50 protein-coding genes and 2 pseudogenes (1 of these 52 running past the window's edge) are annotated in these 55,499 nt (G+C 68.1%); 29 read left to right on the forward strand and 23 right to left on the reverse strand.

What is annotated here, in order from left to right:
- Positions 1-388: 388 nt before the first annotated feature.
- The gene (locus ACFOMP_RS05420) at positions 389-619 is read right to left on the reverse strand and encodes a hypothetical protein (protein ID WP_072464391.1); all 231 of its coding nucleotides are present in this window, start codon (positions 617-619) and stop codon (positions 389-391) included.
- 210 nt (positions 620-829) lie between these two features.
- On the opposite strand from ACFOMP_RS05420, the gene ACFOMP_RS05425 reads away from it, so the two are divergent.
- The 5 genes and pseudogenes from ACFOMP_RS05425 to recG all read left to right on the forward strand — a co-directional run bounded on the left by ACFOMP_RS05425 (position 830) and on the right by recG (position 6,599).
- The gene (locus ACFOMP_RS05425; protein WP_379028411.1) at positions 830-1,030 is read left to right on the forward strand and encodes a hypothetical protein; all 201 of its coding nucleotides are present in this window, start codon (positions 830-832) and stop codon (positions 1,028-1,030) included.
- 164 nt (positions 1,031-1,194) lie between these two features.
- On the forward strand, positions 1,195-1,686 hold the full coding sequence (locus ACFOMP_RS05430) for a YciE/YciF ferroxidase family protein (RefSeq protein WP_379028413.1): 492 nt from the start codon (positions 1,195-1,197) through the stop codon (positions 1,684-1,686).
- A 246-nt stretch (positions 1,687-1,932) separates the two neighbouring features.
- Positions 1,933-2,130, forward strand: a pseudogene (locus ACFOMP_RS05435) (winged helix-turn-helix domain-containing protein); the annotation flags it as partial.
- 99 nt (positions 2,131-2,229) lie between these two features.
- Entirely contained in the window at positions 2,230-4,512 is a 2,283-nt protein-coding gene (gene ligA / locus ACFOMP_RS05440) for an NAD-dependent DNA ligase LigA (protein ID WP_379028415.1), read from the forward strand.
- Entirely contained in the window at positions 4,488-6,599 is a 2,112-nt protein-coding gene (recG, locus tag ACFOMP_RS05445) for an ATP-dependent DNA helicase RecG (protein ID WP_379028417.1), read from the forward strand. Before ligA ends, recG begins: the two co-directional genes overlap by 25 nt.
- Positions 6,600-6,922: 323 nt before the next feature.
- On the opposite strand, the gene ACFOMP_RS05450 is transcribed toward recG, so the two are convergent.
- Positions 6,923-7,360, reverse strand: a complete 438-nt coding sequence (locus ACFOMP_RS05450; protein ID WP_289895212.1) for an iron-sulfur cluster assembly scaffold protein — start codon at positions 7,358-7,360, stop codon at positions 6,923-6,925.
- Between the two features lie 59 nt (positions 7,361-7,419).
- Here ACFOMP_RS05450 and hisI point away from each other — a divergent pair, with 59 nt between their 5' ends.
- The gene (gene hisI, locus ACFOMP_RS05455) at positions 7,420-7,779 is read left to right on the forward strand and encodes a phosphoribosyl-AMP cyclohydrolase (RefSeq protein WP_289895213.1); all 360 of its coding nucleotides are present in this window, start codon (positions 7,420-7,422) and stop codon (positions 7,777-7,779) included.
- Here hisI and gluQRS read toward each other — a convergent pair.
- The 3 genes from gluQRS to ACFOMP_RS05470 all read right to left on the reverse strand — a co-directional run bounded on the left by gluQRS (position 7,768) and on the right by ACFOMP_RS05470 (position 10,692).
- Positions 7,768-8,631, reverse strand: a complete 864-nt coding sequence (gene gluQRS / locus ACFOMP_RS05460; protein WP_379028419.1) for a tRNA glutamyl-Q(34) synthetase GluQRS — start codon at positions 8,629-8,631, stop codon at positions 7,768-7,770. The two genes, hisI and gluQRS, sit on opposite strands and share 12 nt — an antisense overlap.
- Entirely contained in the window at positions 8,610-9,950 is a 1,341-nt protein-coding gene (gene trmFO / locus ACFOMP_RS05465; protein WP_289895215.1) for a methylenetetrahydrofolate--tRNA-(uracil(54)-C(5))-methyltransferase (FADH(2)-oxidizing) TrmFO, read from the reverse strand. The genes gluQRS and trmFO overlap by 22 nt, the downstream gene beginning before the upstream one ends.
- Positions 9,951-10,065: 115 nt before the next feature.
- A complete protein-coding gene (locus tag ACFOMP_RS05470) occupies positions 10,066-10,692 on the reverse strand; it encodes a 50S ribosomal protein L25/general stress protein Ctc (RefSeq protein WP_289895216.1) in 627 nt (208 codons plus the stop codon).
- Between the two features lie 180 nt (positions 10,693-10,872).
- On the opposite strand from ACFOMP_RS05470, the gene ACFOMP_RS05475 reads away from it, so the two are divergent.
- Positions 10,873-11,865, forward strand: a complete 993-nt coding sequence (locus ACFOMP_RS05475; RefSeq protein WP_379028422.1) for an acyltransferase family protein — start codon at positions 10,873-10,875, stop codon at positions 11,863-11,865.
- Positions 11,866-11,884: 19 nt separating this feature from the next.
- Here ACFOMP_RS05475 and ACFOMP_RS05480 read toward each other — a convergent pair whose 3' ends face one another.
- On the reverse strand, positions 11,885-13,048 hold the full coding sequence (locus ACFOMP_RS05480; RefSeq protein ID WP_379028424.1) for an alpha-hydroxy acid oxidase: 1,164 nt from the start codon (positions 13,046-13,048) through the stop codon (positions 11,885-11,887).
- A 10-nt stretch (positions 13,049-13,058) separates the two neighbouring features.
- A complete protein-coding gene (locus ACFOMP_RS05485) occupies positions 13,059-13,409 on the reverse strand; it encodes a hypothetical protein (protein WP_379028426.1) in 351 nt (116 codons plus the stop codon).
- A gap of 100 nt (positions 13,410-13,509) precedes the next feature.
- Here ACFOMP_RS05485 and ACFOMP_RS05490 point away from each other — a divergent pair, with 100 nt between their 5' ends.
- The 3 genes from ACFOMP_RS05490 to rpoD all read left to right on the forward strand — a co-directional run bounded on the left by ACFOMP_RS05490 (position 13,510) and on the right by rpoD (position 18,197).
- Positions 13,510-14,118 carry a TetR/AcrR family transcriptional regulator gene (locus tag ACFOMP_RS05490; protein WP_289895223.1) on the forward strand — a complete coding sequence of 203 codons (609 nt, stop codon included), beginning with the start codon at positions 13,510-13,512 and terminating at the stop codon, positions 14,116-14,118.
- Positions 14,119-14,134: 16 nt separating this feature from the next.
- Entirely contained in the window at positions 14,135-16,063 is a 1,929-nt protein-coding gene (dnaG, locus tag ACFOMP_RS05495; RefSeq protein WP_289895224.1) for a DNA primase, read from the forward strand.
- 139 nt (positions 16,064-16,202) lie between these two features.
- On the forward strand, positions 16,203-18,197 hold the full coding sequence (gene rpoD / locus ACFOMP_RS05500; protein ID WP_289895225.1) for an RNA polymerase sigma factor RpoD: 1,995 nt from the start codon (positions 16,203-16,205) through the stop codon (positions 18,195-18,197).
- A 61-nt stretch (positions 18,198-18,258) separates the two neighbouring features.
- Here the strand turns inward: rpoD and ACFOMP_RS05505 are convergent, their stop codons facing one another.
- Complete coding sequence (locus ACFOMP_RS05505) at positions 18,259-18,807, reverse strand: NADPH-dependent FMN reductase (RefSeq protein ID WP_379028429.1); 549 nt, start codon at positions 18,805-18,807, stop codon at positions 18,259-18,261.
- A gap of 141 nt (positions 18,808-18,948) precedes the next feature.
- Here ACFOMP_RS05505 and rmuC point away from each other — a divergent pair, with 141 nt between their 5' ends.
- The 6 genes from rmuC (at position 18,949) to ACFOMP_RS05535 (ending at position 24,362) form a co-directional block, all read left to right on the forward strand.
- Positions 18,949-20,412 carry a DNA recombination protein RmuC gene (rmuC, locus tag ACFOMP_RS05510; protein ID WP_379028431.1) on the forward strand — a complete coding sequence of 488 codons (1,464 nt, stop codon included), beginning with the start codon at positions 18,949-18,951 and terminating at the stop codon, positions 20,410-20,412.
- Positions 20,409-20,834: a secondary thiamine-phosphate synthase enzyme YjbQ gene (locus ACFOMP_RS05515; protein ID WP_379028432.1), complete on the forward strand. Its 426-nt coding sequence runs from the start codon at positions 20,409-20,411 to the stop codon at positions 20,832-20,834. Before rmuC ends, ACFOMP_RS05515 begins: the two co-directional genes overlap by 4 nt.
- 109 nt (positions 20,835-20,943) lie before the next feature.
- Positions 20,944-21,813 carry an ABC transporter permease gene (locus tag ACFOMP_RS05520; RefSeq protein ID WP_019351361.1) on the forward strand — a complete coding sequence of 290 codons (870 nt, stop codon included), beginning with the start codon at positions 20,944-20,946 and terminating at the stop codon, positions 21,811-21,813.
- Positions 21,810-22,616 carry an ABC transporter permease gene (locus ACFOMP_RS05525; RefSeq protein WP_289895231.1) on the forward strand — a complete coding sequence of 269 codons (807 nt, stop codon included), beginning with the start codon at positions 21,810-21,812 and terminating at the stop codon, positions 22,614-22,616. Before ACFOMP_RS05520 ends, ACFOMP_RS05525 begins: the two co-directional genes overlap by 4 nt.
- A gap of 65 nt (positions 22,617-22,681) precedes the next feature.
- Positions 22,682-23,779, forward strand: a complete 1,098-nt coding sequence (locus ACFOMP_RS05530; RefSeq protein ID WP_379028582.1) for an ABC transporter ATP-binding protein — start codon at positions 22,682-22,684, stop codon at positions 23,777-23,779.
- Between the two features lie 97 nt (positions 23,780-23,876).
- Positions 23,877-24,362: a pore-forming ESAT-6 family protein gene (locus ACFOMP_RS05535; protein WP_289895232.1), complete on the forward strand. Its 486-nt coding sequence runs from the start codon at positions 23,877-23,879 to the stop codon at positions 24,360-24,362.
- An 81-nt stretch (positions 24,363-24,443) separates the two neighbouring features.
- Here ACFOMP_RS05535 and ACFOMP_RS05540 read toward each other — a convergent pair whose 3' ends face one another.
- The gene (locus tag ACFOMP_RS05540; RefSeq protein WP_289895233.1) at positions 24,444-24,785 is read right to left on the reverse strand and encodes an MmcQ/YjbR family DNA-binding protein; all 342 of its coding nucleotides are present in this window, start codon (positions 24,783-24,785) and stop codon (positions 24,444-24,446) included.
- 155 nt (positions 24,786-24,940) lie between these two features.
- Between ACFOMP_RS05540 and cysS the strand changes: the two genes are divergently transcribed.
- The 3 genes from cysS to ACFOMP_RS05555 are packed head-to-tail and all read left to right on the forward strand — an operon-like array spanning position 24,941 to position 28,796.
- Positions 24,941-26,329, forward strand: coding sequence for a cysteine--tRNA ligase (cysS, locus tag ACFOMP_RS05545; RefSeq protein WP_379028435.1), 1,389 nt, complete (start codon positions 24,941-24,943; stop codon positions 26,327-26,329).
- Positions 26,330-26,361: 32 nt separating this feature from the next.
- The gene (gene cimA, locus ACFOMP_RS05550) at positions 26,362-27,984 is read left to right on the forward strand and encodes a citramalate synthase (RefSeq protein ID WP_379028437.1); all 1,623 of its coding nucleotides are present in this window, start codon (positions 26,362-26,364) and stop codon (positions 27,982-27,984) included.
- Positions 27,981-28,796: a squalene/phytoene synthase family protein gene (locus tag ACFOMP_RS05555; RefSeq protein WP_289895236.1), complete on the forward strand. Its 816-nt coding sequence runs from the start codon at positions 27,981-27,983 to the stop codon at positions 28,794-28,796. The genes cimA and ACFOMP_RS05555 overlap by 4 nt, the downstream gene beginning before the upstream one ends.
- Before the next feature lie 48 nt (positions 28,797-28,844).
- On the opposite strand, the gene eno is transcribed toward ACFOMP_RS05555, so the two are convergent.
- The 4 genes from eno to ACFOMP_RS05575 all read right to left on the reverse strand — a co-directional run bounded on the left by eno (position 28,845) and on the right by ACFOMP_RS05575 (position 32,806).
- Positions 28,845-30,122, reverse strand: a complete 1,278-nt coding sequence (gene eno / locus ACFOMP_RS05560) for a phosphopyruvate hydratase (protein ID WP_379028439.1) — start codon at positions 30,120-30,122, stop codon at positions 28,845-28,847.
- A 66-nt stretch (positions 30,123-30,188) separates the two neighbouring features.
- Positions 30,189-30,971 carry an endonuclease/exonuclease/phosphatase family protein gene (locus ACFOMP_RS05565; protein ID WP_289895238.1) on the reverse strand — a complete coding sequence of 261 codons (783 nt, stop codon included), beginning with the start codon at positions 30,969-30,971 and terminating at the stop codon, positions 30,189-30,191.
- An 18-nt stretch (positions 30,972-30,989) separates the two neighbouring features.
- Complete coding sequence (locus ACFOMP_RS05570) at positions 30,990-32,405, reverse strand: protein adenylyltransferase SelO (protein WP_379028441.1); 1,416 nt, start codon at positions 32,403-32,405, stop codon at positions 30,990-30,992.
- A gap of 62 nt (positions 32,406-32,467) precedes the next feature.
- A complete protein-coding gene (locus ACFOMP_RS05575; protein ID WP_019352067.1) occupies positions 32,468-32,806 on the reverse strand; it encodes a DMT family transporter in 339 nt (112 codons plus the stop codon).
- Between the two features lie 142 nt (positions 32,807-32,948).
- Between ACFOMP_RS05575 and obgE the strand changes: the two genes are divergently transcribed.
- Together obgE and proB are read left to right on the forward strand one after the other, a co-directional pair.
- Positions 32,949-33,980, forward strand: coding sequence for a GTPase ObgE (gene obgE, locus ACFOMP_RS05580; RefSeq protein ID WP_379028443.1), 1,032 nt, complete (start codon positions 32,949-32,951; stop codon positions 33,978-33,980).
- Positions 33,968-35,080, forward strand: coding sequence for a glutamate 5-kinase (proB, locus tag ACFOMP_RS05585; RefSeq protein ID WP_289895241.1), 1,113 nt, complete (start codon positions 33,968-33,970; stop codon positions 35,078-35,080). The genes obgE and proB overlap by 13 nt, the downstream gene beginning before the upstream one ends.
- A gap of 131 nt (positions 35,081-35,211) precedes the next feature.
- Here the strand turns inward: proB and ACFOMP_RS05590 are convergent, their stop codons facing one another.
- Positions 35,212-36,117: a 1-acyl-sn-glycerol-3-phosphate acyltransferase gene (locus ACFOMP_RS05590; protein WP_289895948.1), complete on the reverse strand. Its 906-nt coding sequence runs from the start codon at positions 36,115-36,117 to the stop codon at positions 35,212-35,214.
- A gap of 53 nt (positions 36,118-36,170) precedes the next feature.
- Entirely contained in the window at positions 36,171-38,714 is a 2,544-nt protein-coding gene (gene pepN / locus ACFOMP_RS05595) for an aminopeptidase N (protein WP_379028445.1), read from the reverse strand.
- A 153-nt stretch (positions 38,715-38,867) separates the two neighbouring features.
- Between pepN and ACFOMP_RS05600 the strand changes: the two genes are divergently transcribed.
- From ACFOMP_RS05600 to ACFOMP_RS05625, 6 genes are all read left to right on the forward strand, one after another.
- Positions 38,868-39,503, forward strand: a complete 636-nt coding sequence (locus ACFOMP_RS05600; protein WP_379028447.1) for a hypothetical protein — start codon at positions 38,868-38,870, stop codon at positions 39,501-39,503.
- A gap of 169 nt (positions 39,504-39,672) precedes the next feature.
- Positions 39,673-41,823 carry a malate synthase G gene (locus tag ACFOMP_RS05605; RefSeq protein WP_379028449.1) on the forward strand — a complete coding sequence of 717 codons (2,151 nt, stop codon included), beginning with the start codon at positions 39,673-39,675 and terminating at the stop codon, positions 41,821-41,823.
- Positions 41,820-42,263, forward strand: coding sequence for a methyltransferase family protein (locus tag ACFOMP_RS05610; RefSeq protein WP_379028451.1), 444 nt, complete (start codon positions 41,820-41,822; stop codon positions 42,261-42,263). The genes ACFOMP_RS05605 and ACFOMP_RS05610 overlap by 4 nt, the downstream gene beginning before the upstream one ends.
- A 13-nt stretch (positions 42,264-42,276) precedes the next feature.
- Entirely contained in the window at positions 42,277-42,957 is a 681-nt protein-coding gene (locus ACFOMP_RS05615) for a D-lyxose/D-mannose family sugar isomerase (RefSeq protein ID WP_379028453.1), read from the forward strand.
- A 95-nt stretch (positions 42,958-43,052) separates the two neighbouring features.
- Positions 43,053-44,627, forward strand: a complete 1,575-nt coding sequence (locus tag ACFOMP_RS05620; RefSeq protein ID WP_289894028.1) for a Re/Si-specific NAD(P)(+) transhydrogenase subunit alpha — start codon at positions 43,053-43,055, stop codon at positions 44,625-44,627.
- A 13-nt stretch (positions 44,628-44,640) separates the two neighbouring features.
- Positions 44,641-46,080, forward strand: coding sequence for an NAD(P)(+) transhydrogenase (Re/Si-specific) subunit beta (locus tag ACFOMP_RS05625; RefSeq protein ID WP_379028455.1), 1,440 nt, complete (start codon positions 44,641-44,643; stop codon positions 46,078-46,080).
- A gap of 69 nt (positions 46,081-46,149) precedes the next feature.
- Here the strand turns inward: ACFOMP_RS05625 and ACFOMP_RS05630 are convergent, their stop codons facing one another.
- Positions 46,150-46,419 (reverse strand): hypothetical protein, encoded by a 270-nt coding sequence (locus ACFOMP_RS05630; protein ID WP_289895248.1) that lies wholly within the window; start codon positions 46,417-46,419, stop codon positions 46,150-46,152.
- A 148-nt stretch (positions 46,420-46,567) separates the two neighbouring features.
- The gene (locus ACFOMP_RS05635) at positions 46,568-47,077 is read right to left on the reverse strand and encodes a L,D-transpeptidase family protein (RefSeq protein ID WP_019351923.1); all 510 of its coding nucleotides are present in this window, start codon (positions 47,075-47,077) and stop codon (positions 46,568-46,570) included.
- Positions 47,078-47,265: 188 nt separating this feature from the next.
- Here ACFOMP_RS05635 and ACFOMP_RS05640 point away from each other — a divergent pair, with 188 nt between their 5' ends.
- Together ACFOMP_RS05640 and ACFOMP_RS05645 are read left to right on the forward strand one after the other, a co-directional pair.
- Complete coding sequence (locus ACFOMP_RS05640; protein ID WP_379028457.1) at positions 47,266-48,561, forward strand: DUF3422 family protein; 1,296 nt, start codon at positions 47,266-47,268, stop codon at positions 48,559-48,561.
- Between the two features lie 120 nt (positions 48,562-48,681).
- A complete protein-coding gene (locus ACFOMP_RS05645; RefSeq protein WP_379028459.1) occupies positions 48,682-49,008 on the forward strand; it encodes an arsenate reductase family protein in 327 nt (108 codons plus the stop codon).
- A 7-nt stretch (positions 49,009-49,015) separates the two neighbouring features.
- Here ACFOMP_RS05645 and ACFOMP_RS05650 read toward each other — a convergent pair whose 3' ends face one another.
- The 6 genes and pseudogenes from ACFOMP_RS05650 to mrdA form a co-directional block, all read right to left on the reverse strand.
- Positions 49,016-49,624: a YitT family protein gene (locus tag ACFOMP_RS05650; RefSeq protein ID WP_379028461.1), complete on the reverse strand. Its 609-nt coding sequence runs from the start codon at positions 49,622-49,624 to the stop codon at positions 49,016-49,018.
- Between the two features lie 40 nt (positions 49,625-49,664).
- The gene (locus tag ACFOMP_RS05655; RefSeq protein ID WP_379028463.1) at positions 49,665-50,660 is read right to left on the reverse strand and encodes an ABC transporter substrate-binding protein; all 996 of its coding nucleotides are present in this window, start codon (positions 50,658-50,660) and stop codon (positions 49,665-49,667) included.
- 78 nt (positions 50,661-50,738) lie between these two features.
- Positions 50,739-52,160, reverse strand: coding sequence for a mannose-1-phosphate guanylyltransferase/mannose-6-phosphate isomerase (locus ACFOMP_RS05660; RefSeq protein ID WP_289895253.1), 1,422 nt, complete (start codon positions 52,158-52,160; stop codon positions 50,739-50,741).
- A gap of 144 nt (positions 52,161-52,304) precedes the next feature.
- A pseudogene (locus tag ACFOMP_RS05665) lies at positions 52,305-53,221 on the reverse strand (2-hydroxyacid dehydrogenase).
- Between the two features lie 4 nt (positions 53,222-53,225).
- Positions 53,226-54,368: a rod shape-determining protein RodA gene (gene rodA / locus ACFOMP_RS05670; protein ID WP_379028465.1), complete on the reverse strand. Its 1,143-nt coding sequence runs from the start codon at positions 54,366-54,368 to the stop codon at positions 53,226-53,228.
- Positions 54,369-54,371: 3 nt separating this feature from the next.
- Positions 54,372-55,499: the 3' portion of a penicillin-binding protein 2 gene (mrdA, locus tag ACFOMP_RS05675; RefSeq protein ID WP_379028467.1), read on the reverse strand. Its footprint extends 816 nt past the window's final position; 1,128 of the gene's 1,944 nt are visible here — the last part of the coding sequence; its start codon lies beyond the right edge, outside the window — the gene reads right to left on this strand; the stop codon is at positions 54,372-54,374.

A 55,499-nucleotide genomic window follows, 5' to 3' on the forward strand; every position in this document is an offset into this window, starting at 1 on the left:
CGGAAGCTGTGGGATAAGTCCGTCCGGGGAAAGGGGAACCTCGGCCTTAAGCCGATTTGTGCAACAGAGCCCGCTCGACCGCAAGTGCGCATTAGAGAAGAACAGCAGGACCGGCATCGGACTGTCCGGCAGCGGGTCAGTATCCGATTCTGGAGCAGGGCGATATTCCCGCCGGTCCAACAGGCTACGGTAAAATCGGTGCCGATCAACCTGTCGCCGCTGCTCACTGTGCTGGCCCGGCCTGCTGAATGGCTGGGGCGTCACCTATGACGCGGCGCTTGCCGCGTCTCTGGTTGCCGGCCTCGCGGTCGGCGCCGCCGTTGCGCGGCCGCGCCGATCCCGGCTCAGGCGATGGGGCGGTCAGTTTTCCATGCCGGCGCCGGAGCCGTTACGGATGGCCTAGTTTTCCGCTTGAGGTGAACCGAACCCCCAGGCTCGCGAGCTCGTTGATGATGGCTTTGTAGGTTTCGATCACATTCACGATGCTGCCATCTGACAGCCTGACTTCGGTGCCGGCGTCATCCGCAACCTCCCGCACCGAGCTAATATGCGCGACGGCGAGGGCAACCTTGCTTGCTTGCCGACCCGGTTCATTCAGGTGAAGAATGATGAAGGTCATGGCGATTCTCCGCTCCCTGAAGTCCCCACGTTAGAAGGCCAAACGGCCGCCGTCCAGCTTACTGCGTCGGGTGCCGGACCTGAGGGCCGCTCACCGACGAGCCGTTGTGATCCTCTCTTCTTCCACAAGAGTGGGTGTATATCCGCAAGATGATCCCCATATATAGGATATCCGCGCGGAGACACCGCGCGGTGCCATGGAGGACTTCATATGGTCCACGACCCGAAAATGCTGACCGAGCAAGAGATGCTCCAAACTGCGGTTGATGGTTTGGACAGCGATACCCCACACCGGATTGACGCAAAGTTCAAGCAAGCCATTGACGAAATGAATGAAGAAGAGGCGCAGGCTGCGAACGACAAGGCCAATTTAGCTTGGAATAAGAGCTATGACGAATTGGGTGACGGTTGACGCGGATGAACCGGGGCCGAAGCAGTATCGGGTAGAGCATAGAGCCTGAACTGAAAGAGGTGTGGGCCGGCTTGACCTTGCGTCGGCCCGGGAACCAGCCGTGCATCCGGACGTTTGCCCGCTGTGCCGCGTGGAAGCGGTGAAATCAGTGGAGGAACTGTTTCATGAAGACGTTGCAGGACGCGTTCGAGCACACCTTGCAGGACATCTACTGGGCTGAGAATGCCCTGTCAAAGTCCCTGCCCAAGGTCTCGAAATCCGTAAACAACGCCGAACTGAAGACGGCGGTCGATGCTCATCTGAAAGAAACCAAAGGGCATATCAAGACCCTTGAGGCGGTATTCAAGTCGATCGGGCAGGAGGCCAAGGGAGAAAAATGCGATGCCATGGATGGTCTATTGAAAGAGACCGATGGCTTGATTGAAGAGGCTTCGGGTCATGCTTTGGATGTGGCGCTAATCGGAGCCGCACAGGCGGTCGAGCATTACGAGATCGCGCGTTATGGGACGTTGCGCGAATGGGCCAAGGTTCTGGGCCATGACGAGGCGCACACCCTGCTTACCTCGATTCTGGACGAGGAAAAAGCCGCGAACGCGAAGCTGACAGCTCTTGCTGTCACGGCCGTGAATGACACCAAGCAATCTTCCAAAAAATAATTGGTGTTCTCGGGCTTTGCAGCTCGAAAGGTGCTGGAATCTGGAGATTTAACAGATACCGACACAACTGATCAGCACTCGCCCAGCTCGCTTGGGCGGGTGTGTTTTTGCGTTTCAGGGTTTGCGAAAGCGTCCTGGCTCATCGCACGTCCTCCAGGGGTGGGGTTTCAAGATTCCTGTTTTGGTCCCGGTTTGTCCCATCCATAATTTCCATCCCAAGACGCGGAAACTCATGATTTCCATAGATTCCTGAACCACCTCTATGGCGGCATGGATGAGCCCGAGCTGAAGATCATCGACGTCTTCGTCTGCAAGCTGCGCAAGAAGCTGGCTGCGGCGATGCAGGGCGAAAGCCATATCGAGACGGTCTGGGGCAGGGGATATGTCCTGCGCGACCCGGTGGCCGAGACCCAGAACGCCGAGCGCATGGCCTTGCGCGCCTGACCGCCAGACGGCCGGGTGCTGGACAATCCGGCCCCGGCCCCGGTATCACCTTTCCCCGGATCATGGCCCGCAGGGGCCGGCAGACAGGCGGAGGGCAGGATGGCCGGAGAAGACGAGGATCGGGCCGTTCCGGCAGCGGAAGCCGCCTTGCCGCCGGTCTCCAGCCTGGATGCCGGGACGGCGGCTGAGGAACATGCGCGGCTGAGCGCATTGGTGACGCGCGCCAACCTGGCCTATTACCGGGAAGACGCGCCTTTCATCAGCGATGCGGAATACGATGCCGGCAAGCGGCGGCTGGAAGCGATCGAGGCGCGCTTCCCCGGGCTCGCGCATCCGGCCAGCCCGACGGCGCAGGTCGGCGCCGCGCCCGACACGCGCTTCGCCAAGATCCCGCATCGCCTGCCGATGCTGTCGCTGGAAAACGGCTTTACCCCGGGCGATGTCGAGGCCTTCGTGCAGCGGGTGCGCTCTTTCCTGAACCTTGCTGCCGACGCAACGCTGGAACTGACGGCCGAGCCGAAGATCGACGGCCTGTCGCTATCCCTGCGCTACGAGGGCGGGCGGCTGGTCCAGGCCGCCACCCGCGGCGACGGCGCGGTGGGCGAGAACGTGACCGCCAATGCCCGCACCATCGCCGATATTCCCGAGCGTCTCGCCGGCGAGGACTGGCCCGGGGTTCTGGAGATCCGCGGCGAGGTCTACATGTCGCACGCGGATTTCGCGACGCTGAACCAGTCCGACGGCGGCCGGGTCTTCGCCAACCCGCGCAATGCGGCGGCGGGCTCGCTGCGCCAGCTCGACCCGGCAGTGACGGCATCGCGGCCGTTGCGCTTCTTCGCTTATGCCTGGGGCGAGGTCAGCGCACCTGTCGCCGGCACGCAGATGGAAGCGGTGCGGCGGATGCAGGATTTCGGCTTCCAGACCAATCCGCTGACCCGGATCTGCGCCTCGGTCCAGCAGATGCTGGCCGCCTGGGCCGAGATCGAGCAGATGCGCGCGACCTTGGGCTATGACATCGACGGCGTGGTCTACAAGGTCAACGATCTGGCCTATCAGGCGCGACTCGGCATGCGCTCGACGACGCCGCGATGGGCCCTGGCGCACAAGTTCCCGGCCGAGCGGGCCTGGACGCGGCTGGAGGCCATCGACATCCAGGTCGGCCGCACCGGCGCGCTCAGCCCGGTGGCGCGGCTGCATCCGGTGACGGTGGGCGGGGTCGTGGTCTCGAACGCCACCCTGCATAACGAGGATTACATTGCCGGCCGCGGCGCCGATGGCAGCGAGATCCGCGGCGGCAAGGACATCCGCATCGGCGACTGGGTCGAGGTCTATCGCGCCGGGGACGTGATCCCCAAGGTCGCCGATGTCGATCTGGCCAAGCGGCCGCCCGCGGCCGTGCCCTATGCCTTCCCCGAGACCTGCCCGGAATGCGGCTCGCCCGCCATCCGGGAAGAAGGCGACTCGGTCCGCCGCTGCACCGGCGGTCTGATCTGCCCGGCCCAGGCTGTGGAAAAGCTGCGCCATTTCGTCTCGCGCCCCGCCTTCGACATCGAGGGGCTGGGCGCCAAGCTGGTCGAGGAATTGTTCCGCGACGGCTGGATCGCCGAGCCGGCCGACATCTTCACCCTGCAGGACCGCTACGGTCCCGGCCGGCTGACCCAGCTGAAGAACCGCGAGGGCTGGGGCGAGAAAAGCGCCTCCAGCCTGTTCCAGGCCATCGAGAAGCGCCGCGAGATCCCGCTGGCGCGGCTGCTGTTCGCGCTTGGCATCCGCCATGTCGGCGAGGTGGCGGCCCAGGATCTGGCCCGCCATTACGGCGGCTGGGAAGCGTTGGAGGCGGCGCTGGATACCGCGCGCCCGGCGGCGCTGGCGCAGCGCCTGGTCGAGGAAGCCACGCAGGCCGTGCGCGAGGCGGCGCTGGCCGAAGGCCGCCGCGCGCGCCCGTCCGAGGCGCGTGCCGCCGTGCTGGCGCAGGTCGAGCTGCCGGCCGATGCCGCCGCGGCCTGGGCCGGCCTGATTGCTGCCGACGGCATCGGCCCGGTGCTGGCCATGTCGCTGTCCGACGCCTTCGCCAATGCGCGCGAGCGGGCGGCGATCGACCGACTGGTCGGCTTCCTGACCGTGCTGCCTCCTGGAAAGCGCGCCACCGACAGCGCCATCACCGGCAAGACCCTGGTCTTTACCGGCACGCTGGAAAAGATGACCCGGGCCGAGGCCAAGGCGCGGGCCGAGGCGCTTGGCGCCCATGTCGCGGGCTCGGTCTCGGCCAAGACCGATCTGCTGATCGCGGGCCCCGGTGCCGGGTCGAAGGCGAAGAAGGCCGCCGAACTGGGCATCAAGGTCATCGACGAGGACGAATGGCTGGCGATCGCCCAGGGGTGACGGGCCGCCCGCCGGCGCTGTTTCCGCTGTTCGCGGGCGTCGAGACCCTGCCGGGCGTCGGGCCGCGCGCGGCCGAGGCCTTCGCCCAGATGGGCGTGACGCGGCTGCGCGACCTGATCCTGACCCTGCCGCATTCCGGCATCCGCCGCCGCCGCATCGCCCGGCTGGCCGAGGCCCGTCCGCCCGAGATCGTCACCGTGGCGGTCACCGTGCAGCGTCACAGCCCGCCCACGGCCAAGGGGCGGCCCTGGCGGGTGCATTGCTCGGATGACGGTGCCGATCTGCAGCTGGTGTTCTTCCACCCGCGCCGGGACTGGATCGAAAGCCAGTTGCCCGTGGGCGCGGGGCGGCTGGTCTCGGGCAAGATCGAGCTGTTCGACGGCATGGCGCAGATGGTGCACCCCGACCATATCGACGCCGAGGGCTCGGACCCGCCGCCGGATTTCGAGCCGGTCTATCCGCTGTCGGGCCGGCTGACGCAGGGCGTGGTGCAAAAGGCGGTGCAAGCGGCGATGGGGCGGTTGCCGCAGGCGGGGGAATGGATCGACGCCTCGGTCGTAGCGCGCGAGGGCTGGTCCGCCTGGGCCGAGGCGCTGGCCCGCGCCCATGCGCCCGAGGGGCCGGCCGGCCTGTCGCCGACCGATCCGGCGCGCGCCCGGCTGGCCTATGACGAGCTTTTCGCGCATCAGATGACCCTGGCGCTGCTGCGCCGCGACCGGCGGCGGCAGGCGGGGCTGGCGACGCAGGGCGGCGGGCATCTGCGGGCCAGGGTTCTGGCCGGGCTGCCCTGGCCGCCGACCGGGGCGCAGGCCCGCGCCGTCGAGGAGATCGCCGCCGACATGGCCGCGCCGCAGCGGATGAACCGGCTGCTGCAGGGCGATGTCGGCGCCGGCAAGACGCTGGTCGCGTTCCTGGCGCTGCTGGTCGCGGTCGAGGCGGGCGGGCAGGGCGTGCTGATGGCCCCGACCGAGATCCTGGCCCGCCAGCATTTCCGGGCGCTGGAGCCGCTGGCCCGGCTTGCCGGCATCCGGCTCGAAGCGCTGACCGGGCGCGACAAGGGCGATGCCCGCGCCAATATCCTGACCGACCTGGCCGAGGGGCGCATCGACATCCTGGTCGGCACCCATGCGGTGATCCAGAAGACCGTCGCCTTTCACGACCTGCGGCTGGCCATCGTCGACGAGCAGCATCGGTTCGGCGTCAACCAGCGCATGGAGCTGGGCACCAAGGGCGGGCATCAGCCGCCCGACATGCTGGTGATGACGGCGACGCCGATCCCGCGCTCGCTGGCGCTGGCGCAATTCGGCGACATGGATCTGTCGGTGCTGGACGAAAAGCCCGCCGGGCGGCAGCCGATCCGCACCACGGTGGTCTCGGACGGGCGCATGGGCGAGGTGGTCGAGCATCTGGCCCGCGCGCTCGACGCCGGTGCCCGGGCCTATTGGGTCTGCCCGCTGGTCGAGGAAAGCGAGGCGATCGACCTGACCGCCGCCGAGGCGCGCTTCCAGGCGTTGCGGGCGCGGTTCGGAGAGCGGGTGCGGCTGGTCCACGGCCAGATGCCGCCCGAGGAGCGCGACGCCGCCATGGCCGATTTCGCGGCCGGCCGGGCGCGCATCCTGGTCGCGACCACGGTGATCGAGGTCGGCGTGGACGTGCCCGAGGCGACGATCATGGTGATCGAACACGCCGAAAGCTTCGGCCTGGCGCAGTTGCATCAGCTGCGCGGCCGGGTCGGGCGCGGCTCGGGCGCCTCGAGCTGTCTGCTGATGTATCACGAGCCCTTGTCGGAGACCGGCCGGCGGCGGCTGGCGATCCTGCGCGAAACCGAGGACGGCTTCCGCATCGCCGAGGAAGACCTGGCGATGCGTGGCGCCGGCGATGTAATCGGTACCGCGCAATCCGGCCTGCCGCGATTCCGCATCGCCGACCTGGAGCGCCAGTCGGGGCTGATGGCGCTGGCGCGCAAGGACGCGCAGAGCTTCCTGGAGCGCGACCCGGCCATGGAGAGCGAGCGCGGCCATGCCGTGCGGCTGCTGCTGTGGCTGATGGAGCAGGACCGGGCCATCCGGCTGATCAGCGCCGGATAGGGATGTTCGCAGAATGTTCCTAAAAAGTTCTTTACTTCGTTCGCAGTTCATGAGAACAAACCATAAACGAACTGTGGAGAGACCCATGACCCGCGAATCCCTCTCTGACCTGCTCGGCACCATCGCGATTTCGGTGACCGCGATCATCCTGTTTTCGCTGCCCTCGATCCTGGCGGCCTGATCTTACTGCCCCGCGCAATCGACGGCCCTTCGCCTGGGGCCGGATCATTCCCCCGGACGATCATGCGCGCAACTGCCGGTCCCTTGTGGGCCGGCTTTTCTTTTTCCGCCTCCGGCGGGGGTATTGGGGCAACAGAGAACGGTCAGGCCGGCGAGGCGTCGATGGCGCCCAGCAGCGCCTCCCATGCCAGCAGGATCGAGGCGTGGCGGTTCGGGAATTCGCGGGCGGGCAGCAGCGCCTCGAGTTCCTCGAAGGGTGGCGCCGGGGCGGGGCCGTCGGATTTCAGCATGGCCTGCAATGCGTCGCGGGCGCTTGCGATCTCGTCGCGGGTGCGGCCGAGCGCCGTGCGGCCCAATACCCCGGCCGAGGCCTGGCCCAGGGCACAGGCCCGCACCTCCTGCGCGAATTCGGCGACCCGGCCGTCATGCATCACCACATGCGCCGTCACCGAGGAGCCGCATTGCGGCGAGCGGCGGTGCGCGCTGCCCGTGGCGTGATCGAGCTTGCCCAGATGCGGAATGTCCGAGGCCAGCGCCAGGATGCGCCGCGAGTAGAGCTGCATCAGGTCGCTGTCGGCCATGGCTTTTCCCTTGCTGCTGTCGGGATTAGATAGGTGCGGCAAACCCGAAAGGAAAGCCGATGTTCGACCCTGCCAGCCTGAAATATGACGCGAACGGGCTGATTCCCGCCATCGCGCAGGATCATCGCAGCGGCGAGGTGCTGATGATGGCCTGGATGAACGCGGAATCGCTGCGCCGGACGCTGGATTCGGGACAGGTGACCTATTGGTCGCGCTCGCGCCAGGGCTTCTGGGCCAAGGGCGAAAGTTCGGGCCATGTGCAGAGGCTGGTCGAACTGCGGCTGGATTGCGACCGCGACTGTCTGCTGCTGCTGGTCGACCAGCATGGGCCGGCCTGCCACACCAACCGGCGCAGTTGCTTCTATACCGCGATCCGCGACGGGCGCGAGGTGGAGATCATGGCGCCGTCAGAAGCCTAGCTGGCGGCGGATCTGCGTGGCGCTGATGCCCTCGTCGCGGAACAGCTTCAGCGCCCGGGCATCGTCGCGTTTGGCCAGTCGCTTGCCGTCTGCGTCCCGGATCAGCCGGTGATGGTGGTAGCGTGGCGTCGAAAGTTCCAGCAATTTCTGAAGAATGATATGGATCCACGTTGAATCCAGAAGATCTTTTCCACGCGTCACCAGCGTGATGCCTTGCGCGGCGTCGTCCATCACGACCGCAAGGTGATAACTGGTACCCATGCCGCGCCGGGCCAGCACCACATCGCCGACCCCGGCGATGAAGTCCTGCGCGCTTAGCCGGTGCGGCAGGCCGGGGGCGATGTTCTCGTCCAGAAAGGCGATCTCGTCGAGGCCCAGATGCTCCAGCGCGCGGGCGGCGTGCAGGCGGACGGCATCCTCCGGCCCGGCCTCGGCCATGCGGCGGTGGCGGCAGGTGCCGGGATAGACCGGGCCGTCCGGGCCGACCACCTGCGCCGCGTCCTCTTGCGGTGCCGCGAGCGCGGCGCGGATGTCGGCGCGGCGGCACCGACAGGGATAGGTCAGCCCCATTGCCGCCAGCCGGTCCAGGGCCGCCTGATAGGCCGGCAGGCGTTCGGACTGGCGCATGACCGGTCGCGGCCAGTCAAGGCCCAGCCAGCGCAGATCCTCGGCGATCAGCACCTCGTATTCCGGGCGGCAGCGGCTTTGGTCGATATCCTCGATGCGCAGCAGGAACTGGCCGGGATCGGCCAGCCGCGCCGCGGTCAGCGCCGCGAAGGCATGGCCCAGATGCAGGGGGCCGGTCGGCGAGGGGGCGAACCGGGTCCGGTTCAAGCCTGCCCCGCAAGCCATTGCTGAAAATCGGCTTTCGCGCGGTCTGTATAGGCCGGGTAGCGGTCCTTGCGGCCCTTGCGGCCGCCCCGCATCGCGTCGAGCGGCGGATAGAGGCCGAAATTCACGTTCATCGGTTGGAAGGTCTTGGCATCCGCGCCGCCGGTGATGTGGTTGACCAGCGCCCCCATCGAGGTGGTGGCGGGCGGCGGCGGCAGGTCGCGCCCCAGCGCCTCGGCCGCGGCCATGCGGCCGGCGAGCAGGCCCATGGCAGCGGATTCGACATAGCCCTCGACCCCAGTCACCTGGCCGGCGAAGCGCAGGTTCGGTCGCGCGCGCAGCCGCAGCCGGTCGTCGATCAGCCGCGGCGAGTTCAGGAAACTGTTGCGGTGAATGCCGCCCAGACGCGCGAAACTGGCGTTCTGCAATCCTGGAATCTTCCTGAAAACATCGGTTTGCGAACCATATTTCATCTTGGTCTGGAAGCCGACGATATTATAGAGCGTCCCCAGCGCATTGTCGCGGCGCAGTTGCACCACAGCATAGGGCTTTTCGGTGGGGTTGTGCGCATTGGTCAGGCCCACGGGTTTCATCGGTCCGTGGCGCAGGGTTTCACGGCCGCGCTCGGCCATGACCTCGATCGGCAGGCAGCCATCGAAATAGCCGGCCGTCTCGCCCTCGTGGAACTCGGTCTTTTCCGCCGCCAGCAGCGCGTCGATGAAGCCCTCGTAATCGGCGCGGGTCATCGGGCAGTTGATATAGGCGGTCCGCTCTTCCTCGGTCTCGCCCTTGTCGTAGCGGCTTTGCCGCCAGCAGATCGACATGTCGATGCTTTCGGCATGGACGATGGGGGCGATGGCGTCGAAGAAGGCCAGCGAGCCTTCCCCGGTCAGGCTGCGGATCGACTGGCCGAGCGCCGCGGAGGTCAGCGGGCCGGTGGCGACGATCCAGCGGCCCTCGGCGGGCAGCGCGGTCACCTCGCCCGGCGCGAAGCTGACCAGCGGCTCGTCGCGCAGCGCCTGGGTCACGGCCTGCGAGAAGGCGTCGCGGTCGACGGCCAGCGCCCCGCCGGCGGGCAGGCGATGGCGCTCGGCCATGGCCATGATCAACCCATCGGCCGCCCGCATCTCCCAATGCAGTTGGCCGACGGCGTTCATGCGGTCGTCGTCCGAGCGGAAGCTGTTCGAGCAGACCATCTCGGCGCAGTCGCCGGTGCGGTGGGCGAAGGTCGCGACCTGGGGCCGCATCTCGTGCAGCACCACCGGCACGCCGGCGCGGGCGATCTGCCAGGCGGCCTCGGATCCGGCAAGGCCGGCGCCGATGATATGGATCGGTTCCATGCGTTTCCCCTTCGCGTCAGGCGCGATGTCCTAGCAACCGCCGGGCCTTCCGGCAAGAGAAAGGGCGGCGCCCGCAAGGGTGCCGCCCGTCGTGATTCGCTGCTTGGACCCGCGATCAGGCCTCGGCGGCTTCGCCTTCGGCAGCAGTCTCCTCGTTATCGGCCGAGCGCAGGCCCGAGGGCGCGGCGATGTTGGCGATGACGAAATTGCGGTCGATGGTCGGCTTCACGCCGGCCGGCAGCACCACGTCCTCGATGTGGATGGTGTCGCCGATCTGCTTGCCGGTCAGGTCCACGGTGATCTGCTCGGGGATGTCCGAGGCGGTCACGACCAGCTCGACCTCGGGGCGCACCACGACCAGCGTGCCGCCGCGCTTGAGGCCGGGGGCGGCGTCGTGGTTTTCGAAGTTCACGTGGATGAACAGGTTCACGCGGGTGTTGCGGTGCAGGCGCATGAAGTCGATATGCGTCGGCAGATCCTTGACCACGTCGCGCTGGACGCCGCGGCAGACGACGCGCACGTCGTCCTGGCCCTCGACCTTCAGGTTCCACAGCGTGGACATGAAGCGGCCGGCGCGCAGCTTGGTCAGCAGCGAGTTGAACTCGATTTGGATCGGCTGCGGCTCTTTGCCGTCGCCATAAACGATGCCGGGCACCTTGCCTTCGCGGCGAGCTTGGCGGGCGGCCCCCTTGCCTGTCCCCGCGCGTGCCTCGGCCACCAGATCCGGGATCTCTTTGGCCATGATGGTATTCCTTTGGTTGTGGTTTGCGGCCATCCTCCAAGGGTGCATGGCCGAAGACGGGCCTATAGCGCGACGTCATTCGGTTGTGAAGTGGAAAAAGCCTAGCATGCGACACGAAAAACCCTTGCCAGAAGCACGGAGAGGTAGCAAAGCAGTTCAAGTCGTGCCGGGGTTCGCGAGTTGCACCGTATACATTCACTGGACTATCTGAAGCTGGGTCTGGCCGTTCTGGTTGCCTTTGGCCATACCTACTGGCTGCAGGTCAACATGACGCCCTATCTCTACATGGTCGGGAACGGGCTGATGCGGGCCATGGTGCCGACCTTCTGCATCGTGGCCGGCTATTTCCTCTATTCGGCGGTGGCCCGCGACAAGGGCGGCAAGTGGCTGTGGCGGGTGACGGCGCTTTACGGTTTCTGGATGGCGGTCTATCTGCCTTTCTGGCTGAACGAGGTGCACGGTCCGGTCTCGCTGGTCAAGACCCTGGCCTGGGGCTATTTCCACCTGTGGTTCATGGCCGGCATCCTGGTCGCCGGGGCGGTGATCCTGTTGCTGCGCGGCTTTGCCCGCAGGATCGCGCCGGCCTATGAATATCGTATCCTGATGGCGGCGGCGGTGGTCTGCGCGCTGATCGGCGTGGTGCTGCAATATGTCAGCCTGTCGGGGATCATGCATATCGGCGTGAAGAAGTTCTCGAACGGCCTGTTCATGTGCTTTCCCTTCGTCGCCATCGGCTATCTCTGCGGGCGGCGGGTGGCGCGGCTGGGAATGCCGGGCCTTCCGGGGCGCTGGCTGGTTCTGGCCCTGACCGCCATCGGGCTGGGGCTGTTGATGGCCGAGGCGTGGCTGGTCCAGGCCTGGCGCAGCGATCAGGTGATGCTGGACATTCCCGCCAGTTCCTATGTCGCGGCGCCGGCGCTGTTCATCGCCACCCTGGGCACGGCCATACCGGCGCCGCCGCTTCGGCTCGACCCGATTTCGGCTTCGATCTATTTCATGCATGTGCTGGCGCTGCATCTGGCGCGCTCGCTGGGCTTTCAGGATCTGGGCGAGCTTATGCTGTTCGCAGTCGGGTTGCCGACCCTGGCGGCGCTGCTGCTGCAGCGACTGCCGATTCCCGGCTTCGGCAAGCCGAAACATCGCTACGACGCGCAGCGCGGCCCCCGCGCCTGAGCGTGGCGGCGGGCGCCGCTCAGGCCCAGGGTTGCAGGAAATCCGGCGGGATCAGCAGGTTCTGCCGCCCCAGCGCCGTCACGTCACGTTCGCCGCACAGCGCCATGGTCACGTCCAGCTCGTTGCGGATGATCTCCAGCGCCCGGGTCACCCCGGCCTCGCCCATGGCGCCGAGCCCGTAGATATAGGCGCGGCCGATATGGGCGGCATGCGCCCCCAGCGCCAGCGCCTTCAGCACGTCCTGGCCCGAGCGGATGCCGCTGTCGAGATGGATCTCGACCTGGTCGCCGACCGCCTGCACGATCTCGGGTAGCATGCGGATCGCGCTGACCGCGCCGTCCAGTTGCCGGCCGCCGTGGTTGCTGACGATGATCGCATCGGCGCCGAAGCCGGCGGCCATGCGGGCGTCCTCGGGGTCGTTGATGCCCTTCAGGATCAGCTTGCCGCCCCAGAGGTCGCGGATGCGGGCGATCTTGTCCCAATCGAGCTGCGGGTCGAACTGCTCGGCCGTCCAGCTCGACAGCGACGAGGTGTCGCCCACGCCCTTGGCATGGCCGACGATATTGCCGAAGAAGCGGCGCTTGGTCCGCAGCATCCCGATGCCCCAGCGCCATTTCGTCGCCAGGTCCAGCAGGACCGGCAGCGTCAGCTTCGGCGGCGCCGACAGGCCGTTCTTCAGATCCTTGTGGCGCTGGCCGAGGATCTGCAGGTCCAGCGTCAGCACCAGTGCCGAGCACCGGGCGCGCCGGGCCCGCTCGATGATCGCCTCAAGGAATTCCTGGTCGCGCATCACATAGAGCTGGAACCAGAACGGCGCCTGCACCGCCTCGGCCACATCCTCGAGCGAGCAGATCGACATGGTGGACAGCGTGTAGGGCACGCCGAAATCCCGCGCCGCCCGCGCCGCCTTGATCTCGCCGTCGGCGCATTGCATGCCGGTCATCCCGACCGGGGCCAGCGCCACCGGCATGGCCATCTCTTGGCCGATCATCGTGCTTTTGGTGGTGCGGCCGGTCATGTCCACCGCGACCCGCTGGCGCAGCTTGATGCGCTGGAAATCCGTGCAGTTCTCGCGGAAGGTGCTTTCGGTATAGCTGCCGCTTTCCGCGTAGTCGTAGAACATGCGCGGCGCGCGCCGACGATAGAGCGTCTTCAGATCGTCGATGCAGGTGATGGCCGGCATTGGGGTCTCCTCAGTTCGGCGCGGCTTCGGGCGCGCAATCGGCATCGTCCGGGGTGCAGTCGTCCAGCGGGCGTTCGGACAGCGCCCTGGCGCGAGCGCGCAGCGCCTCGGCCCGGCGGCGCAGCTCGGCATCGTTGTCGACCTGACCCGATCCGGCGCGGCCCGCCAGACCCTGCGCCCGCGCATCCAGCGCCGCCGTGGCGGCCTCGGGGTCGTTGGCGGCATCCGCGGCATGGCCGGGCAGGCTGGGCGGCGCCAGCAGCCGGTCGGTGGGCATGAGCGCGGGATAGTCGCTGGTGTCGTCGCTGCATGCGGCCAGCGCCGCCAGCGCCAGCGCGCCGCAAATCTTCGCCAGGCTCATCCCGTCCCCCTGAACTTTCACGGCCGGACCATAGGGCGGGGCGAGCCCCGGGGGCAAGATGCGCTCTTTCCTTGCGCGGCGGCGCCTCCTAGAAGGCGGCATGGCAAGAACCCAGGGCTCACGGGCAGAGATCACCGGACCGCTGATCCGCGACACGGCGCGCACGCTGTTCGCGCGCCACGGCTATGCGGCGGTCTCGATGCGGCAGATCGCGGCCGAGGTCGGCGTGCAGGTCGGCGCGCTTTATGCCTATACCGCCGACAAGCAGGCGTTGCTGGTCGACCTGCTGCGGGTGCATATGGAGGAGCTGCTGGCCGCCTGGCACGACGATCCGGCGCGTCCGGCGCTGGAGCGGCTGGAGGCTTTCCTGCGCTTTCACATCCAGACCAGCCTGCAGCGGCCCGAAGCGGTGTTCCTGTCCTATATGGAATTGCGCAACCTGACGCCGGACAACCGCGCCGAGATCGCCGGCCTGCGCCGCCGCTACGAGGACGCGCTGGAGGCGATCCTGATCGCCGGCGAGGCCGAGGGCTCGATGACGGTGCCCGATACGCGGCTGGCCACCATGGCGCTGATCGCCATGCTGACCGGCGTCACCAACTGGTACCGCGAGGGCGGGCGGCTGGACCAGGAGCGCGTGGTCGCGGTCTATTGGGATCTGGTGCGTGGCGCCGTCGGTGCGAATCCCCTTTTCAACCGGCGGTCCTGATCCGATATAGGATGGCATGAGCCTGCCGCCGCAATTCCTTGATGAGATCCGCGCCCGCGTGCCTTTGTCGCGCGTGATCGGCCGCAAGGTGGTCTGGGATCTGCGCCGTTCGAATCAGGCCAAGGGTGACTGGTGGGCGCCCTGTCCCTTCCACGGCGAAAAGACAGCTTCGTTTCATGTCGATGACCAGAAGGGCTTCTATTACTGCTTCGGCTGCCATGCCAAAGGCGACGCGCTGACCTTTCTGCGCGAGGCCGAGGGGCTGGGGTTCATCGAAGCGGTCGAGCTGCTGGCCGCCGAGGCCGGGCTGCCGATGCCCGAACGCGACCCGCGCCAGGTGCAGCGCGCCGACCGGCGCACGGAACTGGTCGAGGTCATGGAACAGGCGGTGCGCTGGTTCCGCATGCAGCTTGGCATGGCCGCGGCCGAGCAGGCGCGCGCCTATCTGGCGCAGCGCGGCCTGGACGAGGCCGCCTGCGAACGCTTCGGCATCGGCTTCGCCCCCGACCAGCGCCAGGGCCTGTTCAACGCCCTGCGCGCCAAGGGCATCGCCGAGGCGCTGATCGTCGAGTCCGGGCTGGCGGCCAAGCCCGACAACGGCGGCGCGGCCTTCGACCGCTTCCGCGGCCGCATCATTTTCCCGATCCGCGACGGGCGCGGGCGCTGCATCGCCTTCGGCGGCCGGGCGATGGACCCGAACGCGCGGGCGAAATACCTGAACTCTCCCGAAACGCCGCTCTTCGACAAGGGCCGCAACCTCTACAATGTCGGCCCGGCGCGGGCGGCGGTGGCCAAGGGCAGGCCGCTGGTGGTGGCCGAGGGCTATATGGACGTGATCGCCCTGGTCCGCGCCGGCTTCGAGGGCGCGGTGGCGCCGCTGGGCACCGCCGTCACCGAGGACCAGTTGCGGCTGATGTGGCGCATCTCGCCCGAGCCGGTGATCGCGCTGGACGGCGACGATGCCGGTCTGCGTGCCGCGATGCGGCTGATCGACCTGGCGCTGCCGATGACCGGGCCGGGGCAGGCGCTGCGCTTCGCCTTCCTGCCGCAGGGCCAGGATCCCGACGACCTGATCCGCGCCCGCGGCGCCGCGGCCATGGCTGCGGTGCTGGAGGAGGCGCGGCCGCTGGTCGACCTGCTATGGCGGCGCGAGACCGACGGCCGGGTCTTCGACAGCCCCGAGCGCCGCGCGGCGCTGGACAAGGCGCTTGGCGAGGCGGTGGCAAAGATCCCCGACAAGGATACCCGCGACCATTACCATTCGGTGCTGCGCAACCTGAAATGGGAGCTGTTCGGCAATCGCCGCCGCGACCCGGCCCAGGCGCGCCCGCCGCGCGAGGGCTGGCAGGGCCAGGGCCGCAATCCGCGCTTCCAGCCCGTCGCGCCGGCGGCGCCGACCCGCGCCTCGCGCCTGTCCGCGCCCGATGCGGACGAGCATGAGGCCGAGTTTTTGATCGAGGCCATGGTGCTGGCGATCTGCGCCACCCATCCCGGCCTGATCGCCCCGGTGGAATCGCGCCTCGAGCGGCTGGAGCCGCATGACGCCGACCGCGCGGCGCTGATCCACGACCTGCTTTCGGGCACGCAGTCGCAGGCGGGCCAGCGCGCCCTTGAAAGCATCCTGGCCGACCCCCATGTGAGGGCGGCTCCGGCCATCCTGCGCCCGCATGACGGCGATGCCGCCGCGGAAATCCTGGCCAATGCCCTGGACCGGATCGAGGCGCGCCGCGCCGCGCGCGAGGAAATCGCCCGCGCCGAGGCCGAGATCGAGGGGCTGGCCGACGAGGGGTTGACCTGGCGCATGGCGCAATCCGCCCGCGCCCGGCAACTGGCCGACCACCCCTCGCTGGCCGACCTGTCGGATCTGGGCGAGGACAGCGACGCCTATCGGGCCATTCTCGACGCGGCGCTGAAGAACGAGATCTGGCGCAAGCCGCGCCGCTGACGGATGCGGGAAGGCCAGCGCCGAATCACCCCGGCCGCGCCGGGTCGCGGATTTGAATCCCCTCCGCGATTCGGATAGAAGCGGCCGATAGCCGATCCCGATTCGCCGATTCGCGAATCACCGCTTCAAGGGAGCCAGCATGGCAGCCAACGACGACGACCAGAAGCCCGACACCAAGGACGACGATCACTCGCTGGACATGTCGCAGGCCGCGGTCAAGCGCATGATCGCCGAAGGGCGCGAGCGCGGCTTCATCACCTACGACCAGCTCAATGCCGTCCTGCCGCCCGAGCAGGTCAGCTCGGACCAGATCGAGGACGTGATGTCGATGCTGTCCGAGATGGACATCCGCGTGGTCGAGACCGACGAGGAGGCCGACGAGGCCGAGCAGGGCGGCGAGTTGGCCACCACCGGCTCGGGTTCGGGTTCGCGCGAGATCGCCGTAGCCACCGCCGAGACCGAGAAGCTGGACCGCACCGACGACCCGGTGCGCATGTATCTGCGCGAGATGGGCTCGGTCGAGCTGCTGTCGCGCGAGGGCGAGATCGCCATCGCCAAGCGCATCGAGGCCGGCCGCAACACCATGATCGCGGGCCTCTGCGAAAGCCCGCTGACCTTCAAGGCCATCACCCTCTGGCGGCAGGAGCTGCTGGACGAGGAGATCCTGCTGCGTGACGTCATCGACCTTGAGACCACCTTCGGCCGTTCGATGGACGAGGAGGGCGAGGAAGAGGAAGAGGTGGTCGACGCCGACAGCCCGCGTCCCGCCGCCGGCAATGCCGCGCGCGAGGAGGAGGAGCTGGACGCCGACGGCAATCCGATGGGCCGGGGCGAGGATGACGAGGACGAGGATGACGGCCAGAACCTGTCGCTGGCCGCGATGGAAGCCTCGCTGAAGCCCAAGGTGCTGGAGACGCTGGAAGCGATCGCCCGCGGCTACGAAGAGCTGGCGCATATGCAGGACAACCGCATGTCCGCCACGCTGAACGAGGACGGCACCTTCTCGGCCGCGCAGGAATCGGCCTATCAGGTGCTGCGCTCGCGCATCGTCGGGCTGGTCAATGAACTGCATCTGCACAATGCCCGGATCGAGGCGCTGGTCGACCAGATCTATGGCATCAACCGCCGGATCGTCACCATCGACTCGGGCATGGTCAAGCTGGCCGATGCCGCCCGCATCAACCGTCGCGAATTCATCGACGCCTATCGCGGCAGCGAACTGGACCCGACCTGGGTCGAGCGGATGATGGAAAACAAGGGCCGCGGCTGGCAGGCGCTGTTCGACCGCTCGCGCACTCAGGTCGAGCAGCTGCGCGGCGACATGGCCATGGTCGGCCAGCATGTCGGCGTCGATATCGAGGAATTCCGCCGCATCGTCAGCCAGGTCCAGCGCGGCGAAAAGGAATCGCGCCAGGCCAAGAAGGAAATGGTCGAGGCGAACCTGCGGCTGGTGATCTCGATTGCCAAGAAATACACGAACCGGGGCCTGCAGTTCCTCGATCTTATTCAGGAAGGCAATATCGGCCTGATGAAGGCCGTGGACAAGTTCGAGTATCGCCGCGGCTACAAGTTCTCGACCTATGCGACCTGGTGGATCCGGCAGGCGATCACGCGATCCATCGCCGATCAGGCCCGCACCATCCGCATCCCGGTGCACATGATCGAGACGATCAACAAGCTGGTGCGCACCGGCCGCCAGATGCTGCACGAGATCGGCCGCGAACCGACGCCCGAGGAACTGGCCGAAAAGCTGCAGATGCCGCTGGAAAAGGTCCGCAAGGTGATGAAGATCGCCAAGGAGCCGATCAGCCTTGAAACCCCGATCGGGGACGAGGAGGACAGCCAGCTTGGCGATTTCATCGAGGACAAGAATGCCGTGCTGCCGCTGGACAGCGCCATTCAGGAAAACCTCAAGGAAACCACCACCCGCGTGCTGGCGTCGCTGACCCCGCGCGAGGAGCGGGTGCTGCGCATGCGCTTCGGCATCGGCATGAACACCGACCATACGCTGGAGGAAGTCGGTCAGCAGTTCAGCGTCACCCGCGAGCGCATCCGCCAGATCGAGGCCAAGGCGCTGCGCAAGCTCAAGCATCCCAGCCGGTCGCGCAAGCTGCGCTCCTTCCTGGATCAGTAAACCGGCAAGGGCAGGGAATCGAAAAGGCCGCGCCCCAAGGCGCGGCCTTTTCCCGTCGGGCTCAGCCGTGCGTCTCGATCCAGTCCGCGAAGGCGTCGACGAAGCCCTGCAGGAATTTCGCCGTGGTCTCGTCGGTGATGGTTCCGTTGGCGGCATAGGCTTCGGGCTTCCATTGCACATAGGCCTCGGGCGCGCTCATCACCACCATGCCCACGCCCAGCATGTCGGCCCTCAGCCGGATCTGCCCCACGGCGGCGCCGATGGCGCCGGGCGAGGTGCCGGTGACCGCGGCCGGCTTGTCCTTCCAGGAATTCTCGCCATAGGGGCGGGTCGCCCAGTCCAGCGCGTTCTTGATGACGCCCGGATAGCTGCGGTTGTATTCCGGCGTGATCGCCAGCACCGCGTCGGAATGTTCGATCCGGTCCTTGAGCCGCAGCACCGGGACCGGCGGCTCGGCCCAGAGTTCCTCGTTGTAATGCGGCAGGTCGCCGATATGCAGCAGGTGGAATTCCAGCCGGCCCTCGGCCAGTTTCTGCAGCGCCTGCATCAGCTTGTGATTGAGCGAGTCCTTGCGGAGCGATCCCACCATGACGGCAACGGTCTTGGCCATGCCCGATCTCCTTTTGCGGTTTGCGGATGCAAGCTAGGGTGGCGACCACCAGGATGAAAGGGGCGCCGTCCCTTGCATTGTGGGGGGAAAAGGTGAACAGTCGGCGCCACGAAAATGCAGGCACAAAGCGGAGAGGCGGAAATGCCCGGCTGGGAAGCAGCAAAAATCCAGGCATGGCTGGCGGATTCGGCTAATCTTCAGATCATCCTGGTCGCGGTGCTGGCCGTGCTGGTCATGTGCCTTGTTGCCCTGCGCCGAACGCGGCGTTCGGCAGAGGCGGCCGTCGCGGGCGCTGCGGAACGCGAGGCCGGCTGGCAGGCCCGCCTTGCCGCCGAATCGGAGCAGTTGCGCGCCCAGCTTCTGGCGGCGAGCCGGCTGGAAACCCGCAACGAGACCCTCGGCGCGCGGCTTCAGGAACTGGTCGAGGAGCGCGACGGCCTGGCGGATGCGCTGCATCGCGAGCGCCAGCTGGTCTCGCGTCTGGAACGCGAGCTGGCCGAGACCCGGCTGGCGGCGCAGAAGGACCGCGAGGCGGCCGAGCGCGACATCGCCACCCTGCGCGAGCTGCGCGAGGAGATGAGCGGCCAGTTCCGGCTGCTGGCCAACGAGACGCTGAAATCCCAGGGCAGCGAGATGCAAAAGGCGCATGGCGAGCAGCTTTCGGCGCTGCTGACCCCGTTCCGCGACCAGGTGCATCGCTTCCAGACCGAGCTGCAGGCCCGCAACAAGGCCACCGACGAGGAACGTGCGCGGCTGCGCGAGCAGATCGAATACCTGCACAAGCGCTCCGAGGACATCTCGCGCGAGGCGGTGGCGCTGACCCGGGCGCTGAAGGGCGACAGCCAGAAGCGCGGCGCCTGGGGCGAGATGATCCTGGAACGCATCCTGGAGGATTCCGGCCTGATCGCCGGCACGCATTACGAGACGCAGGCCAGCCATCGCGACGGCGACGGCAAGCTGTGGCGGCCCGACGTGATCGTGAAGATGCCGCAGAAGAAACTTCTGGTGATCGACAGCAAGGTCTCGCTGAACGCCTATGAGGAGGCGGTGAATGCCGAGGACATGGCGACCCGCGACGCGGCGCTGCGCCGGCATGTCGCCTCGGTCCGCGCCCATGTCGCCGGACTGGCCGCCAAGGGTTACCAGGCGCTGGACGAGGGTTCGGTCGATTACGTGCTGATGTTCATCCCCGTCGAGGGCGCCTTCTCCGAGGCGCTGCGCGTCGATCCCGACCTGGCGCGGCACGCGATGGAGAACCGGGTGGGGCTGGCGACGCCGACCACCCTGATGCTGACCCTGCGCACCGTCGATCACATCTGGACGGTCGAGCGGCGCGAATCGAACGCCATGGCCATCGCCGCCCGTGCCGGCCAGCTTTACGACAAGCTGCACGGTTTCGTCGGCGCCGTCGAGGAGGTGGGCATGGCGCTGGACCGGGCGCAGAAAAGCCACGCCACCGCCATGGACCGGCTGACCCGCGGCCCCGGCAACGTGATCCGCCAGGCCGAGATGCTGCGCGAACTGGGCGCCCGCACCCAGAAGCGGCTGGCGCTGGATCATGACGGCTTCGAAGCCCTGGAAGCCCCCGACGAGGCGGCGGAATGAGCGCCACCCGTTTCGTGATCCCGACCCGCGGCCCGGCCTGCCACGATTTCAGCCATGAGGTCGCGGGCTGGCTGCGCGCCATCGGCGCCGGCGACGGGGTGCTGACGCTGTTCGTGCGCCATACCTCCTGCTCGCTGCTGGTGCAGGAGAATGCCGATCCGGACGTGCAGCGCGACCTGCTCAACTGGCTCGACCGGATCGCGCCGCCGGCCGATCATCCGTCGATGCGCTATCTGACCCACCGCACCGAGGGACCGGACGACATGCCGGCGCATCTCAAGGCGGCGGTGCTGCCGGTCAACCTGTCGATCCCGGTCTTTGCCGGCCGCATGGAACTGGGCACCTGGCAGGGCATCTATCTGGTCGAGCACCGCGCCAGCCCGCATCGGCGCGAGGTGGCGGCGCGGTTCCAGCCCGGCTGAACCGGCGCGGCGGGGCGCAGGAAAGCCCTTTCCCTTGCGCGCCGGATGTGGAAACCTGCGGCCTTGACCGGGGCGGAAACCGGGCGGATTCAGACGGCAAGGGCAAGGGATGGCGGCAGGCAACCGATCGCAAGCGGCTCAGGGGCTGACCCTGATTGCACCGCCTCTGGCCTATGCGGTGCTGATCCTGGCCGCGCCGCTGCTGACCATCCTGGCCTATTCCTTCTTCAAGGACGGCTACCTGACGGTGATCCGCGAATTCACGCTGGAGAATTACCGCGCCGTCTGGTCTGATCCGATCTTTCACAAGATCATGCTGCGTTCGCTGGGGGTCGCCGCGCTGGTGACGCTGGTGACGGTGGTGCTGGCCTTTCCGGTGGCCTATTTCCTGTCCTTTGCGGTCGATCCGCGCAAGAAGTCCATGTGGCTGTTCCTGATCACCATTCCGTTCTGGACCAGCTACCTGATCCGGGTGTTCCTGTGGAAGGTGATCCTGGGCTATAACGGCGTCATCAATTCGGGGCTGAAATCGCTGGGCATCATCGAGCAGCCGCTGACCTTCATCCTTTATAACGTGAACTCGATGGTCATCACGCTGGCCCATGCCTATGCGCCCTTCGCCATCCTGCCGATCTTCATCGCGCTGGAAAAGATCGACCGCTCGCTTCTGGAAGCCGGGCGCGACCTCGGCGAAAGCCGGGCGATGACCTTCTGGCGCGTCACCCTGCCGCTGGCCATGCCCGGGGTGGTGGCGGCGGCGCTGATCGTCTTCATCCCGACCATCGGCGATTATGTCACCCCGGCGCTGATCGGCGGCGGCAAGATCCCGATGATCGCCAACATGATCCAAAGCCAGATGCTCGACCAGGACAACCGGCCGATGGGCTCGGCCTTGGCGGTCACCGCCATGCTGATCGTCGCGCTGCTCAGCCTGATCTTCGTCGCCATGAACCGGCGTTTCCTGAAGGTGCGGCAATGAAGGGCGGCGGGCTTCGCGTCTATGCGGTCATCTATCTGCTGTTCCTTTACGCGCCGATCCTGCTTCTGCCGGTCTTCGCCTTCAATTCGGGCACCATTATCGCCTTCCCGCTGAAGGAGTTCACCACCGAATGGTTCGCGCAGATGTGGGGCAACGCCTCGCTGCGCCGGGCGCTGACCAATTCGCTGACCATCGCCGTCAGCGCCTCGATCCTGGCCACCTGCCTGGGCATCTTCGCCGCCCGCGCCTCGACCCGCTTCGAATTTCCCGGCAAGGGCCCGATCATGGGGCTGATCATGCTGCCGCTGGTGCTGCCCGAGATCATCGTCTCGATCTCGCTTCTGGTGGTGCTCCTGTCGCTGGGGGTCACGCTCAGCGTGCTGACGGTGATCGTCGGCCATACGCTGATCTGCATGCCCTATGCCACGGTGATCCTGTCCACCGCCTTCAACTCGCTCGACCGCTCGCTGGAAGAAGCGGCCTATGACCTGGGCGAGACCCGCTGGAGCGCCTTCCGGCTGGTGATCCTGCCGCTGGTCATGCCGGGCATCATCTCGTCCCTGCTGATGAGCTTCACCATCAGCCTGGACGAGTTCATCATCGCCTTCTTCCTGGCCGGGAACGAGCCGACGCTGCCCACCTATATCTTCAGCCAGTTGCGCTTTCCCAAGCAGATCCCGATGATCATGGCGCTGGGGACGGTGCTGGTGGTCCTGTCGATCCTGCTTCTGACCATCGCCGAATATTTCCGCCGCCGCGGCATCGCGAAAACCGGCGCCAAGGATACCGGAGGTTTCCTGTGACGACCCAAAACCCGGGCCCGAAAAGCACCGCCGCCCATCGCGCCGCCATGGCCGGCGCGAAGCCGATGATCGAGATCCGCGCGGTGCAGAAGCATTACGGCGACTATCACGCCCTGCGCGGCATCGACCTGAGCATCCGGGCGGGCGAGTTCTTTTCGCTGCTGGGGCCGTCGGGCTGCGGCAAGACTACGCTCTTGCGCACCATCGCCGGGTTCGAGGACATTTCCTCGGGCGCGGTGCTGATCGACGGGCAGGACATGCAGGACGTGCCGGCGAACCGGCGGCCGACGAACATGGTGTTCCAGTCCTATGCCATCTTCCCGCATCTGAGCGTGGCCGAGAATGTCGGCTTCGGGTTGCGCCGCGACCCGCGCTCGCGCGCCGAGAAGGCCGCGGCGGTCGAGGAGGCGCTGGAGATGGTGGGCCTGAAAGGCTATGGCAACCGCGCCAGCCATGCGCTGTCGGGCGGCCAGCGCCAGCGGGTGGCGCTGGCGCGGGCGCTGATCCTGAAGCCCAAGGTGCTGCTGCTCGACGAACCGCTTTCGGCGCTGGACCGCAAGATGCGCGAGCAGATGCAGGTCGAACTGATCAAGCTGCAGCGCCAGGTCGGCATCACCTTCGTGCTGGTCACCCATGACCAGGAGGAGGCGCTGGTCATGTCCGACCGCATCGCGGTGATGTTCGAGGGCCAGATCGCCCAGATGGACGGGCCCGAGGCGCTTTATGCCCGCCCGACCAGCCGCCGGGTGGCGAATTTCATCGGCGTGATGAACTTCCTGCCGGCCCGGGTGCTGGGCGAGTTAGGCGACGCCGTGCAGATCGAGGCGCCGGGCCTGGGCCGGGTCGATATTCCCATGGCCAATGTCAGCCGCGCCGATCCGGGCGACGACGGCCCTTCGGTCGGCTTCCGGCCCGAGGCGGTGTCGCTGGTGGCGCCCGGCGCGCAGGGCAGCAACCGGGTGGCCGAGGGCGTGGTGGACGAGGTCGTCTATTACGGCGACATGACCTATTACGACGTGCGGCTGGACGGCTCGGCCGGTTTCGACGGCAAGGCCCGCCCGGTCCGCATCGCCATGCGCAACGTCTTCGGCCGCGAGGTCCAGGATGTCGGCACCCGCGCGAATGTGAGCTGGTCCCCGGGCTCTCTGGTGCTTTTCCGCTGATCGGCGCGAAACCCGCCGCGACATTCCGCCGAGCCGATTTGCGGCCCGGCGGCGCGCGTGCCACAGTCCCCGCACAATGCAACAGACGGAGATCGACATGATCGCACGTTCCGCGAAATTCCGCACCGCCATCCTGTCCGCGCTGACGGTGGCCGGCCTGAGCGCCGGCGCCATCGCACAGGAAGCCGCCGCCCCCGAGACGGCGGCGCCGGCCGAGGGTGCGCCCGCGGCCACCGCCCAGGCACCGGCGGCCGCCCCTGCCGCGGCCCCCGCCGCGCAGGACAGCGGCGCCGCCTATGAAAGCGCGCGCAACCAGCTGGGCGTCCTGAGCTATTGCCAGGAAAAGGGCTATATCGACGGCAAGGCGGTCGAGACCCAGACCAAGCTGCTGGCGATGATCCCGGCCGGCGACACCGCCAAGGGCGATGCGGCCGAGGCGAAGGGCAAGGAAGGCACGGTTTCCGCCATGGGCGTCGAGCGCACCCTGGCCGATGCCGCGAAAGAGAAGAACACCAGCGAGGACGCGCTTTGCAAGCAGATGGACGCGCTGCTGCAGCAGCTCGCCTCGCAGGTTCCGGCCTGAGCCGGAGCTGACGGGAACGGCAGGGATCCAGTCGCTCGGACCCCTGCCGCTGGCCGGCCCTTCCGGGGCCGGCCATTTTCGTCAGAGCGGCGGCAGCGCCGCCTGAACCTTCCTGGGCAGCTTGCCGCGCACCAGGCGATAGGAATGGCGGATGCGATGCGCCAGCTCGTCGGGCGCCGAATCGAGCGGCAGGGCGACCCAACTGCGATGCAGATAGGCGGCGCGCTCGGCCACGCCGGTCTCGAACAGGAACTCGGCCGTCTCGGCGCTGTCGGTCTTGACCGAGACATGCGTGCCCGCCGTGCCGGTCACCGCGAAGGTCTTGCCGCCGATCTTCCAGCAATCATGGCCGCCGCCCCAGGGATCCGACCACTCGGCCCCGGGCTGCGCGGCGCAGATCTCGTTGACCAGTTCGCGGCTCATGGCCCGAGTTTTGCAGCCTCTCTTGGCATAGGCAAGACAATGCGTTATGGCGAGCGCATGAAGGCAAGAACCGCCACCATCCGCTGCATCATTACCGGCTGAAATTTCAGGCGGGCGGTTCACGGTGACCAGTTGACGCCCGCAAAGGGGAAGTCATGGTCGAGATCAGGCTGACGAATACCAGGACGCGGCGGAAAGAGGTTTTCCGACCCATCGACCCGCAGAACCTGCGGCTGTACCTGTGCGGGCCGACGGTCTATGACCGCGCGCATATGGGCAATGCCCGGCCGGTGGTGGTGATCGACGTGCTGGTGCGCCTGCTGCACCACCTTCACGGCGCGGAGCGCGTCACCTATGTGCGCAACTTCACCGACGTGGACGACAAGATCAACGCCGCCGCCCTGGCCCGCAAGCAGGCCGGCGCCGCCGGTTCGCTGGAGGAACTGATCCGCGAGCGCACGCATGAGACCATCGGCTGGTATCATGCCGACATGGATGCGCTGGGGGCGCTGCGCCCCGATCATGAGCCGCGCGCCACCGACTATATCGCCGAGATGATCGCCATGATCGAGACCCTGATCGCCGGCGGGCATGCCTATGCGCGTGACGGCCATGTGCTGTTCCGGGTGCGCAGCTATGCCGATTACGGCAAGCTCTCGGGCCGCTCCGTCGATGACATGATCGCCGGCGCCCGCGTCGAGGTGGCGCCCTTCAAGGAAGACCCGATGGATTTCGTGCTGTGGAAGCCGTCCGACGACGAGCTGCCCGGCTGGGACAGCCCCTGGGGCCACGGCCGTCCGGGCTGGCATATCGAATGCTCGGCCATGTCCTACGAGCTTCTGGGCGACAGCTTCGACATCCATGCCGGCGGCATCGACCTGCAATTCCCGCATCACGAGAACGAGATTGCGCAAAGCTGCTGCGCCCATCCGCACGGGCGCTTCGCCAATATCTGGCTGCATAACGAGATGCTGCAGGTCGAAGGCCGGAAGATGTCCAAGTCGCTCGGCAATTTCTTCACCGTGCGCGATCTTCTGGATCAGGGCATCCCGGGCGAGGTGATCCGCTTCGTGCTGCTGTCCACGCATTACCGCAAGCCGATGGACTGGACGACCGAGAAGGCGCGCGAGGCCGAGGCGGTGCTGCGCAAGTGGCGCGGCCTTGTCGCGGGCATCGAACCCGCGCCAAGCCCGGCCCCCACCGTGCTGGCCGCGCTTGCCGACGACCTGAATACCGCGGGGGCGATCGCGGCGCTGCACGAGATGGCGGGGCAGGGCGATGCGCCCGGCCTGCTCGCCGGCGCCCGGATGCTGGGGCTGCTGACCGACGATCTGGGCGGCTGGATCGCCGCAGGCCCGGACCTGTCGCCTTGGGCCGAGCGCATGAACGCGCTGCGGGCCGAGGCCAAGGCCCGCAAGGATTTCTCGGCCGTCGATGCGCTCAAGCAATGCCTGGTTTCCGCCGGGGTCGAGGTCCGTATGGGGCCGGCCGGGGTCGAACTTCTGCCCGGCCCGGATTTCGACGCGGCGAAACTGCCCGAATAACCGCATATCAGCCAGCCGAAGGGGCCGCCCCGATGACGCGCCAGCGCCTTTACCTTTACGACACCACGCTGCGCGACGGGCAGCAGACCCAGGGCGTGCAGTTTTCCGCCGCCGAGAAGGCCGAGATCGCGCAGATGCTGGACCAGTTGGGCGTGGATTACATCGAGGGCGGCTGGCCCGGCGCCAATCCGACCGACAGCGATTTCTTCGCCCAGGCGCCCGCGACCCGCGCCACCATGACCGCCTTTGGCATGACCAAGCGCGCGGGCCGCTCGGCCGATAACGACGACGTGCTGGCGGCGGTGACGAATGCCGGCACCCGCGCCGTCTGCCTGGTCGGCAAGACGCATCCCTTCCATGTCCGCGAGGCGCTGGGGATCTCGCTGGCGGAGAATCTCGACAATATCCGCGCCTCGGTCGCGCATCTGGTCGGCTTGGGCCGCGAGGCGCTGTTCGATGCCGAGCATTTCTTCGACGGCCATGCCGAGGATCCCGATTACGCGCTGGCCTGCCTGCGCGCGGCGCTGGAGGCGGGCGCGCGCTGGCTGGTGCTTTGCGACACCAATGGCGGCACCCTGCCCGAGCGGGTGGGGCAGGTGACCCGCGCCGTGATCGCCGGTGGCATCCCGGGCGAGCGGCTGGGCATCCATTGCCATGACGACACCGGCAATGCGGTGGCCTGCACCTTGGCCGCCGTCGATGCCGGGGCGCGGCAGGTGCAGGGCACGCTGAACGGTCTGGGCGAGCGTTGCGGCAATGCCAGCCTGACCAGCATCATCCCCACCCTGTTGCTGAAGGCGCCCTATCGTTCGGTGCTGCAGACCGGCGTCTCGGCCGAGGGGCTGGCCGGGCTGACCCGCATCTCGCGCCGGCTGGACGAGATCCTGAACCGCGCGCCCAGCCGCGCCGCGCCCTATGTCGGCACATCCGCCTTTGCCCACAAGGCCGGGCTGCATGCCAGCGCCATCCTGAAGAATCCCGCCACCTACGAACATGTCGAGCCGGCGACGGTGGGCAACGAGCGCATCATCCCGATGTCCAACCAGGCCGGGCAATCGAACCTGCGCGCCCGGCTGGGCGAGGCGGGGATCGAGGTCGGCCGCGACGATCCGGCGCTGGCGCGCATCCTCGACCTGGTCAAGGCGCGCGAGGATGCCGGCTATGCCTATGACGGCGCCCAGGCCAGTTTCGAGCTGCTGGCGCTGACCGAACTGGGTCGGATGCAGCATTACTTCTCGGTCGAGCGCTACCGTGTCACCGTCGAGCGGCGCCGGAACGCGCTGGGGAAACGCATCTCGGTTTCCGAGGCGGTGGTGGTGGTGCAGATCGGCGGCGAGCGCATGCTCTCGGTCAGCGAAAGCATGGACGAGCTGGGTCAGGACCGCGGCCCGGTCAACGCGCTGTGGCGGGCGCTGGCCAAGGATCTGGGCCCCTATCAGGCGGCCATCGACGACATGCATCTGGTGGATTTCCGCGTCCGCATCACCGGCGGTGGCACCGAGGCGGCGACCCGGGTCATCATCGACAGCGCCGACGGCCAGGGCCATCGCTGGTCCACGGTCGGCGTGTCGCCCAATATCGTCGATGCCAGTTTCGAGGCGCTGGTCGACGCGATCCGCTGGAAGCTGATCCGCGACCGGGTGGCCCCGGCATGAGCCTGCAGGATTGCGCCGAGGCGCTGCGTGCGCATGATCCCGACCGTTTCGGCATCTGCCTGCTGGCGCCGGCCGGGGCCCGGCCGAAGCTCATGACGCTTTATGCGCTGAACCTGGAGCTGGCGCGGGCGCCGCTGGCCTCGGCCGAGCCGCTGATCGCCGAGATGCGCCTGCAATGGTGGATCGAACGGCTGGAGGATATCGGCGCCGGCAAGCCGCAAGCGCATGAGTTGCTGACGCCGCTGGCCGAGGCCTGGGGGCCGCGCGCCGCCGCTTTCGCCGTGCTGGCGGAAGCGCGGCGCCGGGATGCGGCTCGCGAGCCGCTGGACGGGCCGGATGCCGTCGCTGCCTATGTGCGGGACACGGCGGTGCCGCTGACCGTGTTTGCCGCCGAGGCCCTGGCGGGCACCGCCGGGGGCTTCGCGCCCCCGGACCCCCGCGGGGTATTTTCCAAACGGAGAAACACGGGCGCGGCGCGCGTCATCGCCGCCCAGGCCGAGGGGGTGGGGCTTGCGCATTGGCTGGCCGCGCTGCCGGCGCTGCAGGGGCTCGGGCTCGGTCTTTGGGATCCGTCGGCCGAGGCGTTGGGGCGGATCGCTGACCAGGCCGGCGCGCGGCTGGCCGAGGCCAAGGCGCAGCGCCGCCATATGCCGCGCCGGCTGGCGCCGGCGCTGTTTCCGGGTGCCGGCATCCGGGCGGTTTTGCAGGCGGCGCCGCGGGGGATCGAGGCGCTGGCCGGCGTCGCGCCCTCGGAATTCCGCCGCCGCCTGGCGCTTGGCGGCTTCGCGCTGACGCAGCGCTGGTGGAGATGAAAAGGGCGGCCCCCCGGGCCGCCCTGCGTCATTCGGGTGGCGCGGAAGTCAGCCGCGCAGGATCGACCGCCCGGCATATTCGGCGGTGGCGCCCAGCATTTCCTCGATGCGGATCAGCTGGTTGTATTTCGCCAGCCGGTCCGAGCGCGCCAGCGAGCCGGTCTTGATCTGGCCGCAATTGGTCGCCACGGCCAGATCGGCGATGGTCGCGTCCTCGGTCTCGCCCGAGCGGTGCGACATCACCGAGGTATAGCGCGCCCGGTCGGCCATGCGCACGGCGTCCAGCGTCTCGGTCAGGGTGCCGATCTGGTTCACCTTGACCAAGAGCGAGTTGCCGCAGCCCCGGGCGATGCCCTCGGCCAGACGGGCCGGGTTGGTCACGAAGAGGTCGTCGCCCACCAGCTGCACCCGGTCGCCCAGCGTGTCGGTCAGCAGTTTCCAGCCGTCCCAGTCGTCCTCGGCGCAGCCGTCCTCGATCGACAGGATCGGGTAGTCGTTGCAGAGCGCTTCCAGGTAGGCGACGTTCTCGGCCGGGCTCAGCGACTTGCCCTCGCCGGCCATCTCGTATTTGCCGCCCTTGAAATATTCGGTCGAGGCGCAGTCCAGCGCCAGCATGATGTCGTCGCCGGGCTGGTAGCCGGCCTTCTCGATGGCCCTGAGGATGAAGTCCAGCGCGTCGCGGGTCGAGCTGAGATTCGGCGCGAAGCCGCCCTCGTCGCCGACGCCGGTGGCGAGGCCCGCGGCGGAGAGTTCCTTCTTCAGCGTATGGAACACCTCGGAGCCCATGCGCACGGCTTCGCGGATGTTCTCCGCCGCGACCGGCATGATCATGAATTCCTGGATGTCGATCGGGTTGTCGGCATGTTCGCCGCCGTTGATGATGTTCATCATCGGCACCGGCAGCACGCGGGCGCCGGCGCCGCCGACATAGCGGTAGAGCGGCTGCGAGCAGGTCTCGGCCGCGGCCTTGGCCACCGCCAGCGACACGCCGAGGATGGCATTGGCGCCCAGCCGGCCCTTGTTCGGGGTGCCGTCCAGTTCGATCATCATGCGGTCGATGGCGACCTGTTCGGTCGCGTCCTCGCCGATCAGGTTCTCGGCGATCTCGCCATTGACGGCGGCGACGGCTTCCAGCACGCCCTTGCCCAGGTAGCGCGCCTTGTCGCCGTCGCGTTTCTCGACCGCCTCATGCGCGCCGGTCGAGGCGCCCGAGGGCACCGCCGCCCGGCCCATGGTGCCGTCTTCCAGCGTCACATCGACCTCGACCGTCGGATTGCCCCGGCTGTCCAGAATCTCGCGCGCGAAAATGTCGATGATGGCCGTCATGTCTGCGTCCCTCTTCCTGACGAGTGTTGGCCGCTGTTTAGCCGACGGGGGCCGGACGGGAAAGCGTCATTCTGCCCCGGCCACCCCGTCCTGGCCGGGAATGCGCGAGGTGATGCGCGCCGGATGATAGCCGCAGGGCACCTCCTCATGAGCATCGACCGCCAGGTCGGCCCAGACCGGCAGATGGTCCGAGGCCTGCCGTGCGGTGTCGTTGTCGAGGACGCCGCAACCCAGCACCTCGATGCTGCGCGAGACGGCGAAGCGGTCGTAGCGCAGGCGCGGGAAGGGGGCGGGCCAGCTTGGGCCGGGGGTGACGACGCGCAGCGCCTCCAGCGCCTCGAGCCCGCGCGAGTCGTGCCATTCGTTGAAATCGCCGGTCAGCGCCAGCCGGTCGTGGCCGATGCGCCGGGCCTGGGCGATGATGCGCGACAGCTGCGCGCGGCGCGACGAGCGGATCAGCCCCAGATGCACCGCCACCACCGTCAGGCCGGGCAGCCGCAGCACCAGCGCGCCGCGCGGCTCGATCCCCGGCAGCGGCAGGCGGCGGATCTCGGCCTTGTCGCGCAGTTCCGGCCGCAACAGGATAGTCTGGCCGTGCCAGCCCAGCGAATTCTCGCCGGTGCCGACGAACGGCGCGGGCACCATGCCGGTGGTCTTTTCGATCAGCTTGCGCGGCAGCGCCTCGGGTCGGGCGCCGAAGCGGAAATCGACCTCTTGCAGGGCGATCACGTCGGCGCCCAGCTCGGCGATGACGGAGAGATTGCGTTCGGGTGCATGCGGGCCGGTCATGCCGCGGCACTTGTGCAGGTTGTAGCTGGCCAGTCTCAGTTGGTCGGGGTTTTTCGACATGGGGCCTTTCGCTGCCGCTCAGGTGCCGCAGAAGGTGCGGCGGACGATTTCGTCTGGCGCGGGGGCCAGCGCATAGGGCTGCCAATCCGGCCGGTCCTCGAAAGGCGCGCGCAGCGCCGCGTCGAGCGCGTGGAAGGGCGCGTAATCGCCCTCGCGCCCGGCGGCGATGGCTTCCTCGATGCGGTGGTTGCGCGGAATGCGGCGCGGATTGGCGCGCGCCATGACCTGCGCGGCATCGGGCAGGTCGCGGATGCGCGCCTGCCAGCCCTCGGCCCAGGCGTCGAACTGCTCGGGCGCGGCGAATGCGCCGCGGGCGCTGCCATCCGCCAGCCCGGCGAAGGTGCGGGTGAAATCCGCCTCCTCGGCCGCCATCAGCGTCAGCAGCCGCTCGATCAGCGCCCGGTCCTCGGGGCGCGGCGCGGCAATGCCCAGCTTGGCGGCGAAGCGTTTCAGCCATTCGGCCTGATACAGGCCCGGGAAGCTGTGGACGATGCGCGTCGCCTCGGCCACCGCCGCGTCGTCATTGCCCATCAGCGGCACCAGGCAGCTGGCGAATTGCGCCAGGTTCCAGACGGCGATGTTCGGCTGCTCGTTCCAGGCATAGCGGCCGTGGGCGTCGATCGAGCTGAACACCTTGTCGGGCCGGTAGCCGTCCATGAAGGCGCAGGGGCCATAGTCGATGGTCTCGCCCGAGATCGACATGTTGTCGGTGTTCATCACCCCATGGATGAAGCCGAGCGCCATCCAGCCGGCGATGGTCGCCGCCTGCCGCTCGACCACGCGCTGCAGCAGCTCTCCGGGCCCCGAGGCATCGGGATAGTGCCGGGCGATGACGTGATCGGTCAGCAGCTGCAGCCGCTCGCGGTCGCCGCGGGCGGCGTAGAACTCGAAGGTGCCGACGCGGATATGGCTGGCGGCGACGCGGGTCAGCACCGCGCCGGGCAGCAGCGTCTCGCGGATCACCGTCTCGCCGGTGGTGACGGCGGCCAGCGCCCGCGTGGTCGGGATGCCGAAGGCCGCCATGAACTCGCTGACCAGGTATTCGCGCAGCACCGGTCCCAGCCAGGCCCGGCCGTCGCCCCGGCGCGAGAAGGGCGTTGGCCCGGCGCCCTTCAGCTGGATGTCGAAACGCGTGCCGTCCGGCGCCACCACCTCGCCCAGCAGCACCGCGCGCCCGTCGCCCAGCTGCGGTACGAAGCCGCCGAACTGGTGGCCGGCATAAGCCTGGGCGATGGGCTCGGCCCCCTCGGGCAGGGCGTTGCCGGCCAGCATCGCCACGCCCTGGGGGCTGGCGAGCCAGTCGGCATCCAGGCCCAGCCGCTCGGCCAGCGGCCGGTTCAGCGCCACCAGCTTCGGGTCGCGCACCGGCGTCGGTCGGGTGCGAGTGAAGAAACCTTCCGGCAGTCGGGCATAGCTGTTGTCGAAGCGGATCATCGCGGCCCTCCATTTCGACATTATCTAACCGCGATTGCTGGAATGTTAAGGGCGTATCGGGCTCAATGCGTCACGCTGCCCGAGAACAGGTTCACGATGATGACACCCGCGACGATCATGGTCAGCCCGACCACGGCCGCGAAATCCAGTCTCTGGCCGAAGACGAACAGCCCGATCAGCGACACCAGCACGATCCCCAACCCGCTCCAGATCGCATAGGCGATGCCCAGCGGCATGGCCCTGAGCGCCAGCGACAGGAAATAGAACGAAGCCGCGTAGCACAGCCCCATCAGCAGCGTCGGCACCAGCCGGGTGAACTGTTCGCTGCGTTGCAGGAAGGTGGTGCCGACAACCTCCAGGGTGATGGCGGTGAAAAGCGTGGCATAGGTCAGGACCGGCATGGCGTCTCCACTGGTTCGTCGCCGGCCCATCTAGCCAGAGGCACGAGGGAAAGTCACGCCGTCCCGGCAGCGTGCCCTTGAACCGAATGGCCCAAGCGCGTATCCCACCCCTGCCTCATTTCCGCCGCAAGGATGCCGCCCCGTGAAATTTCTCGATCTCGCCAAGGTCTATGTCCGCTCGGGCGGCGGGGGCGCAGGCTGCGTGTCCTTCCGCCGCGAGAAATTCATCGAATATGGCGGGCCGGACGGCGGTGATGGCGGTCGCGGCGGCGATGTCTGGGCCGAGGCGGTGGATGGGCTGAACACGCTGATCGACTTCCGCTTCCAACAGCATTTCTTCGCCAGGTCCGGCGGCCATGGCATGGGCGCACAGCGCACCGGCGCCTCGGGCGACGACATCGTGCTGCGCGTCCCGGTCGGCACCGAGATCCTCGAGGAGGATCAGGAAACCGCGATCGCCGATCTGACCGCGCCCGGACAGCGGGTGCTGCTGGCCAGGGGCGGCAATGGCGGCTTCGGCAACCTGCATTTCAAATCCTCGACCAACCGCGCGCCGCGCCACGCCAATCCCGGCCAGCCGGGGGTCGAGCGCACGCTGTGGCTGCGGCTGAAGCTGATCGCCGATGCCGGGCTGGTCGGCCTGCCCAATGCCGGGAAATCCACCTTCCTGTCTGCGGTCTCGAACGCCCGGCCCAAGATCGCCGACTATCCCTTCACCACGCTGCACCCGAATCTGGGCGTGGTGGGTGTGGACGGGCATGAATTCGTCATGGCCGACATTCCCGGCCTGATCGAGGGCGCGTCCGAGGGCAGGGGTCTCGGCGACCAGTTCCTGGGCCATGTCGAACGCTCGCGCGTGCTCTTGCACCTGGTCGACGGCACCGCCGAGGACGTGGCGCAGGACGCCCGCACCATCCTGACCGAGCTGGAAGCCTATTCCCCGGCGCTGGCGGACAAGCCGCGGGTGACGGCGCTGAACAAGATCGACGCGCTCGACCCCGAGATGCTGGCCGAGCGCCAGGCGGCGCTCGAGGCCGAGATCGGCGGCCCGGTGCTCTTGATGTCCGGCGTCTCGCGCGAAGGCGTGACCGAGGTGCTGCGCGCACTCTGGTCGCGCATCGCGCCCTCGCGCAAGCCGGCCGAGGATCGGGAAGACAAGCCGTGGCAGCCGTGACGCCTGAACTTGGCCGCGCGCAGCGGCTGGTGGTCAAGATCGGCTCGGCGCTTCTGGTGGACGGCGCCGGGCTGCGTGCCGAATGGCTGCGCGGGCTCTGCGACGACGTGGCCCAGGCGCGGGCGCGGGGCACGGATGTGGTGCTGGTCTCCTCGGGCGCCATCGCGCTCGGGCGGCAGGTGCTGGGCCTGCCCGCCGGCCCCCTGCGGGTCGAGCAGTCGCAGGCCGCCGCCGCCGTCGGCCAGATCAGGCTGGCCCGCGCCTATGAGGAGGCGCTGGCGCCGCATGGCGTCAAGACCGCGCAGCTGCTGGTGACACTGGATGACACCACCGACCGGCGCCGCTACCTGAACAGCCGCGCCACCATGCAGACGCTGCTGGGCCTCGGCGTGGTGCCGATCGTGAACGAGAATGACACGGTGGCCACCGACGAGATCCGTTTCGGCGACAATGACCGGCTGGCGGCGCAGATCGCGGTGACCTGTGGCGCCGACCAGCTGCTGCTGCTTTCCGACGTGGACGGGCTCTACACCGCCAATCCCAAGACCGACCCCTCGGCACGCCATCTGCCGGTGGTCGAACAGATCACCCCCCAGATCGAGGCCATGGGCGGCGATCCGATCTCGGGCGTCAGCAAGGGCGGCATGAAGACCAAGCTGCTGGCGGCCCGCACGGCGGTGGCGGGCGGCTGCGCCATGGCGATTGCCGAGGGTTCGGTGCTGAACCCGCTTTCCGCCGTGAAGAATGGCGCCCGGGCGACCTGGTTCCTGCCCGATACCGACCCGCAGGCGGCGCGCAAGCGCTGGATCGTGGCCATGAAACCCAAGGGCGAAATCACCGTCGATGCCGGCGCGGCGCGGGCGCTGGGACAAGGCAAATCGCTGCTGCCCGCCGGCGTGACCGCGATCTCGGGCCGCTTCGGCCGCGGCGATCCGGTGGTGGTGCAGGACGGCGCGGGCGCGCGGCTGGCCTGCGGCCTCGTGCGCTATTCCTCGACCGAGGCGCGCGCCATCGCCGGCCATCGCAGCGACGAGATCGAGGGCATCCTCGGCTATCCCGGCCGCGCTGCGCTGGTCCATCGCGACGACATGGTGGTGTGACAGCTTCCCCGGGGTCTTCGCGTCAAGGCCGCATGGGTATTTGAGAAACGGTGAAAGCGGTGCGGCGCCCCTGCCATTCACCGTTTCTCAAATACCCATGCAACCCTTCGGGGGTGGACCGCCGCAGCCCTTCACTCGATCGGGTGCGGCTTGGCGAGCGCGTGGCGGCGCTGGAACAGGCCGCGGATCTGCGACATGCGCGCGGCATTCCGGCCCGGCGCCGGCAGGGCCAGAACGGCATCGCGCAGCTGTGCGATGCCGTCCTCGCTGCGGCCGGGCAGGGTGGCGGGCTGGATCGGCGCGCCGATGGTGACGCGGAAGGGTTGGCCCGCCTTGTTCAGCACCTCGTTGAACAGCGTCACGTCTCGCAGGGTCGGGTGGATGGCGTCGAGCAGGTAGAACAGCGCCGAGTTTCGGGCCCGGATGCGCAGCGGGATGACCGGCGCGTCGAATTTCTTCGCGATCATCGCGGCGCTGGCCATCCAGGGCCGTTCGTGCAGCGTCAGGCCCTGGCGCTTGGCCAGCCGGCCCGAGGGGAAGATCAGCCCGATCCGCCCGCGGCCCAACGCCTCGCGCGTGTAATCCATGGTGGCGCGGGTCTTGGCGTGGCTGCGCTTTTCGACCCGCCATTCCACCGGCGCAATCAGGCTGTCGAATTGCGGCAGGATGCGCAGGATGTCGTGATTGGCATAGACGAACAGGTCGTCGCGCACCGCTGCGATCACCGCGTTCAGCACGATGCCGTCGGCGATGCCGGTCGGGTGGTTCGAGACGATCAGCGCCGGGCCGGTGGCCGGGATATGCTCGAGCCCCTCGACCTGCAGGTCGCGCAGGATCAGCGCCGCCAGGCGGCGCATGATCTCGTCGGTCGGCAGGTCGCGGTATTCGGCTGCCAGGTCCAGCGTGCGCGGATAGCGCAACAGCCACATCAGCGCCTGGCGCGCCAGCGCGTGGTGCCGTCGACCGGAAAAAAGCCACGGCGCCCGCTCGGCAATCAGCGGATCAAGGCGTTGGGTCATGTCCTTGCGGGCATCCATGCGGCCAGTATTGCCGTGCCCGCCGGGTGCCCGCAAGAGTGGTTCGGCCATGGTCAGACGCCACCGGCAAGGATGCGCGTAACCATCTCGGCGCTGTTGCGCGACAGGCCCTTCATGGCCGCCAGGCGGCCGAGCGCGGCGCGGGCCCGGGCCTGGCGGCCGGCATCGTAGCGCGTCCAGGTCTCGAAGGCCGAACACATGCGCGCCGTGGTCTGCGGGTTCACCGGATCGAGCCGCATCAGCCAGTCCACGGTGAAGGCATAACCCGAGCCGTCGGCGGCGTGGAAGGCGGCGTGGTTGGCGGTCAACCCGCCGATCAGGGCCCGGAAGCGGTTGGGATTCATCCAGTCGAAATCCGGCCGGCCGGCCAGTTCGCGGGCGCGGGCCACGGCGCGTTCGGGCGCGGCGCGCAGCGCCTGGACCATGAACCACTTGTCCATGACCAGACGGTTGCCGGAAAATTCCCGGGCAAAACCGGCCAGCGCCGCCTCGTCCCGGCCGGCGGCGATCAGGCATTCCAGCGCGCCCTGCCGCTCGGTCATGTTCGAGGCGGCGCCGAACAGCGCCTCGGCCCGCGTGCCGTCGTCGAGGCGCGACAGAAGGCCCAGGCAGGCCAGCCGCAGGCTGCGCCGCGCCGCGCCCTCGGCATCGGGCCGGTAGGGGCCGGGGGTCTGCATCACCTCGTAAAGCCGCGCCAGCGCCGGCTCATGCGCCCGGGCGATGTCGCGGGCCAGCGCCTCGCGCCGGGCATGGATGGCGTCGGGGTCGGGAATGCCGCCGCGCGCGGCGATGGTGGTGGCGATCTCTTCCTCGCCCGGCAGCGCCAGGCACAGCGCGGCGAAGGCCGGGCCGGTCTCGGCATCGTCGAGCAACCCGCCGATGGCGCGGCTGAACGCCGCCCCGCCCTCGGCTCCGGTGGCGCGGGCGATCAGCCCGTCCAGCGCCAGGTCGTGGCCGGCCTGCCAGCGCGCGTAAGCGTCGGTGTCATGCGCCAGCAGCAGTGCCTGTTCGTCCGCGGCGATCTCGCGCGCGACGGTCACCGGGGCCGAGAAGCCGCGCAACAGCGAGACCACCGGCCGGGCGCCCAGCCCGTCGAAGCGGAAGCTCTGCTCGGCCTCGGTCATCTCCAGCACCGTGGTCGGTAGCACCTCGTCGCCATTGGGGCCGATCAGGCCAAGCGCGATGGGGATCACCCGCGGCGGCTTTTCCGGCTGGCCGGGGGTGGGCGCGGTTTCCTGGCGGAAGGTCAGGGTCAGCCGGCCGTCGCGCCAGTTCTCGGCCAATGTCAGCCGGGGGGTGCCGGCATCGGTATACCAGCGCTTGAATTGGGTCAGGTCGCGGCCGGTCGCGTCCTCGAAGACCTTGATCCAGTCCTCGATGGTGCAGGCCTGGCCATCATGGCGGTCGAAATACAGGTCGAGCGCCCGGCGATAGCCGTCGTCACCGACCAGCCGCTTGAGCATGCCGATGACCTCGGCACCCTTTTCATAGACCGTGGCGGTATAGAAGTTGTTGATCTCCTGGTAATTGTCCGGCCGCGGCGGATGCGCAAGCGGTCCGGCATCCTCGCGGAACTGCCGCGCGCGCAGGGTCTGCACGTCATGGATGCGCTTGACCGCCGCCGAGCGCATGTCGCTGGTGAACTGCTGGTCGCGGAACACCGTCAGCCCTTCCTTCAGACAAAGCTGGAACCAGTCGCGGCAGGTGATGCGGTTGCCGGTCCAGTTGTGGAAATACTCATGGCCGATCACGCCTTCGATGCGCTCGTAATCGCCGTCGGTCGCGGTTTCGGCGCTGGCCAGCACCAGCTTGGAGTTGAAGATGTTCAGCCCCTTGTTCTCCATCGCGCCCATGTTGAAATCGTCAACGGCGACGATGTTGAACACGTCGAGATCGTATTCGCGGCCATAGGCCTCCTCGTCCCATTTCATCGAGCGGATCAGCGATTCCATCGCATAGCCGGCGCGGTCCTGGTCGCCGGGCCGCACCCAGACGTTCAGCGCCACCGCGCGGCCCGCCATCGTGGTGAAGCTGTCCGAAATCGCCACCAGATCGCCCGCGACCAGCGCGAACAGATAGGCGGGCTTCGGCCAGGGATCGTGCCAGACCGCCTGGCCCGGCGCGCTGGAGACCGGGTTGCCGTTCGACAAGAGCACCGGCTTGTCGGAACGGACGGTGACGCGGAAGGGTGCCATCACGTCCGGGCGGTCGGGATACCAGGTGATGTGGCGGAAGCCCTCGGCTTCGCATTGCGTGCAGAACATGCCGCCCGAAAGGTAGAGCCCTTCCAGCGCGGTATTGGCCTCGGGGTCGATCTCGACCTCGGCCGAGAAGGTGAAGGCGTCGGGCAGTTCGGCGGCGGGGATCACCAGCCGCCCGGCTTCGGCCCGCTGCGGGTCAAGCGGGCGGCCGTCGATGGCCAGGGCCAGCGTCTTCAGCCCGGCGCCGTCCAGCACCAGATCGCCCGCATGCTTGCGGCGGAAGTCGATCTGCGAACGCACCCGCGTCGCGCGGGGGGCGAGATCGAATTCCAGCCGGGTCTCGGCAATCTGGAACGGATAGGGGCGCCAGTCGGCGAGATATTGCGTGACGGTCATGCGGGCACCCTCCGGGCAGGTGAAAAAAACGGGGGCACAGGGGAACTTGTGCGAAACCCAAGTGTTAGACGCAGGATAGCCGGGTCGCAAGCCGGGGCCTCGCCCCCTAGGCGCCCAGCCGCAAGCAAGAAGCAGAAGAGCGAGGACCTCTCAATGGCCAACTACGACCCGAACGATCCGAAACGGACGGAAAGCACCGATCCTCATCGCCCGGCCGCCGCGCCCGAGAACTATGTCGAGCCGGTCGAGCGCCGCGCCTCGCCGCTGCCGTTGATCATCGGCATCCTGCTGGCGCTGGCGATCGCCTATTTCGTGCTGCAGTATTTCATGGGAAGCAGCGAGGTGGGCACCACCGGCGAGGATGCCGCCGTGACCACCACCGAGCCGGCCGATACCGCGCCGGCGGTGACCGGAACCACCACCGAACCCGCTGCCGACGCGGCTGCGGATGCGGCGGATGACGCTGCCACCGCTGCCGATACCGCCGCCACCGCGGCCGGCGAAGCTGCCGACGATGCCGCCACCGCGGCCGAGAATGCCGGCGCCGCCATGGGCGAGGCGGCCGAGGATGCCGCGAATGCCGCTGGCGAAGCCGCCCAGAACGCCGCCGATGCCGCGGGCGAGGCCGGCGCGGCCGCGCAGGATGCCGCCGGAAGCGCCGCCGATGCCGCTGGCGAGGCGATGCAGAATGCGGGCGAGGCGGTGGACAATGCCATCACCGTCAAAGAGCCGACGACGCCGCCGCCGGCCGACACCACCACCACGACCACGCCGCCCGCCAACAACTGAGCTGCGGCTGCAGGATCATGCCGCCGTCCGGTCCCCGGGCGGCGGATTTTCAATTTTTCTGGAATGCTGAATTGCGGAATCCTTGAGGGCGGTGCCGGTTGAAACGGGGCTGGGTTTGGCATACCACGGTGCACCAAACCAGCCGGACAATGAAGCAAGGGGAAGTGCGATGGGTCGCGTGGAAAAGGCAGGATTGCGGGTGGACGAGACGCTTGCCGCCTTCATCAACGAGCGTGCGCTGCCCGGCAGCGGCGTCGAGCCGCGCCGTTTCTGGGAAGGGCTCTCGGCCCTGATCCATGAGTTCGGCCCGCGCAACCGGACCTTGCTGGCCCGGCGCGACGAACTGCAATCGGCCATCGACGCCTGGCATGTCGCGCAGCGTGGCAAGCCGCAGGATGCCGGCGCATACCGCGATTTCCTGACCGAGATCGGCTACCTGGTCCCCGAGGGCGAGGATTTCCAGATCGAGACGCCCGAGACCGATCCGGAATTTTCCAGCATCGCCGGACCGCAACTGGTGGTGCCGATCACCAATGCGCGCTATGCGCTGAACGCCGCCAACGCCCGCTGGGGCAGCCTTTATGACGCGCTTTACGGCACCGATGCGCTCGGCGACCTGCCGCAGGGCAAGGGCTACGACGCCGCCCGCGGGGCGCGGGTGATCGCCTGGGGCCGCGACTTTCTCGACACCGCCGCGCCGCTGGCCGAGGGTTCCTGGGCCGGGATCGAGGCGCTCTCGGTCAGGGATGGCACGCTGGTCCCCGCGTTGCGCGACACCGGCCGCTTCGCCGGTTATCGCGGCGAGGCGGGAAAGCCGACCGACATCTTCCTGAAGAACAACGGCCTGCTGATCCGCATCGTGATTGATCCGTCCAAGCCGGTGGGCGCGCAGGACCGGGCCGGAATCGCGGATATCGTCATCGAGTCGGCGCTGTCGGCGATCCTGGATTGCGAGGATTCCGTCGCCTGCGTCGATGGCGAGGACAAGGCGCTGGCCTATGCCAACTGGCTGGGCCTGATGGACGGCACCCTGGCCGAAGAGGTCGAGAAGGGCGGCAAGACCTTCACCCGCCGCCTGAACCCCGACGTCACTTTCACCGGCCCCGACGGCTCGGAAGTCACCGCCAAGGGCCGGGCGCTGATGCTGGTCAGGAATGTCGGCCATCTGATGACCACCCCCGCCGTGCTGGACCGCGAGGGGAACGAGGTCTACGAGGGGCTGCTTGACGCCATGGTCACCGCGCTCTGCGCCAAACGCGACCTGGACCGCGAGGAAGGGCCCCGGAACTCGGTCACCCGGTCGATCTATGTGGTGAAGCCCAAGATGCACGGTCCGGAGGAGGTCGCCTTCGCCTGCGAGATCTTCGATTTCGTCGAGGAGGTGCTGGGCCTGCCCCGCCATACCGTCAAGCTGGGCATCATGGACGAGGAGCGCCGCACCTCGGCCAATCTCGGGGAATGCATCCGTGCCGCGAAGCATCGGGTTGCCTTCATCAATACCGGCTTCCTGGACCGCACCGGGGACGAGATCCACACCTCGATGGAGGCAGGCGCCATGCTGGCCAAGGGCGAGATGAAGGCGCAGCCCTGGATCTCGGCCTATGAGGATCGCAACGTCGATATCGGTCTGGCCTGCGGCTTGGCCGGCAAGGCGCAGATCGGCAAGGGCATGTGGGCGATCCCGGACAAGATGGCCGAGATGCTGGAACAGAAGATCGCCCATCCCATGGCCGGTGCCAACACCGCCTGGGTGCCCAGCCCGACCGCGGCGACGCTGCACGCGACGCATTATCACAAGGTCGATGTCTTTGCCCGCCAGGCCCAGATCGCGGCGTTGCGCCGGCCCGCGCGGCTCGACGACCTGCTGACCATCCCGCTGGCCGGCGGCCGCAACTACAGCGCGGCCGAGATCGCCCGCGAGCTGGAGAACAACTGCCAGGGCATCCTGGGCTATGTGGTGCGCTGGATCGACCAGGGCGTCGGCTGCTCGAAGGTGCCGGACATCAACGACGTGGGCCTGATGGAGGACCGGGCGACGCTGCGCATCTCGGCGCAATCGCTGGCGAACTGGCTGCATCACGGCATCGTCACCGACCGGCAGGTCATGGACGCCTTCCGCAAGATGGCCATGGTGGTGGACCGCCAGAATGCCGGCGACCCGGCATACCGGCCGATGGCGCCCGGATATGACGGCGTGGCCTTCCAGGCCGCCTGCGACCTGGTCTTCCTGGGCCGCGTGCAACCCTCGGGCTATACCGAGCCGGTGCTGCATGCCCGCCGCCTGCAGGCCAAGGCCGAACAGGCGCAGAAGGCGGCGTGACCCGGCTGGCCGCCCTGCCGCAGGCCTGGCTGGTGCTTTTTGCAGCGGCCGGGCTGGGCCTGGGGTGGTTTCTGCCGCTGAACCTGCCGCCGCTGCTGCGCGGCGCCGGCCTGCTTCTGGTCGCGGCCGGGCTGGGGCTGATGCTCTGGGCGGCGCTGACCATGCGCCGCGCCCGCACCACCGTCATGCCCGGCCGCCGCCCCGAGGCCTTGGTCGAGGCCGGGCCGTTCCGCTTTTCCCGCAATCCGATCTATCTGGGCGACGTGATTCTGCTGGCCGGCCTGATGCTGGCACTGTCCGCACCGCTGGGCCTGGCGCTGCTGCCGGTCTTCGTCTGGCTGTTGCAGGACCGCTTCATCCGGAAGGAGGAAGAAGTGATCGCCGCCGCCTTCGGTTCCGCCTACGACCGGTATAGGCTGCGGGTCAGGCGCTGGATCTAGCAGGAGGGGGCCCATGGAACGCTCGCGCATCAACAGGATCATGGCCGAGGCGGCCGAGTTGATCGGCAGGGCGGGCTTTCACCTGCCGCCCTTTGCGCATTGGAGCCCGGACGAATTTCGCGCCCGCGCCACCCCCGCCATCCGCGACGGTCGGCTGGGTTGGGACATCACCGATTACGGACAGGGCGATTTCGACCGGCTCGGCCTGTTTCTCTTTACCCTGCGCAACGGCCGGCTGACCGACCTGCAGGCCGGGCGCGGCATGGTCTATGCCGAAAAGCTGCTGATTTCGCAGGAAAACCAGATCAGCCCGATGCATACCCACGTCATCAAGACCGAGGATATCATCAACCGCTGGGGCGCGACGCTGGCGATCCGGCTCTGCGGTTCTGACGCGCAGGGGCGCATGGACCGGGCTGCGCCCTGCCGGGTCGATTGCGACGGCATCGCGCGCGAGGTGGCGCCGGGCGGGGTGCTGCGGCTGGCGCCGGGCGAATCCGTGACCCTGCGGCCCGGCGATTGGCACGAATTCTGGGCCGAGGGCGGGCCGGTGCTGATCGGCGAGGTGTCGACGGTCAATGACGACCTGACCGACAATATCTTCGCAGCCCCGATCGGCAGGTTCGCGAATGTCGTCGAGGACGAGCCGCCGCTGCATCTTCTGGTTAGCGATTACGATTCTGACGTGGCGTAACATTTACGGATTAGACCCGCGGTCGCGCCCTTGTGAAAGATTATTGCGCTCTGCTATGGGGGACGTTGGAAGTCGCTAACAGGGGAGATCGCCTGGTGAAGATCGGCGGATTGAGAGAGCGTTTTGATGGGGAGGCTCGGGTTTCTGTGACGCCGTCCTCTGCGGCGCATCTGCGCAAGCTGGGGCACTCGGTGTTCGTGGAAGCTGGCGCGGGGGTTCGTGCGGGGTTTTCCGATGCGGCCTATGAGGCGGCCGGGGTGACGGTTCTGCCGGACGCCGCGGCGCTGATCGGCGCGGTCGAGGTGGTGACCAAGGTGCGGCCGCCCGAGCCGGCGGAGCTGCGGCAGATGCGGCGCGGCCAGACGCTCATCAGCCATTTCTGGCCGGCGCAGAACGCCGAGCTGCTGGAACTGGCGCGCGAACAGGGCGTCACCGCCATCGCCATGGACATGGTGCCGCGGATCTCGCGCGCGCAGAAGATGGATGCGCTCAGCTCGATGGCCAATATCGCCGGCTACCGGGCGGTGATCGAGGCGGCGAACAATTTCGGCCGCTTCTTCACCGGCCAGGTCACCGCGGCGGGCAAGGTGCCGCCGGCCAAGGTGCTGGTGGTCGGCGCCGGCGTCGCCGGGCTGGCGGCCATCGGCGCCGCGGTCAGCCTGGGCGCGCAGGTCTATGCCTTCGACGTGCGCCCGGAAGTGGCCGAGCAGATCGAATCCATGGGCGCCGAATTCGTCTATCTGGACTTCCAGGACCAGGTGCAGGACGGCGCCGCCACCGGCGGCTATGCCGCGCCCTCCTCGCCCGAGTTCCGCGAAAAGCAGCTCGAGAAGTTCCGCGAACTCGCGCCGCAGATGGACATCGTCATCACCACGGCGCTGATCCCCGGCCGCGACGCGCCGAAGCTGTGGACCGCCGACATGGTCGCGGCGATGAAGACCGGCTCGGTCATCGTCGATCTGGCGGCCGAGCGCGGCGGCAATTGCGACCTGACCGTCCCGGACGAGCGCATCGTCACCGAAAACGGCGTGGTGATCGTCGGCTATACCGATTTCCCGTCGAGGATGGGCGCGCAAGCCTCGGAACTTTATGGAAACAACATCCGCCACATGCTGGCCGACCTGACGCCGGGCAAGGACGGCGTCATCGTGCAGAACATGGAGGACGACGTGATCCGCGGCGCCACCGTCGCCTTTGACGGCGACGTGACCTGGCCGCCGCCGCCGCCCAAGGTCGCGGCCATCGCCGCCCAGAAGCCGCGCGAGAAGCCGAAGGAGTTGACCCCCGAGGAGCGGCGCGAGAAGGAGGCGGCCGCGTTCCGCGCCCAGACCCGGTCGCAGGTGACGCTGCTTGGCGCGGGCGCGGCGCTGATGCTGCTGGTCGGGCTGTTCGCCCCGGCATCGTTCCTGTCGCATTTCATCGTCTTCGTGCTGGCGGTCTTCGTCGGCTTCCAGGTGATCTGGAACGTCAGCCATTCGCTGCACACGCCCTTGATGGCGATCACCAACGCCATCTCCTCGATCATCATCGTCGGCGCGCTCTTGCAGATCGGCTCGGGCGGCTGGCTGGTGGTGGCTCTGGCGGCGCTGTCGGTGCTGATGGCGGGCGTCAACATCTTCGGCGGCTTCCTGGTCACGCGCCGGATGCTCGCCATGTTCCAGAAGTCGTAAGGGGAGAGGGCGCATGGAATACGGATTCACCACCGCCGCCTATGTGGTCGCGGCCGTGCTGTTCATCCTGTCCCTGGGCGGGCTCTCGGGTCAGGAAAGCGCCAAGCGCGCGGTCTGGTACGGCATCGCGGCCATGGCGCTGGCCGTGGTCGCGACGCTGATCGGGCCGGGCTACGGCAATTGGGGGCTGACGCTGATCATGCTGGCCATCGGCGGCGCCGTGGGCTGGGTCGTGGCCAAGCGGGTGCAGATGACCGAGATGCCGCAGCTGGTCGCGGCCATGCACAGCCTGGTCGGCCTGGCCGCGGTGCTGATCGGCTTCAACGCCCAGTTCGAGCTCTCGCGGGTGCTGCGCGCCCGCGCCGCCGACGCGGCGGCCGAGTTCCACGGCTTCGCCGCGGTGCTGGCGCACAAGACCCCGGCCGAGATCGCCATGCTCAAGGTCGAGGTGGCGCTGGGGATCTTCATCGGCGCGGTGACCTTCACCGGCTCGATCGTGGCCTTCGGCAAGCTGGCGGGCAGGATCGACGGCAAGCCCCGCAAGCTGCCCGGCGGGCACGCGCTGAATGCCGGCGCGGCGGCTCTGTCGCTGCTGGCGGTCGTCCTTTACTGCACCACCGGGGCGCCGGTGCTGTGGCTGGTGCTGATCACGCTGCTGGCCTTCTTCATCGGCTATCACCTGATCATGGGCATCGGCGGCGCCGACATGCCGGTGGTGGTGTCGATGCTGAACAGCTATTCCGGCTGGGCGGCGGCGGCGATCGGCTTCACGCTGGGCAACGACCTGCTGATCGTGGTGGGCGCGCTGGTCGGCTCCTCGGGTGCGATCCTGAGCTACATCATGTGCAAGGCGATGAACCGCAACTTCGTCAGCGTGATCCTGGGCGGCTTCGGCGGCGAGACCGGCCCGGCGATGGAGATCGAGGGCGAGCAGGTGGCGATCGACGCCGACGGCGTGGCGGCGGCCTTGAACGAGGCCGACGAGATCATCATCGTGCCGGGCTATGGCATGGCGGTGGCGCAGGCGCAGCAATCGGTGTCGGAGCTGACCCGCAAGCTGCGCGCCCAGGGCAAGAGCGTGCGCTTCGCCATCCACCCGGTGGCGGGCCGTCTGCCGGGGCACATGAACGTGCTTCTGGCCGAGGCCAAGGTGCCCTATGACATCGTGCTGGAGATGGACGAGATCAACGAGGATTTCCCCTCGACCGACGTGGCGATCGTGATCGGCTCGAACGACATCGTGAACCCGGCGGCGCAGGAGGACCCGAACTCGCCCATCGCCGGCATGCCGGTGCTGGAGGTCTGGAAGGCGAAACAGGTGTTCGTCAGCAAGCGCGGCCAGGGCACCGGCTATTCCGGCATCGAGAACCCGCTGTTCTACAAGGAGAACACCCGCATGTTCTATGGCGACGCCAAAAAGTCCCTCGACCAGCTCCTGCCCATGATCGAGTGAACCCAGCACGGAAAAAAAACAGCAAAGCGGGCCGGAAGGCCCGCTTTTCTTTTGGCGTTACCGCCGCCGTCAGGTGGCGTCGAGCATCGACTTGATGACCTCGGCCGGCAGGGCGGGATGCACCGCCAGCTTGCGGGTGCGCCTGCCCTTGCGCGGGATCAGCAGCGCGCAGCGCGTGGCAAGGGCTTGCGACCGCGCGGCCGAGCTTTTCACGATCAGCCCGGCCCGCCAGCGGGAATGCGGCCCGAAACGCATGACGCTTTCGATGACGCCGGGCACATAGCCCTCGGTCTCGGCTGAATCGATCAGCGCATCATGGATGATGGGGGGCAAATACATGGCGGTGGTGACTCGGAAAGATAAAATTGGACGCATCCAATCTGGTAATCCTTCACGGCGCGGATTTGTATCTGCCCTTTTGCACAGGTCTGCCATACAAGTGAAAGGCGTGAGTCCGGTGATGCTTTCGCCCGGCGGCTGAACCGGTTCAGGGCGTGATCAGGATCGGCGTGCCGTCGCGGACCATGGAATAGATGTCCTCGACCTCCTCGTCGGTGACGGCGATGCAGCCGGCGGTCCAGTCGGAGCGCAGCCTGGACAGTGTCTGGCCCTCGGGGCCCTGGCCGTGGATGAAGATGTCGCTGCCGGCGCTGCGTCCCAGCGAGGCCGCCAACGCCGAATCCTGCACGTTCGGATAGGAGACGCCGATCGACAGGTGGTAGCGGCTGTCGGGGTTGCGGCGGTCGATGTAATAAAGCCCCTCGGGGGTCTTGCCGTCGCCTTCGAACTGCTTGTGGCCGATGGGCTCGTTGCCCAGCCCGATGCGATAGGCCTTCAGCACCGTATTGCCGCTGAGCAGCAGCATCTGCCGCGCGCCCTTGTTGACCACGATCTGCGTGACCGGCGGGCCGGAATAGGTCTTGAACTTGCTGGGCGCACAGGCGGCGAGTCCCAGGATAAGCGCCATGGCGATGAGACGACCCAGCCAAGCTGTCATGCGATGCCCTCGATCCGGTGTTTTGCCTTATTTTGCCCGTCTTGCCGCTGCCGGGCAATGACGTCGGCCTTCACGAAGTGCTGATGCGGCCCGGTCCATCGCCTCGAAGCCGTGGCAGATTTGCAAGATCGACAGCATCCTTGGGCTTTCCTGTTGCGGGAAAGACGCCGCCCGCTAAACATGCGGGCATGACCGACGATGACGAACATCCGCTGCGCTATGCCCTGGTGAACGAGCTTCACGCCCGGCCTTCGCCGCGCCTGAAGGCGCCGTGCACGGCGGTGTTCCTGGCCATCAAGGAACCGCGCGACGCCGCCAATCGCGACCGAAGGCGCGACGTGGCGCATCTGGCCGAGCTTTGCGCCCGCCACGGCGCGCCGCATCCCGATGCCAGCGCCGGCCATTACGCGGCGCAGCTGGGCCGGCAGCAGTTGCGCTGGGAAAGCCATACCGAATTCGTGACCTATGCCGCCTTTGCGCCGGGGCTGCCGCCGCGGCCCTTCGATCCCTCGGCCGGGGCGATCTTTCCCGACGACTGGCAGCATCATGCGCCGGGCAAGCGCATCGCCGCGGTGATGATCCAGGTCGATTTTCTGCCCGACGACCCGGCCGAGATCATGCCGCGGCTCAGGGAATGGTTCGCCGCCGACAGCCTCGCCTCGGTCTGGGTGCTCGAAGAGGCGGCGGTGGTCGCGGGCGATTTCCGCATCGACCCGGACGGCTGGATGCGCTTTGCGCTGTTCGTCAAGCCCGGCACCCAATCGGGCCGCATCGGCCGCATCGTGCAGCGGCTGACCGACCTGGAAACCTATCGCGCCATGTCCATGCTGGGCCTGGGCGGCGCCCGGCAGCTGACCGAACAGCTGAACGCGCTGGACCCCAAGCTCAACGACATCCTCCAGGGCATGAGCGACGATTCCCGCCCGGCCGATGCGGTGCTGCACGATCTGCTGATGGTTTCGGCCCGGCTGGAGCGCACGGCCACGCAGCAGGCCTTCCGCTTCGGCGCCACCGCCGCCTATGAGGCGATCGTCATGGACCGCGTCACCTCGCTGCGCGAATCGCGCTTCATGGGCGGGCAGATGCTGACCGAATTCATGGCCCGCCGCTATCACCCGGCCATGCGCACGGTGAAATCGGCCGAGAAGCGGCTGGCCGCCATGCTGGACCGCAGCGAGCGCGCGGGCGAGCTGCTGCGCACCCGCGTCGATGTGCAGCGCAGCGCCCAGAACCAGGAGCTGATGCAGCGCATGGATCGCCGCGCCGACCTGCAATTGCGGCTGCAGCACACGGTCGAGGGGCTGTCGGTAGTGGCGATCAGCTATTACGCCGTCGGGCTGCTGGGCTATGCGCTTTACCCGCTGGCCCATGCGCTGCATGTCGACAAGGCGGTGCTGATCGCCGCGCTGACCCCGATCGCGGTGCTGAGCGTCTGGCTGGGCATGCGACGCATCCGGGCCCGGCTGCATGACGCCCAGCATTGAGACCCCCAACCGGCAAAGGAGCCCGATCTTGCGACTAGTTCCCTTCTTCAGCGTCCTGCTGGCCCTTGCGGGCTGCGGCGTGCCTTTGGTTCCGCTGGTCTGATGGCGGGGCGGCTCAGCATGTATGGCCTTGGCCATTGCTCGACCTGCCAGAAGGCGCAGGCCGAGCTGGAGGCGGCGGGTTGGCAGGTCGAGTTCCGCGACGTCGCCAAGGCGCCGCTGGATCAGGACGAATGGCGGCGCATGATCGCGGATTTCGGCGAGAAGCTGGTCAACCGCGCCAGCCTGACCTGGCGCGGCATGTCCGAGGCGGAACGCGCCGGCACGCCCTTGCAGATGCTGTCGGCCAAGCCCTCGCTGATGAAGCGCCCGGCCATCGTCCAGGACGACAAGCGCCTGCTGGGCTGGACCGCGAACGTTAAGCGCGCGCTGGGGCTGGCGGCCTAGCCGCCGCTCAGACGATGTAACGGTCGCGGCGGTGATTGATGGCGATCACCAGGTTCAGCACCAGCGCGCCCAGAAAGGACCAGGCCACGGTCGTGCCGTCGCGCAGCGTCAGCGCCACGGCGAAGATCAGCGCGTCGAAGATCAGCTGCGTCCAGCCGGCCCGGAAGCCGGTGGCGTCCTGCAGGTAAAGCGCGACGATGCCCACTCCGCCCAGCGAGGCGCCATGGCGGAACAGCGCCAGCAGCGCCGAGCCGGTCAGCAGCCCCACCAGCAGCGCGCCGACCGCCGGATGGACAGGACCGAATTCCAGCCCGCGCGGCAGCAGCGCCACCAGAATCGACATGGCACCCACGGCGATGAAGGATTTCAGCATGAAGGCCAGGCCCAGCCGTCGGTAGCCCAGCCAGTAGAAGGGCAGGTTCACCGCGAAGAACACCGGCGCGAAGCCCCAGCCGGTGGCATAAGAAATCAGGATCGCCAGCCCGGCGGTCTGGCCGGTGACGAAGCCCAGATGCGTCAGCAGCAGCACGCCGACGGCGGCCATGAAACTGCCATAGGCGAGGCCTTGAGCATCCTCGATGACGCTGTGGCGGGCGGGGGAACCATTGTCGCTCATGCGCCCCGTGATGCCCCGCCTGCTGCGCCGCGGCAAGGGGTCAGGGGGTTCGGGTGGCCTTGGCCCCGGTGCTGGCCGTGGTCTCGGACGGCGTCGCCAGATCGCTGATTTGCTTGGTAAAAGCGTCTTTCGGCTCGTGGCGCAGCACCGCCTGGGCACCGCCGGCGCGCAGCGCCGCGACCGTGCGGCGATATGCCGCCTCGTCCAGGGCGCCGCTGGGCGAAAGCAGCGGTGCGATGCCGCGCAGCATTCCGGCCTGGCGGCGCAAGGCGCCGTCGTCGGGATCGGGGCCCAGGAGCAGGCGGGCGCTCTCCTCGGGCCGGGCCACGGCCTCGTGCCAGCCGCGCATGCTGGCGCGCAGGAACCGCGCCAGCCGTTCGCGCGCCTCGGGATCGGCCAGCTGCTGCGGCAGGACGTAAAGCCCATCCTCGAGCAGGTCGACTCCCTGATGCTGCGGGTCCAGCCGCACCAGCCCCGCGCCCTCGGCGGGGTCATAGCTCAGCGTGCTGATGCAGGCGGTCTGCTTGTGGCGCAGCATCTCGGCCCCCGGCCATTGTGCCAGCAGCGCCACGCCTTCGAGGCTGTCATCGGGTTTCAGCCCCAGCCGGTTCACCCAGGCGAGCAGCGGGTATTCCGTGCCGCCGAACCAGCTGCCCAGCGTCTTGCCGCGCAGGTCGGCGGCCGAGGCGACGCCGGCATCGGCCCGGCAGGTCAGCCGCAGGGCGGGGCGGGAAAAGATCTGCGCCACATTGACCAGCGGCAGGCCGTTCTCGCGCGCGACCAGCGCCGGCGGCATCCAGGCGACGGCCATGTCGGCCGCGCCCCGCGCCAGCGCCTCGAAGGGCGGCGCGTCGTCGGCGGGACGCAGGTCCACCTCCAGCCCTTCCTCGGCATAGAAGCCGCGGGCCTCGGCCACCAGGAAGCCGGCGGATTCGGCCAGGGCCGGGCCGCGCAGCTGAACGGTCAGGCTGTCGGCCCGCGCGCCAAGCGCGGTGGCCAGGACCAGCGCCACGGCCGGGATCAGGGATTTCATCATCGCGTCACGCCCCATGCGCGCCATGGTTAGACGGCGCGTATCCTTGCCGCAAGCCATGCCTCGGGCACGAAACCGCGATCAGTCGCGGGAATAGACATCCTCATAGCGCACGATGTCGTCCTCGCCCAGATAGGCGCCGGTCTGCACCTCGATCAGCACCATCGGCACCTTGCCGGGATTCTCCATCCGGTGCACGGCGCCCAGCGGCACGTAGATCGACTGGTTCTCGGTCACCAGCGTCACCGTGTCGTTCACCGTCACCCGCGCGGTGCCCGAGACCACGATCCAATGTTCCGAGCGGTGGAAATGCGATTGCAGCGACAGTGCGCCGCCCGGGTTGACCACGATGCGCTTGACCTGGAAGCGGTCGGCCAGCGCCAGGGTCTCGAACCAGCCCCAAGGCCGATGGTCGCGCAGGAAGCTCTCGGCCTGACGGGCGCCCTTTTCCTTCAGCGCCGAAACCGCCTGCCGGACCTCTTGCGCGCGGTCCATGCCGGCGACCAGAACCGCGTCCTTGGTGGCCACGACCATCACGTCCGTCAGGCCGATGCCCACCACCTCCATCCCCTCGTCCTGCGAGCGCAGCAGCACGTTGTCGCAGTCGATGGCGGTCGAGCGGTCGTCGGTCACGGCACCGCGCTCGGCCGGGACGGCCTCTTGCGTCTCGCGCCAGACCGCGTCCCAGCCGCCCAGATCCGACCAATGCCCCGAGAAGCGCACCACCGACAGGTTCTCGGCCTTTTCCAGCACCGCGTAATCGACCGAGCGGTCGGGCAGGCGCTCCCAGGGTTCGGGCGCCAGCCGCAGGAAGCCCAGGTCGGCATGGGCCTCGGCCAGCGCTGCCCTGACCGGGTCGAGATATTCCGGCGCATGGGCCTCGAAGGCTTCGATCATGGTGCGGGCGGCGAAAAGGAAGATCCCGGCGTTCCACAGGAAATTGCCCTGCGCGATCATCTGCGCCGCCTTCCCGGCATCGGGCTTTTCGACGAAGCGCTTCAGCGTGACCGGGCCTTCGCCGGCCGCTTCGGCCTCCATATAGCCATAGCCGGTCTCGGGGCGGGTCGGGGTGATGCCGAAGGTGACGATGCGGCCGGCCGTCGCTGCCGGCAGGCCCAGGTCGACGGCGCGGCCGAAGGCCGCGGCATCGGGCACCACATGGTCCGAGGGCGCCACCAGCAGCACCGCATCCGGATCCTGCTCGGCGGCGGTCAGCGCGGCGGCCAGAATGGCGGGGGCGGTGTTGCGGCCGGCAGGTTCGATCAGAATGGCCGAGGGCGCGATGCCGATCTGGTCGAGCTGCTCGGCGACGATGAAGCGGAAATCGGCATTGGTCATCACCAGCGGCGCGCCGTAGCGCGGACCGTGAAGCCGCCGGGCCGAGGCCTGGAACAGGCTTTCCTCGCCCACCAGCGGCGCGAACTGCTTGGGAAAGCTCTTGCGCGAGACGGGCCAGAGCCGGGTGCCCGAACCGCCGGCAAGAAGAACAGGGGTGATCGTCATCGAAATCGCTCCATCGGCCAAGGCCGTTTCCATCCGCTTTCGTTATCCGCCGGCGCCTTGCCCGCGCAAGTTGCGCAAAAGGGCAGGGCGGCGGGGCCGCGCCCCCCGGATACCATGCCGCGCCGATGCCGGCAAACCCGCGCGTCAATAGCCGCGGGCCCGGTCCACCAGATGCAGAAGCGGCCCGCCCCGCATGGCGCGGCGCAGGTTCTCGGCCGCGACGGCGGCGGCGGTTTCGGGCCGGGTCTCGGCCGAGACATGCGGCGTCACCGTCACCTGCGGATGGCCCCAGAAAGGATGATCGGGCGGCAGCGATCGGTCTGGAACACGTCCAGCACGGCATGGCCCAGGCCCGTATCCAGCGCGGCCAGCAGCGCCTGTTCGTCGATCAGTGTGCCGCGCCCGGCATTGATGACGGTGGCGCCCCTGGGCAGCATGGCCAGCCGTTCGGCGCCAAGCAGGCCGCGCGTTCCGGGCGTGTCGGGCAGCAGGCAGATCAGGATCTCGGCGCGGCGCAGCGCCTCGGGCAGGGCCGCGCCGGGCAGGACCGCGATCCCCGGCACCGGGCGGCCCGACCCGGACCAGCCGGTGACGCGGAATCCGAGGTTCGCCAGCGCCAGGGCCACCGCCCGGCCCAGCTCTCCCATGCCCAGCACGGTCACGCCGCGCCCGGCGGCCAAGGGCGGGGTCAGGTGGTTGCGCCAGACGCCGTCCTGCGCGTAGCGGTCCATGCCCAGATGCGCGCGCAGCGTCCAGCCGGCGCAGTATTCCACCATGCCCAGCGCCAGCCCCGGATCGACCATCCGGCACAGCGGCTGCGTCAGGGTCGGGTTGGTCACGATACGCTCGACCCCGGCCCAAAGGCTTTGCACCAGCCGGGCGCGGGTGAAGGGGGTGAAATCCAGTATGCGGCCGTCCTCGGGATAGCCCGGCGCGTAGATCAGCGCGTCGAAGCCGGCCGGATCGCCGGCGCGGCACAGCTCCATCTCGGGGCAGGCGGCGCGAAGCGCGGGCGCCCAGGAGTCCCAAAGCCGGGCGGGGGCGGCGAACAGCACCCGCATCGCCTCAGCCCCGCGGCCGGTGGACATGGGCCGATTGCACGATGCCGAAGGCCATCAGCAGGATCATCAGCGAGGTTCCGCCATAGCTGACCAGCGGCAGGGGCGAACCCTTGGCGGGCAGCATGCCCATCACCGTGGCCATGTTGATCGAGAAATACAGAAAGAACGTGCCGGCGATGCCGATGGTCATCAGGCTGGCGAACCGGTCGCGGTTGGTCAGCGCCGAATACATGCAGAAGCCCAGGATCAGCACATAGAGCATCAGCAGCGAGCCGGCGCCGACGAATCCGAACTCCTCGGCCAGCGAGGTGAAGATGAAGTCGGTGTGCTTTTCGGGCAGGAAGTTCAGCCGCGACTGCGTGCCCTGCATGAAGCCGCGCCCCGACCAGCCGCCCGATCCCAGCGCGATCTGCGCCTGGGCGATGTTGTATCCGGCGCCCAGCGGGTCCGAGCCGGGATCGAGGAAGGTGTCGATGCGCTTGAACTGGTAGTCGTGCAGAAGCTGCCAGTCGGTGCCCCGGCTTTCCATCACCGCGGTGATGCCGGCGGCGACAATGGCGATGACGGCGGCGAAATACCACAGGCTGACGCCGGCCGCGAACATCACGATGCCGCCCCCGGCGATCAGCATGATCGAGGTGCCCAGGTCGGGCTGCATCAGCACCAGCCCGGTCGGCAGCAGGATCAGCACCACCGGGACCAGCACCCAGAACGGCCGCGAGACCTTTTCGACCGGCAACCAGTCGTAATAGGCGGCCAGCGTCATCACGAAGGCCACCTTGGTCAGTTCGGAGGGCTGGATGCGGATCGGCCCCAGCACCAGCCAGCGCTGCGCGCCCATGCCGACATGGCCCATCACCTCGACCAGCACCAGCAACAGGACGCAGATCACATAGGAGGCGACCGAGATCGAGCGCCAGAACCAGATCGGCACGAAGGCCAGCGCGAACATCACCACCATGCCGACGGCGAAACGCTCCATCTGCGGACCGGCCCATTTGTCGATATCGCCACCCGAGACGGAATAAAGCATCAGGAAGCCGATGCAGCTGACGGCGGTGACCAGGAAGACCAGCGGCCAGTTCAGGTGCAGGATCTTGCGCCAGCCGGTCGGCGCCTGCGCGACATGATAGTTCAGATAGCTCATGCGTCAGGCCTTTGCGCGCGCCTCGCCCTTGCGGGCCGAGGGGGCGAGGTTCATCTTCGACCACATCTCCTGCACCTTGGCGCGCTCGCCCTCGGGATAGGCGGATAGCGGCGGCAGCCCGTCCGCCAGCGCGTAAAGCAGGATGTCGCGGGCGATGGGCGCCGCCACGGCCGAGCCGCCGCCGCCATGCTCGACCACCACAGAAACCGCATAGCGCGGCATGTCATAGGGCGCGAAACAGACGAAAAGCGCATGGTCGCGCCGGTTCCAGGGCAGCTGGTCGTTCGAGATCACGCCGCGCGCCCGCTCGGCGGCGGTGATGTTTCGCACCTGCGAGGTGCCGGTCTTGCCGGCCATCTGCCATTCCGGCGCGATGATCCGCGCCCGCCGGGCGGTGCCGCGGCTGCTGTTCATCACCGCATCCATCCCGCCCCGTGCCGTGCGCAGGTTCAGCGGGTTGATGTCCAGCTCGGGCCAGTCCGGCACCGGCTCGACCGCGCCGTCGATGGCCTTGACCAGCCGCGGCGCGACCGCGCGACCGGTCGCCACCCGCGCCGTCATCACCGCCAGTTGCAGCGGCGAGGCCAGGACATAGCCCTGGCCGATCGAGGCGTTCAGCGAATCGCCGATCTGCCATTCCTGGTCGTAGCGCGCCTTCTTCCAGGCGCGGTCCGGCGCGATGCCCTCGGCGATGGCGGACATGGGCAGGTCGTGGCGCACGCCGATGCCCAGCTTGCGGGCCATGGCGGCGATGCGGTCGATGCCGACCCGCTGCGCCAGCTCGTAGAAATACACGTCGCAGGAATGTTCCAGGCTGCCCTGCGCATCGACCATGCCATGGCCGCCCCGGCGCCAGCAATGGAAGCGGCGACCGGCGACCTGGGTGTAGCCGGGGCAATAGAAGCGCGAGCCGGGGTTGATCACGCCCGCTTCCAGCCCGGCCAGCAGTGTCACCATCTTGAAGGTCGAGCCGGGCGGATAGACGCCCTGCACGGTCTTGTCGGCCAGCGGGCGGTGGTCATGCTCCATCAGCGCCCGGTAATCCGGCCCCGAGATGCCGCGCACGAACTTGTTCGGATCGAAGACCGGCGAGGAGGAGATCGCCAGGATGTCGCCGTTGGTGACGTCGAT

Origin of the sequence: Paracoccus simplex (assembly GCF_042648325.1) — a bacterium.
GTDB lineage: Bacteria > Pseudomonadota > Alphaproteobacteria > Rhodobacterales > Rhodobacteraceae > Paracoccus > Paracoccus simplex.

Excerpts from the sequence above, each read along its gene's own strand:
- ACFOMP_RS05420 (WP_072464391.1), bottom strand. The coding sequence starts at position 619 with ATGACCTTCATCATTCTTCACCTGAATGAACCGGGTCGGCAAGCAAGC.
- ACFOMP_RS05425 (WP_379028411.1), top strand. The coding sequence starts at position 830 with ATGGTCCACGACCCGAAAATGCTGACCGAGCAAGAGATGCTCCAAACT.
- ACFOMP_RS05430 (WP_379028413.1), top strand. The coding sequence starts at position 1,195 with ATGAAGACGTTGCAGGACGCGTTCGAGCACACCTTGCAGGACATCTAC.
- ligA (WP_379028415.1), top strand. The coding sequence starts at position 2,230 with ATGGCCGGAGAAGACGAGGATCGGGCCGTTCCGGCAGCGGAAGCCGCC.
- recG (WP_379028417.1), top strand. The coding sequence starts at position 4,488 with ATGGCTGGCGATCGCCCAGGGGTGACGGGCCGCCCGCCGGCGCTGTTT.
- ACFOMP_RS05450 (WP_289895212.1), bottom strand. The coding sequence starts at position 7,360 with ATGGCCGACAGCGACCTGATGCAGCTCTACTCGCGGCGCATCCTGGCG.
- hisI (WP_289895213.1), top strand. The coding sequence starts at position 7,420 with ATGTTCGACCCTGCCAGCCTGAAATATGACGCGAACGGGCTGATTCCC.
- gluQRS (WP_379028419.1), bottom strand. The coding sequence starts at position 8,631 with ATGGCTTGCGGGGCAGGCTTGAACCGGACCCGGTTCGCCCCCTCGCCG.
- trmFO (WP_289895215.1), bottom strand. The coding sequence starts at position 9,950 with ATGGAACCGATCCATATCATCGGCGCCGGCCTTGCCGGATCCGAGGCC.
- ACFOMP_RS05470 (WP_289895216.1), bottom strand. The coding sequence starts at position 10,692 with ATGGCCAAAGAGATCCCGGATCTGGTGGCCGAGGCACGCGCGGGGACA.
- ACFOMP_RS05480 (WP_379028424.1), bottom strand. The coding sequence starts at position 13,048 with ATGCCGGCCATCACCTGCATCGACGATCTGAAGACGCTCTATCGTCGG.
- ACFOMP_RS05485 (WP_379028426.1), bottom strand. The coding sequence starts at position 13,409 with ATGAGCCTGGCGAAGATTTGCGGCGCGCTGGCGCTGGCGGCGCTGGCC.
- ACFOMP_RS05490 (WP_289895223.1), top strand. The coding sequence starts at position 13,510 with ATGGCAAGAACCCAGGGCTCACGGGCAGAGATCACCGGACCGCTGATC.
- dnaG (WP_289895224.1), top strand. The coding sequence starts at position 14,135 with ATGAGCCTGCCGCCGCAATTCCTTGATGAGATCCGCGCCCGCGTGCCT.
- rpoD (WP_289895225.1), top strand. The coding sequence starts at position 16,203 with ATGGCAGCCAACGACGACGACCAGAAGCCCGACACCAAGGACGACGAT.
- ACFOMP_RS05505 (WP_379028429.1), bottom strand. The coding sequence starts at position 18,807 with ATGGCCAAGACCGTTGCCGTCATGGTGGGATCGCTCCGCAAGGACTCG.
- rmuC (WP_379028431.1), top strand. The coding sequence starts at position 18,949 with ATGCCCGGCTGGGAAGCAGCAAAAATCCAGGCATGGCTGGCGGATTCG.
- ACFOMP_RS05515 (WP_379028432.1), top strand. The coding sequence starts at position 20,409 with ATGAGCGCCACCCGTTTCGTGATCCCGACCCGCGGCCCGGCCTGCCAC.
- ACFOMP_RS05520 (WP_019351361.1), top strand. The coding sequence starts at position 20,944 with ATGGCGGCAGGCAACCGATCGCAAGCGGCTCAGGGGCTGACCCTGATT.
- ACFOMP_RS05525 (WP_289895231.1), top strand. The coding sequence starts at position 21,810 with ATGAAGGGCGGCGGGCTTCGCGTCTATGCGGTCATCTATCTGCTGTTC.
- ACFOMP_RS05530 (WP_379028582.1), top strand. The coding sequence starts at position 22,682 with ATGATCGAGATCCGCGCGGTGCAGAAGCATTACGGCGACTATCACGCC.
- ACFOMP_RS05535 (WP_289895232.1), top strand. The coding sequence starts at position 23,877 with ATGATCGCACGTTCCGCGAAATTCCGCACCGCCATCCTGTCCGCGCTG.
- ACFOMP_RS05540 (WP_289895233.1), bottom strand. The coding sequence starts at position 24,785 with ATGAGCCGCGAACTGGTCAACGAGATCTGCGCCGCGCAGCCCGGGGCC.
- cysS (WP_379028435.1), top strand. The coding sequence starts at position 24,941 with ATGGTCGAGATCAGGCTGACGAATACCAGGACGCGGCGGAAAGAGGTT.
- cimA (WP_379028437.1), top strand. The coding sequence starts at position 26,362 with ATGACGCGCCAGCGCCTTTACCTTTACGACACCACGCTGCGCGACGGG.
- ACFOMP_RS05555 (WP_289895236.1), top strand. The coding sequence starts at position 27,981 with ATGAGCCTGCAGGATTGCGCCGAGGCGCTGCGTGCGCATGATCCCGAC.
- eno (WP_379028439.1), bottom strand. The coding sequence starts at position 30,122 with ATGACGGCCATCATCGACATTTTCGCGCGCGAGATTCTGGACAGCCGG.
- ACFOMP_RS05565 (WP_289895238.1), bottom strand. The coding sequence starts at position 30,971 with ATGTCGAAAAACCCCGACCAACTGAGACTGGCCAGCTACAACCTGCAC.
- ACFOMP_RS05570 (WP_379028441.1), bottom strand. The coding sequence starts at position 32,405 with ATGATCCGCTTCGACAACAGCTATGCCCGACTGCCGGAAGGTTTCTTC.
- ACFOMP_RS05575 (WP_019352067.1), bottom strand. The coding sequence starts at position 32,806 with ATGCCGGTCCTGACCTATGCCACGCTTTTCACCGCCATCACCCTGGAG.
- ACFOMP_RS05590 (WP_289895948.1), bottom strand. The coding sequence starts at position 36,117 with ATGGATGCCCGCAAGGACATGACCCAACGCCTTGATCCGCTGATTGCC.
- pepN (WP_379028445.1), bottom strand. The coding sequence starts at position 38,714 with ATGACCGTCACGCAATATCTCGCCGACTGGCGCCCCTATCCGTTCCAG.
- ACFOMP_RS05600 (WP_379028447.1), top strand. The coding sequence starts at position 38,868 with ATGGCCAACTACGACCCGAACGATCCGAAACGGACGGAAAGCACCGAT.
- ACFOMP_RS05605 (WP_379028449.1), top strand. The coding sequence starts at position 39,673 with ATGGGTCGCGTGGAAAAGGCAGGATTGCGGGTGGACGAGACGCTTGCC.
- ACFOMP_RS05615 (WP_379028453.1), top strand. The coding sequence starts at position 42,277 with ATGGAACGCTCGCGCATCAACAGGATCATGGCCGAGGCGGCCGAGTTG.
- ACFOMP_RS05625 (WP_379028455.1), top strand. The coding sequence starts at position 44,641 with ATGGAATACGGATTCACCACCGCCGCCTATGTGGTCGCGGCCGTGCTG.
- ACFOMP_RS05630 (WP_289895248.1), bottom strand. The coding sequence starts at position 46,419 with ATGTATTTGCCCCCCATCATCCATGATGCGCTGATCGATTCAGCCGAG.
- ACFOMP_RS05635 (WP_019351923.1), bottom strand. The coding sequence starts at position 47,077 with ATGACAGCTTGGCTGGGTCGTCTCATCGCCATGGCGCTTATCCTGGGA.
- ACFOMP_RS05640 (WP_379028457.1), top strand. The coding sequence starts at position 47,266 with ATGACCGACGATGACGAACATCCGCTGCGCTATGCCCTGGTGAACGAG.
- ACFOMP_RS05645 (WP_379028459.1), top strand. The coding sequence starts at position 48,682 with ATGTATGGCCTTGGCCATTGCTCGACCTGCCAGAAGGCGCAGGCCGAG.
- ACFOMP_RS05650 (WP_379028461.1), bottom strand. The coding sequence starts at position 49,624 with ATGAGCGACAATGGTTCCCCCGCCCGCCACAGCGTCATCGAGGATGCT.
- ACFOMP_RS05655 (WP_379028463.1), bottom strand. The coding sequence starts at position 50,660 with ATGATGAAATCCCTGATCCCGGCCGTGGCGCTGGTCCTGGCCACCGCG.
- ACFOMP_RS05660 (WP_289895253.1), bottom strand. The coding sequence starts at position 52,160 with ATGACGATCACCCCTGTTCTTCTTGCCGGCGGTTCGGGCACCCGGCTC.
- rodA (WP_379028465.1), bottom strand. The coding sequence starts at position 54,368 with ATGAGCTATCTGAACTATCATGTCGCGCAGGCGCCGACCGGCTGGCGC.